This is a genomic window from Halorussus ruber, from assembly GCF_004765785.1.
Taxonomy (GTDB): Archaea; Halobacteriota; Halobacteria; order Halobacteriales; family Haladaptataceae; genus Halorussus; species Halorussus ruber.
Window position 1 is genome coordinate 1 of record NZ_ML219770.1, and the last position, 55261, is coordinate 55261.

Consider the following 55261-nt stretch of genomic DNA (forward strand, 5'->3'; position numbering starts at 1 on the left):
GGGGAATTCCCGATATTGTCCGATTAGGAGAGGCGGGCAGGCCGCCTCGGTTGAATAGTATTATGGTGACTGATTACTTAAAACATCCGTTCGGCACGTCGAGTGTGGTTTGTGGATGACTTGTCGGATTCATCCCCGTCCTGAACGACCGGGCTTTCTCCTTGCACTTCCGTAACCGAGGCCGTGAACGCTTCTTGAAGCCCCCGCCCGGTCGCGGTCGCTGAGCAGGATATTCGCCGCTCTCCGCGCCGGAAGACAAACCGCGTCTTCCGAGCCTCGCCTCACTTCGTTCGGCGAGACACCGCCCGCGCTCCGAATAGTAGCCTGCTCAGATGACTAAACTGCACGCCGGGAGACAAACCGCGTCTCCCGAGGTCACACTCACTTCGTTCGCGTGACCGCGACCGGGCGGCCCCTTCATCCCACCCACGGCAGTTGGTCGGCCGAGCGCGCCCCGGTGGAGTGTCCGACTCAGCGCGTCCCGGTGGATTAGTCGGCCGAGCGTTCGCTCCGTGGAAGGTTGCACCGAGCGTCCGCCGCGGCGAGCGCCCGCGCTCGCCGCGGCTCTCGGGTGGTTATGAATTTCCTAAGCAATTTCATTTATTTCTTAAGTAAATAGATGGGATTGTCTCCTCCAGTCATCGACTTTTGCCGTTCGCTCGGCAGATGCAGAAACCGGTTTGGGTCAGGAGGCCGACAGCGGAGGCATGGACGGACTGACAGCGGTCGTGACAGGCGCGAGTCGAGGCATCGGCGAGGCGGTCGCGCGGCGCTTCGCCGCCGAGGGAGCGCGGGTGGTCCTCTGCGCCCGCGAGAAGGACGAAATCGAGGCCGTCGCCGACGACATCGAGGACGCGGGCGGAACTGCCACCGCGATGCGGGCCGACGTGCGCGACGAGTTCGACGTCGAGCGACTCATGGAGACCGCGGCGCGCGAGAGCGACGGCGGCATCGACCTCGTGGTCCCCTGCGCTGGCGTCTTTCACGGCAGTCCCGGCGAGACGCCGCTGGCCAGCGACTCCTACTCGGCGTTCGACGACAGTTTCCGAATCAACGCCCGAGGAGTCTTCACCGCGGTCCGCGAGGCCCTGCCGCATCTGGCCGACGACGCGCGGGTGCTGGTCCCCTCCGGAAAGATTGCGCGGGACGCGAAACCGGGCTACGGCTCCTACGCCGTCTCGAAGGCCGCGGCGGAGGCCGTCGTCCGGCAGTTCGCCGCGGAACTCGACTTCCCCGTCGGCGTCGTGGAACCCGGCGCGGTCGCCACCGACCTGACCGGCGGGCAGGGCCGCGACCCCGAGGACGCCGCGGACCTGATTCAGTGGGCCGCCATCGAGGCGTCCGCCGAGGAGGTAGACGGCAACGTGCTGGGCCTCAAAGAGTTCCGTCAGGCGACGGCGTGAAACGACCTTCCTACCGACCCGCGCCGAATCGCCGAGCGAGGTACCCGACCGCGTAGGCCGGATAGAGGACCGAAATCGGAAACACGAGGACGCTGAGGTACGAAAGCAGGAACTGGACCGCGGGATTCGGACGCCATCCCGACGCCTCGCTATCCGCTTTCCCGCCGGACGACCGACTCCGGAGATACCGAGCGTCCATGTACGCCCCGACCGGGAACAGCGACGCGACCACCATCGCGCCCCCGGCGACGGTCGTCAGCGACCCCGGCGCGGCCAGTTCCGCGGCGAGATAGCCCGCGCCGACGGCGACCACCGCGGGCAGGAGCAACCACCAGTAGCGCGACGGCGTCTTCCCGTCGAGGTGCTGGTTCCGGCGCGCGAGGTAGTACAGCGTCCCGAGCGGCGCGCTAATCGTCAACAGCATCGACTGGACCCGCGGCGGCCCGGACGAAAGCGAGTAATACATCTCGTTCACGGGGTGCATCGCCGACAGCAGGGGCATCCGGACCAGTTCGAGCGCCACGCTCGCGGCGACGGTGAGGACGAACGCGCCCGCGGCGTGGACCACTGGCCGAGGAGACCAGTCGAGGTCGAGCGCCCGGACCCGCACCGCGTCGGCGTACACCAGCACGGGAGCGACGAACACGCTCGCCAGCAGGACGAGTCCGGCCGCGAACGACCCCAGAATCCGCGCGCCGAACCCGCCAGCGGTCGAGGTAGCACCCGCGAACCCGGCGACCGCCGTGCCGACGAACAGCAGGAGCGTCAGGAGTCGATAGGAGGCCGAAGGTGGGTCCGCGCCCGTGGCGTCCGCGGTCGAGGAGTCCGGCGTCTGTGAGGCTGTGCGCTCAGTCGTCGCGTTCGACATAGGCTCGCTACGACCGCCACGGTCATTGTTACCAGCCTGCTGAACGTCGGTAAGTGGGGCCTGCGCAGGGACAAACGCTCTCTGAGGACTCGCGTTGCGCCCGGCATCGAATCAGCAAATCGCGTAGACGATGCTGACCGACCCGTCCTCCTCGACTGTGACGTGAGCGTCGGCGTAGCACGCGCTGGTTCGGATGGTCGCACAGTCCCGCCGACGAGTGTCCTCGCCGGAGTCCGGTTCGGTCGCGTCGGATTCGGTCGCGGTACCTCCGGACCCGACGAGTTCGGCACAGATTCGGAAAGTCTCGATGCCCTCGGGGTCGGCCTCTCGGAGGTTGTAGAGGTCGCCCCCGACGGGAGTGGTCTCGGTCGTCTCGAAGACGACTTCGCCGGTCTCCTCGCGGACGACTCGGACCCGGACTCGGGTCTCGCCGACTTCGCTCCGGAGGGTGATGGCGTGGTCCGCGTCGGGGACCTTCGAGGCGTGGGCGGTCGCCTCGCGGTTTGCTGGCTCCTCGGTGACTGTAATCGGATTCTCGGGCGTCGAGGTCTCGGTCGTCTCCGTCCTGAGACTCACCTGCGTCGAGGTCCGCGTCGTCGCCTCGCCGGTCTCCTCCGCGTCGGAGAGACACCCCGCAGCCGCGAGCGAGATGCCGACCCCGGCGAGGAGCGAGCGTCGTGTCGTCCCTTGCACGCGTCAGGCTCCGAGGCAGTTCGTGATAAGTCTTCCAGAGGGTGAAAGACGCCCTTCAGTCTCGGTCGCTCAGTCGTCGGACTCGTCTCGCGCGGTGACGCTGTTGGGGCGAATCTTGACGACGACTCGCGCCCCGTCCTCGTCTCGGGAGTACTCTTCGACGCCCATGTAGCGCTGGGCGAGTTTGTCGACGTGTTCGACCGCGCCCTCCTCGGTGATTTCGACCACTTCGCCCCGGACCGCGAGGAACCGGTAGGGGTCGTCGGGGTCGGTCATCGAGATGGCGACGTGGCAGTTCTCCTCGAGGTTCTGCTCCTTGCGCGACCCCCTGACGGTGTTGAACACCACGAGGTTCTCCTCGGGGTCGTAATCTATCCAGACCGGGACCGAGTGGGGCGTCCCGTCCGGCAGGAGGGTGGCGACGTGCGCGAAGGTCTGCTTTTCGAACAGGTCGCGGAAGTCGTCGGGTACGGTCGTCACGACCCATCTCACGTCGCCGAAACGTAAACCGGTACCTGCCGTCGGTGCCGGTCGCGGCCGAGGAGTGGGCGATTGGCGCTGGTCAGGGTCGGAAGGGCGTCCGAATCCTGAACTCGGCCCGAGGAGCGTACTGGACCATCGGGTCCGTCGAGGGCGCGGGCAGGCCGACCGACTCCAGCAGGTCGTCGGCGTGGACCGTCGCCTCGGCCGGGGCGAGACGCCACGGGTCGTGTTCGACGCGCGAACACCAGACCGTCCCGTTTCGGACGAGGTAGAGCCGATAGCGCTCGGCGAGGAAGGCCGAGAGCGAGTCGCGGTCGGCGTGAGAGGGGCGACCGGTGGGTCGGTACTCGGCCGCGAACCGGGCGGGCGAGTCGTCGGTGTGGAGGCGGTTGCTCTCGAACCGCCGACGCTCACCGTCCGTCTCGAAGTCGATTTCGGCGTGGTGGTACGGCAGGCCCCACACCGCCCGAGCCACTTTGACGCCGAACGCGGTCGCGGCGTCGAGGCTCAGGAAGTAGACCCCCGGACGAGTCTCGTGGCGGACGTAGGTCCGGAGGTTGACCTGCGGGAAGTCGAGTCCGGCGGGTTCGGGCAGCAGCCACGGCCGACTCGCTCGCACCAGCGAGGGGAGCGCCGACACCCACGCAGAGTCCTCTCTGGTGTCGATTTCGAGTTCGTCGGGAACGAGCGATTGGAGCCGCGAGGCCTCGACCGGCCAGTGGGCGAACAGTCCGTCGCGCCACGTGAGCGACACTACAGGCACGTCTCGCATACCGGATAGACGCGCTCGAACGGCAAATACGCCGCGGCGGAATCGCTGGCGACGACGCCCGAACGACTCGTCACGACGGCACTCGACCGACTCGTCAATCTGATTCAGGGAACCCGACCGACGCGCTTATTAACTCGAGCGGTCTGGTTAACAACATGCGCGTCTCTCGACTCGGTCTCGTCGGTCCGGTCGTACTCCTCGCACTCACACCGCTGGCGCTCTCGGCGGGATTAGTCAAAGTCGTCGGTATCTCGTGGGTGGCGTTCGCCGCGATGGCGGGGTCGGCGCTCGCTGGCGGGCGAACCGGGGCCTCGACCGACGCCGGGCGACTGGTCTGGGGCTACGGCCTCGCCAGCGGCGCGATGATAACCAGCGCGGCGGTGTTCATCGTGCCCGGAGCCATCGGCCACCACCCGAAGTTCGGCGGGTTCGGCATCGCGTTCGGCGTCCTGCTGGGGTTCTCCTCGCACACGCTCGGCCACCGAGCGATGCACGCCGACCTCCCGTTCGACCACACCGCAATCGAACTCGTGGCCCACTCGCTGGCCGCGGGAGCAATCATCGGGTTGGTCTACGGTAACATGCCTGAGCTCGGACTCCTGCTCGGTCTGGCCATCGTCTCGCACAAGGGACCGGCGGGCTACGCCGCGGCGGACCGCCTCCGGCGGGCGGGCAAACCGGTCTCGATTCTCCTGCTCCCGGCCGCTGGCCTCGGAATCACGGCGATTCCGTCCGCGCTCCTCACGCTCCCGAGTAGCGGCCCGGTGAACGGCCTCGTCTTCGGCTTCGCCGCCGGGGTCTTCCTCCACGTCGCCATGGACTTCCTGCCGCGGTGCGAACTGGGCGGCGATATTTACGAGGTCGCCCAAGTCACCGACGACGCCCACGAACTGCTGGACCGCCTCCGGGCGCGGGCCGTGGCGAGTACCGGCCTCGGCGGTCTGGCGGTGTTCGTCGCTTGGTTGGTTCTCCAGAGCGGGGCTTGAGAGGGTGCGAGGAGTCTTGAGGACGTAATCGGTCCGAATACGGACAGCAGAACGGTATTTTTGTTGTCTTTCGAAGCCCCCGTCCGCGGTGGATTCTTCGGTCAGGCTTGTTCCACGGTGGACTGGCCAGTCGAGCGCATCCTCGGTGGTTCGGTCGGCCCAAACCGCTAACCCGGCGAGTCCGCTAGTTCGTCCGTGTTCAGCGTCGATATTCACACTCACACGCGATTCTTCCACGGCGTGCCCAGTCTGGGCCGGGCCTACGACCCCGTCGGCGTGCGCCTGCTGGCGAAGATGGCGGGGTATCGGGGCCTCGACGCCGTGGTCACGACCAACCACGACTACTACCGGGAGTTCGACCTCGGCGAGGAGTCGGTCGCGGTCCTGCCGGGCATCGAAGTGACCACGACGCGGGGTCACGCGCTCGTCGTCGGGCCGGACCCGCCCGAGGAGACTCCGGAAGGGAAACTCACGCCCGAGCAGACCGTCGAGATGGCGCACGCCCGGGGATGCGCGGCCGTCATCGCTCACCCCTTCCGCAACAGCACGGTGCGGGAGGCCGACGCCGACTTCGACGCCGTCGAGGTCAACGGCAAGGGGACCGACCCCGCGGCGTGGGTCGAGCAGTTGGCCGAGAACCGGGGCCTGCCGCTGGTCGGCGGGAGCGACGCCCACTACCCGGTCGAGGTCGGGCGAGCCTACACCGAAATCGACGCCGACGAACTCACGCCCGAGAGCGTCGCCGCGGCGATTCGGGACGGTCGGGTGTCGCCGAAGATGGACCGGAGTCCGTCCCAGCAGTTGCTCCGCCGGGCGTACAAGCTGATTCACGGCCAGAAGGGGTGGCTGGAGCATCCCGCGCCGGAACCGCCGGGGTTGGGGACGCCGCCGGGCGAAGAGGAGAACGCGCCGCCGCCGCGCGAGTCCTGACAAAAGTCGTCCGCCTGCCCGCGGCGACGGAACTATGGCGCGCGACGGCGTGATTAGTTCCATGCCCGACCGTCTCCTCGTCCCGTTCGACGGGTCGCCGCTCGCCGAGCGCGCGGTCGAATACGTCGCCGAGAAGCACCCCGACGCCGAGGTCACGATTCTCCACGTCGTGGACCCTATCAGCGTCGTCTACGAGGCCGAAGCCCACGGCCTGCCCGAGGCCGAGGAGTGGCCGCGCCGCGCCACCGAGGAGGCTGAGAGAGTCTGCGCCGACGCGGCGAAAATCGCGGCCGACGCGGGGTGTTCGGTGACGACCGCCGTCGAGACGGGACGCCCGGCGCGCGTGATTCTGGACTACGTCGAGGACCACGACATCGACCACGTGGTTCTGGGAAGCCACGGTCGCTCGGGGGTTTCGCGCCTGCTTCTGGGGAGTACCGCCGAGCGCGTGATGCGCCAGTCGCCAGTCCCCGTGACGGTCGTTCGGTGACTTCGGTCTCGAATCGGCGTCTCGCTCTCGTCCTGCTCTCATTCCGCCCCGTCCTGCTCCCGCCCCGTTTCCGTCCCGCTCCCGTCGGTCGAATTTCCGTCAACCCGGAACAACGTCGGCAGTACGAGGAAATCAAAACAATTTCTAAAGACACAGAAGCATTTCTAAAAGATAAATTTCTATTGTTTTAGAAACGAATTATAGTACTCTATTCGAACCCTTACCGGCACACCGAGTTTTATACCCCGCTCCGACAATCCACCAGACATGAGAGTCGCCGTACTCGCTCACGAGAAGTTCCCCGACCGCGCCAAGACCGCGGTCGGTCTGCTCCGCTACGCCGACTACGAGGTCGAAGCCGTCCTCGACCGCGACAACGCCGGTCAGCGCGTCTCGGACCACGTGCCGGACGTGCAGGACGCCCCCATCGTCGCCGAGATGGCCGACGCCCCCAAGGTGGACGCGCTCATCGTCGGCATCGCGCCCATCGGCGGCGGGTTCGACGAGTCGTGGCGCTCGGACGTGACCACCGCCTTAGAGCGGGGTTGCGACCTGATTTCCGGCCTCCACTACTTCCTCGAAGACGACGAGGAGTTCGCCGCGCTCGCCGAGGAGAACGACTGCGACATCTGGGACGTGCGCAAGCCCCCGGAGGACTTGACCGTCTCGCAGGGTATCGCCGACGAAGTGGACGCCGAGGTTATTCTGACCGTGGGCACCGACTGCTCGGTCGGGAAGATGACCGCCACGCTCGAACTGCTGGAGGCGGCCCGCGAGCGCGGCGCTGACGCCGGGTTCATCCCCACGGGACAGACCGGCATCATGATAGAGAACTGGGGCAACCCCATCGACCGCGTCGTGTCGGACTTCACCGCGGGCGCGGTCGAGGAGATGATTCTGGAACGCGGCGACGACTACGACTACCTCTTCGTGGAGGGGCAAGGGAGCATCGTCCACCCGGCCTACTCCGCGGTGACCTGCGGCATCCTCCACGGGTCGATGGCCGACAAGCTCGTCCTCTGTCACGAGGCGGGCCGGGAGGCCGTCCACGGCTACGAGGAGTTCGACCTGCCGCCGGTCGCCGACTACGTGGACCTCTACGAGGACCTCGCCCGGCCGGTCAACGAGACCGAAGTCGTCGCCGGGGCGCTCAACACCCGAGACGTCGAAGACGACGCCGCGGCCCGCGACGCGGTCGAGACCTTCGGCGACGAACTCGACGCGCCCGCAATCGACCCGGTTCGGTTCGGCGACGACGAGGAGATTGACGCCGTGCTGGAGGCGATTCTGTGAGCCTCGACACCGAGTTCGAGCGCGTCTCGCTTCCCCTCGAAAACGCCTTCACTATCTCGCGCGGCACCCAAGAGACCGCCGAGAACGTCGTGGTCAGAATCGCCGACGACGAGGGCACCGAGGGCGTCGGCGCGGCCGCGCCCTCCGAACACTACGGCGAGACCGCCGCCACGGTCGAGGCGGTCCTGCCGGACCTCCTCGAAGTCGTGGAGGAGGTCGGCGACCCCCACCAACTCGACCGCATCGAGCGCCGGATGCGCGAGACCGTCGAGCGCAACCCCGCGGCCAGATGCGCGGTCAGCATCGCGCTCCACGACTTGGTCGCCAAGCGCGCCGACCTGCCGCTGTACCGCTACTGGGGCCTCGACGCCGAGGAGACAGTCCCGACCTCCTACACCATCGGCATCGACTCGACGGAGAAGATGGCCGAGAAGACCGAGACCGCGGTCGAACGCGGCTACGAGGTCCTCAAAGTCAAGGTCGGCACCGACCGCGACGAGGAGATCATCTCGACGGTCCGCGAGGCGGCCCCCGACGCCACCATCCGGGTGGACGCCAACGAGGCGTGGTCGCCCCGCGAGGCCGTCCGGAAAATCGAGGGCTTGGCCGAGTACGACCTCGAATTCGTGGAGCAGCCCGTCTCGGCCGACAATCCCGAGGGACTGAAGTTCGTCCGGAATCGGTCGGCGCTCCCCATCGCGGCCGACGAGTCCTGCGTCACGCTCCCCGACATCCCGCGAATCGCCGACAAGGCCGACATCGCCAACCTGAAACTCATGAAGTGCGGCGGCCTGCGCGAGGCAAAGCGGATGATTCACACCGCCCGCGCTCACGGTCTGGAGGTCATGCTGGGGTGCATGATAGAGTCCAACGCCGCCATCTCCGGCGCGGCCCACCTCGCGCCCCTGCTGGACTACGCCGACTTGGACGGCGCGTTGCTCCTCGACGAGGACGAGTACGCCGGCGTCCCGATGCCCGAGGGCGACATCGACCTCGGGGGAATGAAGCGGGCCGGAACCGGCGCGCGCGAGAACTGAACGAAATCAGTCGTCGGCCGAGGCGGCGGTCGGCGAGTCAGCGGGTCCTTTTTTCGTCGTGGCGCGTCCGTTCAGCGCCATGGCGAACAGTACGAGCGGCGAGAGGAAGGCGAAGAAGTAGTAGGGGAAGTAGGCCCCGGTCGGCACGCCGAAAACGCCGGACATGTAGACCGCGCCAGCGTGCCACGGGATGAGCGCGCCGGTCGGGGTTCCGGCGGCCTCGACGGCGCGAGAGAGATTTTCGCTTTCGAGGTCGTACTCGTCGTAGAGGTTCCGGAGGGTCATCCCCGGCACGACGATGGCCATGTACTGCTGTGCCGAGAAGACGTTGACCAGAATCGCGGACACCCCCGAACTCACGACCAGTCCGGTCGCGCTCTGGACGCCCCGAGCGAGGTAGTGGGCCAGCACCGCGAGGACACCCATGCCCTCCAACAGGCCGCCGAGCGAGAGCGCGGCGACGACGACCGAGATAGTCCACGCAGAGCCAGAGACTCCTCCGGCGGCCAGCAGGTCGTTCACGAGCTTCGTGCCGGTCTCGGGGGCGGTCCCGTTCAGGAACACGTCCCACGCGGTAGTGAAGCCCGCACCCTGCACCGTGATGGTGGTGAACACGCCAGCGAAGACCCCGGCCACCAGCGAGGGGAGCGCCGGGTAGCCGTAGAGCGCGAGGCCGAAGGTCACGACCAGCGGGAGGAAGACCAGAAGCGAGAGGTCGTAGGTGCCTGCCAGCGCGCCCTGAATCTCGGCGACTTGCCCCTCGGGAATCGCCCCGCCAGCGCGCAGACCGAGCAGGGCGTAGCCGACCAGCGAGATGCCGAGCGCCAGCGCGGTGCCGTTCCGCATCGCCCGGATGTGGTCGTAGAGGTCGGTGTTGGTGACCGCGGCGGCGAGGTTGGTCGTGTCCGAGAGGGGCGACTGCTTGTCGCCCGCGTAGGCACCGCTCAGAATCGCCCCGGCGGTCATCGGTTCGGGAATGCCGAGACCAGACCCGATACCGATGAACGCGACGCCGAGGGTCCCCGCGGTGGTCCACGACGACCCGATGGAAAAGGCGACGACGGTCGCCAGAATCGCTGTCGCTGGCAGGAAGACCGCTGGCGTGAGAATCGACAGGCCGTAGTACATCAGGCCCGGAATCGTCCCGGCGCTGACCCACGTGGCGATGAGCGCGTAGATGGTAAACAGGATGAGGACGGCCTGTAGCCCCATCAGGAGGCTGTCTGCGATGCCGTCGTAGAGTTCGTCCCACGACAGGCCCATCCAGTAGTAGCCGACCAGCCCGGTCAGCACGACGCTCCAGAGGAGGGGTCCGTGGGGCGCGAGTTTGAGGTACCCCGACCCGATTCCGAGGAAGACGATTACGCCGAGGACGGGAACCAACGCCTGCGCCAGCGTGGGCCGTCGCTCCGGCGACAGTTCTCCGTAGGTGAGCGGTTCGAAGTCGAGCGAAGCCATTGGTGCCCGAGCGTATTACTTCGAGGTATTAAACAACCACGGATTTATTCCCATAAGGAATATTCAAATTGTGGCTCGATACCGAGAAACACGTCTGTGGTGTGAGTAGAGGTCCTGAAACCTAGAAATACGCAAGTCCTGCCGAGAACTAAGATTCGAACCACGACGCGGTAGAAATGGTTTCACTACTGACTTCTACCGCCCGGTGAAATGCGGGTGCTTGCTGACGTGCTGGGGGAGGTATCGCTTCTTTTTGGGCAGGTCACCTATCTCGTCGAGAATCGTCTCCCGCAACTCCTCGACGGTCATCTCGCGCTCGGCCTCCTCGCTCCGGACGTTGACGCCGAGGAGGCCCTCGTCGCTCTCGATTTCCCGGTCCCCGACCACCGCGTAGTAGGGCACCCAGTCGGTCTCGGCTCTGGCGATGCGCTTGCCGACCGACTCGCTCCGGTCGTCCACGTCGGCCCGGATGCCCGCGGATTCGAGGTCGTCGGCGAGGGCGTCGCAGTAGTCGGTATGCTCCTCGCCGACCGGGACGAACCGGACCTGCGTGGGCGAGAGCCACGTCGGGAGTCGCGGCGTCTCCTGCTTGGCGGCCGTTTCCAGCAGCGCGGCCAGCACGCGCTCGATGCCGCCCGACGGCGAGTAGTGGAGGAGGGGCGGATGGCGGGACTCCTGTCCGGTGCTGTACTCGATGTCGAACCGCTCGGCGCTCTCGACGTCGATTTGGACGGTCGGATTCTCGATGGGTCTGCCGAGTTGGTCGATGGCCGCGAAGTCGATCTTGGCCGACCAGTAGTGGTGGCGCTCGGGCAGGATTTCGACCAGGGCGGGCTTGCCGAGATCGTCCACGAGGTTTTCGACCCACTCCTCGTTGTCGTCGTAGAATTTTTGGGTCATCCGAATCGCTGGCTCGTAGTTCAGGCCGAGGTCCTCGCTGGTGCGCAGAGAGAGCTTGGCCTGCGCTTCGAGTTCGTCTTTGGCCTGTTCCATGTCCCGAGTCGCGGTGTGCATGTCGGGCATGGTGAACGCCCGCTGGCGCTTGAGGCCCACGACTTCGCCCCGCTGCTCGCGCCGGAAGGAGTAGGTGGACATCTCGTAGATTCGCAGAGGCAGGTCCGACTGGGAGATGTGCATGTCCCGCATGATGGAGAACTGGCCGAAGCAGGCCGCGAACCGGAGCATCATCTCGCGGTCGCCCGACTCGAAGCGGTACTGGCGCTCGCCGAACTTCTCGGAGTGTTCTCGAACCGCTCGCACGCCGAGGTCGTACATGATGGGCGTCTCGACCGGCATACCGCCGTACTCGACCACGAGGTCGTTGACGTACGCCATCAGCGAGTCCCGAATCAGTTTCCCGCGGGGGTACCACCGGAGGTTGCCCACGTCGCTCAGCTCGTCGTCGCCGACCAGTTCCTTCTCCCGCATGAGTTCGACGTGAGGCGGTTGCTCGCCCTTGCTGGCAGTTTTTCCTTCGACCTCGTCTTCGACGAAGGCCCGCATGTCGTCGCTTACCGGGTCTGCGTCTTTCGCGTCCAGCGCGTCCCTCGTCTCGCCGTCGGGGAAGGCGAGTTTCCACTCGCTGGGGGCGCGTTCGGCGTCCGCAGCCTCCTCGCCGCGCTCGGGGGTGACGTGCCGGGAGAGTTCCGAGAGCGGGTGGCCCTTGCACGCGACCTCGAAGGCCTTGTACCAGCCGAAGGGTGCCCGCAGGACCTCGTACTCGCCTTCGAGCGCGGCTTCGAGGTTGCGCATCACGGTCTTGGCGCTGTCGGGGTTGGCGAGACTCTCGCTGAGGTGCGCGTAGGGATAGAGGACGATTTTCCGAGTGTTTAGCTGGCCGGTCACGTCGCGCAGTTCGTCGGCGGCGTTCTCGACCACGGCGTCCAAGTCGGCCTCGTCCTCGCTCTCGACGCTGACGAACGCGGTCACGCAGTCGTCCATCCGACCCTCCATCGGGACCTCCTCGGTCTCGGCGAGGTCGTCTCCGGCCTCCGTGGTGGTCTCGAACTCGAGGTGGTCGGAGTGGATGAACAGCAGTCGCATAGCGGATAGACCGCTTCGGTCGGCAAAAACGTGCCGGGGATGTGGGACGAGTCGTATTCGTTCGTCGAGGTGGTTGCTGGCTCCGAGATTCCTCCCGCCGTTTGCCGGAGATTTCCTGCCCGTCTTTTATGGAGGATTGTCTATTAACGTAGAGACCACACCACCCAGCACCGACCGCGCCGCAACTACTGACCGAGAAGACGGGAAGCGAGCGACTGCTTGAGCAACGGCGTCCCGCACAGCAACCGCCCCGCGCCTCGTCCTCCCCAACCTCGTCGGCCGCCGGAGGCGGCCGACTCCCTCGCGCGCGGCGCGGCCCGCCGGGCCGCGCCCGCACGCGCCAATAAGCAAAGCAGAGAATTACTAAGTAATTGTAATTCTATCCTTGAAAGATATTTAGATTGCTTAAATCACGGAAGATTCACCTGCTGGCGCTCCAGCCCGTGGTTGCCTCCGCGGACGACTATTCGGGGCGAACCGAAAGTGAGCCGAGAATATCCCGCAGCGCGACCGCCAGCGACCGGGGGCTTCAAAAGACAACACCCACCGTGTGCTGCGGTTCGTGTCGCTATATCCTGTCGCGGCAAAACAGCCGACAGAGGCGGTCTCTTCAAATCACCCCGCCAGTACCCCACCTAAAGCGTTTTACGGCGCGAACGACTACCACCGACAAGAACCGATGCTAAAACGCGCACTAATCGGACTGCTCATCATCCCGCTCGTGGACGCGCTGTTTCTCGTCTACGTGGCGACGCAACTCGGTCCCGTCCTCACGGTCGCGCTCGTCGTGCTGACCGCGCTGGTCGGGACGCTGTTCGTCCGCGCCGAAGGCCGCCACACCGTCCGGCGGTTACAGAAGACCCTCGGCAAGGGCGAGGTCCCGGCCGACGAACTCACCGACGGCGCGCTCCTCATCGCGGCGGGCGCGTTCCTGCTGACGCCCGGCCTCGTCACCGACACCGTGGGCTTCCTGCTGGCCTTCCCGCCCTCGCGGATTCTCGTCCGCGAGGCGGTCCAGAAGTGGGTCGTCAAGCCCTACGTCGAGAAGAAGACCGGGGGGTTCGCCACCGGCAACGTCTACACCTTCGGCTTCCCGAACGCCGAGGACGTGAGCGGCGCGAGCGGCACCGGCGCTGGCGCGGGCGGTACAGGGAACGCTGGCGCAGGTGGCGCTAGCGGCTCGCGCAACCAGTCGAACTCCGAGGACACCTACCGCGTAGACGACGATTCCTACGATATCGAGTTCGAGGACGACGAGGAGAAGTAGCGCGGCGCGTTGCGCCGCGAATGGCCGAGCGGTGAAACCGCGAGGCCAAACGAACCAACCGGCTAATATCTCCGGGAAACCCCGTGAGGGCGTGTCGAAGCCGAATCGAAAGGAAACGCTTAAACATTCAAGGGCGCAACGATTGAATGCGTTCAGCGGGCCAATAGCTCAATCAGGTTGAGCGCTCGGCTGATAACCGGGAGGTTCGCGGTTCAAATCCGCGTTGGCCCACTGTCAGATTTCTTAAACTATTGGATGCGTGATTTTCTTCCAGACGCAGAATCTACTTCCTGATAACATCACCTGTAAGCGGACAGCAATGCTGTACAGCGTTGTCCGCCGACTAGATGACTGCGAATCTGGATAACCGCGTCGAGGCTGTTGCGCCCATCGAGGACTACCGGCTTCAAGAGCGCTTCAACTGGATTCTGTCGACCCTGCTGTCGGACAACTGCAAGCGATGGGTGATGCACTCGGAAGCTACGAGCAGATTCCCCCGCGGACGAAGAGGTCCGGAACGCACAAGAGGCGTTCATGGAAGAAGCCGAGGAGGCGGTGCGATAGCGGGATGGGCGTTCGCGGTAGCCCCCGATTCACTATCGGCTAAGATTTAGGGAAATCGCTCTTCTCCAGAAACTCAGAGAAGTCTTCCTCATTATTGCTTATCTCGTCAATTGCATGGTCTAATATTTGTACAGCTATTTCATCCATCTTGTTAGTCCATGGGCCGTTTTCGCCATCTCCATCGACAATTTTACCACCACGTTCTGCAGTAACATATCGGAAAACACGAGTGAAGGACAGTTTTTCCGCCGAAAAGTCGTCGTTTATTTCCTTATTTGGTTTCGGACCAAGAGGCCCCGAGACAACATGAGAGAGATTCACATCACAATTCAAAACCTCAAATTCGTGAACATTATTGTCAATGTCGAACACTTGAACACCCATTTCTAATTTTAGGGTCTCGACTCCCTGCTCATATAAATATTTTAACGCTTTGTGGAAGTGCATTGATTTTATTTTTTCTTGGCTACTTTTCCTAACGCCAATTTGTAAATTAGTCTCGTACAGTTTACCATTCGAATCTGCTGGAAGGGCCGTAGATAACTCACCATAACCAGCATCCTCACGCGATTTCCTGTCAGATTTACGGATTAATGGGAAGTGGACTTCTGGTGTCTCAATTGTCTCCTCGTCAAATTCTGTAAAAATGTAAACCTGTGGGTCAATTGCGACTCCATTTCCGACATTTAGCAATTCAACTACTAGAGAATTTTCTGAAACACCCGCCGAGCTGGCCGACTTTGGTAGCAAGTAGTCAATATCGATCAGGGGTGTATGTTCCCTTTCCATCAGGTCTTCCTGATTCTGCATAATCGTTTTCTGTTGCTCCTGTATTCTTGTCTGAAGAAAATATAAACCAACTAAAGCGAGAGTTAGAAGACTAGAAATTCCTGCGCTAATCATCTCGACACTAGCAGAATTCACAATATCGACGGACAGAACTAGACTTCTAATCACGAGATGATTTTATATTCATTCCAGCTTTTATTTTCTGGTTAACTCCCGAACGCTCCACGAAATCCCAATCCCCGAGACCAGCAACACGACCAGATTGAACGCCGCCCGGAACAGCGGCCGGTACTTGTGGGAGATGAAGGTGTTAATCGTCGCGTTCACGCTACTGTACAACTGAATCACCGCGACCAGCGCCAGCAGGGCGAACAGTCCCAGCGCGGCCCGGTAGAGGTTCGTCTGCACGTCGAAGTTGGCGGTCGATTCGTCGGGAATCTCGGTGTCGGTGTTGGCTTCGCTCATGGGTGGGTTCTCACGTTCGTCTCCGCGCCAGCAGGAGCGCGCCGACCAGCGCGACGGCGGCCACGCCCACGCCGAATCCGGGCACGCCGCCGCTACGGTCGCCGCTCTCGACGGTCGTCTCGTAGTTCGGTCCGCTCGCTCCTCCGGCTCCGCCTCGGTCCTCCTCGAAGTCGCCGACCTCGATACCGACTTCGCGGACCGTCTGGTTGGCCTCGACGGTCTCGGTCGGGTTCAGGTTCGCCACGCTCCGGGCGGTGCCGACGATGACGCCGTCCTTCCACAGCACCGCGTCGAGGTAGTAGTTGTAGCCGTCGGGGACCGCGAGTTCGACGCTCGGGGCGGCGGTCCGGCCCGGCGCGATCTGTCCGACGCCGACCGAGGAGCGGTCGGCGACGATGTTCGAGTCGGCCTGCCGGACGGTGAAGACCACGCGCAGTTGCTCAGACGGCGCGTCGCCCTCGTTGGTGAGGAAAGTCGAGACGTTCAGGGTCGTCCGGTTGTCCGCGGCGTCCTGAATCGCGTACTCGACCGGTGGGAGGCCGCTCTGGCCCTGCCAGTGGAACTTGACGCTGGTCCGGGCGTACTCCGGCGTCAGCGTGCCGACGCCGCGGACCTCCTTCGCCCCCTCGGCGATGCGCTCGTCGTCGCGGTAGACGACCGTCTCGATGCGGTAGCCTCCGGCGCGCTCGACCGAGAGGTTCTGGCGGACCGAAATCTCCCGGTCGCCCGAAATCGGTTCGACGGGCCGCTCGCTGGTCGTCTCGACCAGTCCGGAGTCGAGGTGGACCGCCCGGACGAGGAGGGTCACGTTCTCCGAGCGCCCTCTCGCGTGTCTGAGGCGGGTATCGACCTGTAGCGTCGCGGTGCCGCCCGACACCGGGCCGGGCGCGATAGCGACCTCCTGAATCGAGAGGTGGCCGGTCCGAACCGGGTCGGACTCGGTGTCGGCTATCGCGCCGGGGACCACGGCGACGGCGAGGACGGACACCGCGACGACGACGGCGATTGCACCCGCCAGCATCGTCTCGCGGTTCATGTACTGTGGCTCATAGGAGGGTATAAAGTGCTTTGTGGTGCGCTGGCGGTCGCTTGACATCCTCCCCGCCCTGAAGGGCGAGGATTCCCACGGCACCGCACCGCTGGATTGGGATGGTTACGGTTTGTAGCCGCCACGTTGGACAGCTACTGGCTGTGCCAATCAGCCGTTACTCCTATCCTGGCATGGGATTCAGAGATACTTTCGCTTACCACACCCTGATTCCTGAGACAGAAGAGGGTGTCTTCTGCGTGGAATCGGGGAATCCCGATATTGTCCGATTAGGAGAGGCGGGCAGGCCGCCTCGGTTGAATAGTATTATGGTGACTGATTACTTAAAACATCCGTTCGGCACGTCGAGTGTGGTTTGTGGATGACTTGTCGGATTCATCCCCGTCCTGAACGACCGGGCTTTCTCCTTGCACTTCCGTAAGAAATCCGGTCCGAACGCTCTCGGCCGCAAGCAGACCCAAGGTGGCCGAGTCCGAACTACGCCCCGATGACCATCAGAAGCGTCGTCCTCGACGTAGACGGCACCCTCGTCCGAGGAGACCGGCCCATCCCCGGAGCCATCGAGACGGTGGACAGACTCCGCGAGCGCGGCCTCGACCTGCTGATGCTGTCGAACAACCCGACCCGGACCCCGGCGGACTACGCCGACTGGCTGGCGGACCTCGGCTTCGCGGTGGGGCCCGACGACGTGGTGACCTCGGGGTCGCTGACCGCCGACTACGTGGCCGAGGAGTACCCCGGACGCGCGACCTACCTGCTCGGCGAGGAGGGCCTGCGCGAGATGCTGGCGGCACGCGAGGTCCCCCTCGTCTCGGACCCGGACAGCGCCGACGTGGTCGTCGCCTCCATCGACCGCGAGTTCACCTACGACAGACTCCGCGAGGCGCTCTGGGCGCTGGACGACGCCGCCTTCCTCGCTACCGACCCCGACCCGACGATTCCCGCCGCCGAGCGCCCGGTGCCGGGGTCGGGAGCCATCGTCGCCGCCGTCGCGGAGGCCGCCGGGCGCGAACCGGACGCGATGCTGGGCAAGCCCGCCGAAACCGCCGCGAAGGCGGTCGAGGCCAGAGTCGCGGGCCGGGGCGACGAGGTGCTGGTGGTCGGCGACAGGTTGGACACCGACGTGCTCCTCGGCGAGCGCGCGGGTCTGCGGACCGCGTTGGTCCTCTCGGGAGTGGCAACGCGCGCAGACGCAGAGAACTCCAATATAAGTCCAGACGTAGTCCTCGACGACGTGACCGACGTGGACGCGCTCCTATAGGTCTCCCTCGGCGGCGAGTTTCCGGACCTCGGCGGCGCGCTCGCGGATGGCGGCGAGTTCGTCCTCGGATTTCCGGTCGAGGTTGTGGTAGGTCAGGCCCATCCGGTGATTGCCTCTCAGAGGAGTCTCGTTCTCGGCGAGAAAGTCCCAGTAGAGAGCGTTGAACGGGCAGGCGTCCTCGCCCGTCGTCGCGTCGGGATTGTACCGGCAGGTCCCGCAGAAGTCGCTCATCTTGTCGATGTAGTTCGCGCTCGCGGCGTAGGGTTTGGTCGAGAGCGCGTCGGTGGCGAAGGTGCCCATGCCGACGACGTTCGGGGTCGTGACCCAGTGGTAGGCGTCCACGTAGCCGAAGTGGAACCAGCGGTTGAGTTCGCGGGGATTCGCGCCGTAGATGAGCGCGAAGTTCGAGAGGAGCATCAGGCGCTCGGTGTGGTGGCTGTAGCCGCGGTCCCAGACGCGCCCGACCGCGGTTTCGAGGCAGTTCGCGTCGGTCTCGCCGTCGTAGTACAGCGGCGGGAGGTCGCGGGTCGCGTCGAGGTGGTTGGCCTCGCCCATCGCGGGCATCCGGCGGCGGTAGGCGTGGCGGACGAACTCCCGCCAGCCGAGGACCTGCCTGACGAACCCCTCGACGCTCTCGATGGGTGGCGCACCCGATTCGTCTGCTTCGTAGGCCCGAATCGCTCGCTCGACGACCTCCTCGGGCCGGAGGAGGCCGAGGTTGAGCGCGGGCGACAGCAGGGCGTGATTGGCCGACCACGACCGTTCGAGCATGGCGTCCTGATACGGGCCGAACTCGGGCAGGCGCTCGGCGACGAACCGGTCGAGGGCGGTCAGGGCCTGCTCGCGGGTGACGGGCCAGCGAAAGCGGTCGCCGTCGCCGACGAAAACCTGCTCGTCGCCCCACGTCTCGAACTCCTCGCGCACCCAGTCGGCGACCTCGCGGGTCGTCTCTGTGACCTCGAACGCGGGCGGGTCGGGAAACTCGTACTCGTCGGGTGGAAACTGGCGGTTCGTCTCGTCGTAGTTCCACTCCCCGCCGATGGGTCGAGGGTCGGGTTCGCCCCCTCGCTCGTCGCTTTCGGCGGGGTCCTCCGTTTCGGGTGACTCCTCCATCAGGTACCCCGTCTCCCGGCGCATCCACCGATAGAAGGTCTCGTGACGAGGAACGGCGTCGGGGAATCGCGCGTCGAACTCGTCGGGCGAGCAGCAAAACAGGTCGTTCTCCGCGATTTCGAGGCGGTCCGCTGTGTCCTCGTCCTCACGCTCGCCTTCGTCCCCGCCCTCGCCAGCGGCGTCGGCGACGAGTTCGCGGAGGCGGTCGGCCGCGCCGTGGCTCGCGGGTTCCATCACCCGGAGTCGGTCGTCGGGGTGGGCCTCGAAGTGGTCCGCGAGGGCCGCGCCGAAGGTGTCGGCCCGCCGGTACTCGACTTCGTAGCCGTCCGCGCGCAACTCCTCGCGGAAGTGGCGCATGGCGGCGAAGACGAGGGTGAGTTTCTGGGGGTGGTAGGGCATCCGACGGGCGAACCGGCGGGCCTCCACGAGGAGGACGCGCTCCTCGCCGGGGTCGATTTCGCCGAGCGGTCCCGCGTCGGGGTGTAACTGGTCGCCCAGAACCCAGACGGTCATGCCCCGAGATTCGGGCGGAACCGGCATAAGTTCGGGCGTCGGCGGCGGGTGGAGGTGGCCGAGCAGGTAGAGCGGTGGTCGGGCCGCTCGGAGAGGGTGAGCGGTGGTCGGACCGCTCGGAGAGGGTGCGCTCGACTGGGCGAACCACCAGCAGACACTCGGTGTCCCTTCCGCCAGCAGACGCTCGGTGTTCCTTCCGCCAGCAGACGCTCGGTGTCCCTTCCGACAGGAGGAGACGAGAGATTTCGAGAGAAAGACAACTGTAGTGGTTCCTAAGGATTTTAAATAAATCTAAAAGACAATTATAGGATTCTTTCGGCGCTACTCGTCGGCTCCCGGCTCGACCGATTCCGACCGTCGGTCCCGCCCACCTGCCGTCTCGTCGCGCTGGATTTTCTGGCCCCAGAAGCCCGGGTGTTTGATTACCTCCACGTCGCCCTGCACGCGGGTCTGGCACGCCAGTCGGAGTCCCGAGTCCTCGTCGTGTGGCGGGAGTGAGAGTCGCCTGCGCTCGTCGTCGCGCATCTCGCTCACGTCGCCGCTGACCTCGACGGCGCAGGTCCCGCAGGTCGCGTGACCCCGGCAGTTGAGATACTCCGACGCGCCGTTGTGCGGCGACTCTCCCGCGTCGAGCAGGGCGTCTCTCAGCACGTCCCCCTGACTGCACTCGATTTCTTTCTCCTCGAACCGAATCGTCGGCATGGGAACGAACACGGCCGCACTCGTGTTAACTGTTAGCACTCTGGGGCCGGGGGTCGAAGAGTCAAAACTGCGAGCGGTCGAGAAGTCAGAGAGCGAACCGTCGAGGGGTCCGGAAAGCGAACCGTCGAACGGTCGGAACGGCGAGCGGTCGGGGTCCGAAAGGGTGGCTAGTATCCGCATATTCGAGGCGGGGTCCGATTCGGACGCGAGCCGAGCGACCGAGAAGCGCCGCTCGTGAGGTGCGCTTTCGCCGTCTCGCGGTTTAAATAACTCGTTAAATTCGGAATTTCGCGCGCCGACGTTCGTGGCCAAAAGCGAAGCACATACAAGCCCCCGTCCGATGTATTGCGATATATGAGTTGGAAAGAAGCGGCAGAACCAGTACTTACGCGGATGCCCTCCGTGCGACGGCCGGAGGGCCACGTCCCCTTCAAGCGAAAGCTTGGGTGGACTGCGGGCGTGTTGGTTCTGTATTTCTTCCTCACGAACGTCTACCTGTACGGCGTGAACATCGGAGGCGCGGACGCCTTCGGTCAGTTCCGCTCCATACTGGCGGGCGGTCAAGGTACAGTCCTCCAGCTGGGTATCGGTCCGATCGTCACCGCGAGCATCGTCCTCCAGTTGCTCGGCGGCGCGGACCTGCTCGGACTCGACACCGACGACCCCCGCGACCAAGTACTCTATCAGGGCCTCCAGAAGCTGCTGGTGGTCGTGATGATCTTCCTGACCGGCCTCCCGATGGTGTTCGCGGGCGGATTCCTGCAGGTCGACCAACAGGTCGCCGCGAGCCTCCCCGGCGGCGCGATGGGCGTCAAGTGGCTCATCTTCGCCCAGATTGCAGTCGGCGGCATCCTCGTCCTCTTCATGGACGAGATCATCAGCAAGTGGGGCGTCGGCTCCGGCATCGGCCTGTTCATTATCGCTGGCGTCAGCCAGAAGCTCCTGGGCGGGCTGTTCGCGTGGCCGGGACTGCCCGGCGAGACTGGCCTCATCCCAACGTGGATCGGCCTCGTCACGGGGACTGCTGAGAACACGCCTTCGTTGCTGACCGGAGAGGGTATTCAGTACCTCCTTCTCGGCGGCGGAGGAATTCTCGCGCTCGTCACGACGGTACTCATCTTCGCCATCGTCGTCTACGCCGAGAGCGTCCGGGTCGAGATTCCGCTGAGCCACGCCCGCGTGAAGGGCGCTCGGGGTCGCTTCCCCGTCAAGCTCATCTACGCGAGCGTCCTGCCGATGATTCTCGTCCGAGCGCTCCAGGCCAACCTCCAGTTCCTCGGGCGCATCCTCTACAGCCAACTGGGTAGCGGGATGCCCGGCTGGCTAGGGACCTACTCGCAGGGGACCCCCACCGGCGGGCTGTTCTACTACCTGGCTCCGATTCAGGCGCGTGAGCAGTGGATGTGGTGGCTCGCAGGAACTGCACAAGAGCCGTGGCAAATCATCCTCCGGGTCCTCATCGACCTCACGTTCATGGTCGTCGGCGGAGCCATCTTCGCCATCTTCTGGGTCGAGACGACCGACATGGGTCCGGAGGCCACCGCGAAGCAGATTCAGAACTCCGGCATGCAGATTCCGGGCTTCCGCCAGAACACGGGCGTCATCGAGAAGGTCATGGAACGCTACATCCCGCAGGTCACCGTCATCGGCGGCGCGCTGGTCGGCCTGCTGGCCGTGATGGCCAACATGCTCGGCACCATCGGCGGCGTCTCCGGCACGGGACTGCTGCTGACCGTCTCCATCACCTACAAGCTCTACGAGGAGATCGCCGAGGAGCAACTGATGGAGATGCACCCGATGATGCGGGACATGTTCGGATAACGCAGACGACGAATCCAACCCTTTTCGCTGTCGTTCGTACCCGACTCGAGACTTCTCTCTCGGCTCAGCAGCACGCGCCGAAAGGAGTCACGAAACCGCGTCCACTCAAATCCGGTACAGTAGCGTCGCCCAGAACTCTCGGAACGCGTCGTCCAAGGCCTCTTTCGGTTCCCCGGTCGCGTCCACCGCGCTGGTGACCTCGGCCCGCTCCTCGAACTCCCCGAGGAGCGTGCGCTGGCCGACGACGAACAGGCGATCCGGACCGTCCTCGCCGACCATCTCCTCGATAGTCTCCTCGCACTTCTCCAGATGCTCGTCGATTTGGGCGTCGCGTCGCCGCTCGAACCGGCCCTGCGAGAACCCGCCCTTCGAGTGGTCTGAGTTCACGTCGCTCTCGAATCCCTCGAAGGAGACGCGCTCGGTCTCGTCGTAGACGCCGAGCGCGAACACGTCCGACCGGACCAGCGCCAGCGCGAACTCGCCGGTCGGCAGGAACCACTCGCGGTCGAGGTCGAAGCCGTCGGCCCACCGAGCGAAGGGGTCGGGTTCGACCGGCGGCGCGAGCGCGGCGCTGACGAGGCCAGCGTCGTCGGTGACCGCCAGACAGGGCCGGGCGCGACTGACCAACGTAGCGTGGTCGCCGAACGCGGATTCGACTTCGGCAGGGAGCCCGGCGTCGTCGGGGACCATCGCGGTCAGCGCGCCCTCGGGGTCGGTCTCGACGGAGTCGAGGCGCGAGAGGAGTTCGGCGAGGCGGTCGCCCCGAACCGTCTCGACGCCCCGAAATTCGAGGTCGGCCTCGTCGGATTCGGTGCGCTCCACGCGGTCCTCCAACTCGGCGATGCGGTCTTCGAGTCGGTTGACGCGCTGTTCGGCCTCCTGTCGGGCGGTGGCGGCCTCGGCGCGGCGTTCCTCCTCGGCCTCCAACTGGCGTTCGAGGTGGCGCTTCTCCTCTTCGAGGTCGGCGATGCGGTCTTTCAACTCCGCGCGACCGAGCAACTCGTCGAGCATTCGGCGTGACAAGTGAGCGGAGGCGTCTTGTAGTTTCTGCTCTCCGACCCACCGCCCATTCTATATAGTTTAGGGTGCTAAATATATACTTTCTGCGCTACGTTTATGAGGTTCAGGGGGCTAGCTTCGACCAACCAATGACAGAGGGAAGTGGGGTCCAGAAGCGCCGACGCGACGCACCGGCACCCGCCGAGTTAGACCAGCAAGGCGGCGAAACCGCCGACCAGACCGACCGGACCGACCAGACCGATTTGACCGAACTGAGTTCCCGCGCCGACCCGACCACGCTGGCGCGGTTCGACCGCCCGCGGACCGACGACCGGACCGCGCTGGCGGTGTTCTCCGACCCGCACCTCTCGACCGACAAGGAGGGAACGTGGAAGGCTTACCACCGGACCGAGGAGCGCCTCCGGTCGGCGGTTGCCGACGCCAACGCGCGGAAGGTAGACGGCGTCATCGTGGCGGGCGACCTGACCGAGGACGGTCGCCCCGAGGACTTCGACGGCGTGGCCGACGTGCTGGCCGACCTGAACGCCCCGTTCGTCGCGGTGCCGGGCAACCACGACGTGCCCAAGGCCTTCGACGACCACGAGACGCCCCCGGTCGCCGAGTTCGCCGAGCGGTTCGCGCCCGAGGAGTTCCCCTTCCGCGAGGAGTTGGGCGGCGTAGACGTGCTGGGCCTGAACTCGGCCTCCTCGCCCGGCGGCGAACTCGACGCGACCCACGACGGCGCGATTTCCGACGACCAGCTCGCGTGGCTCGAATCCGCCCTGCCCGAGACCGACGCCGCGCTGGTCGTCTCGCACCACAATCCGCCGGGCCTCGAATCCCACCTCGCCGAGACTCACTACGCGCCCCACCCGCCGGTCGGGGACTCCTCGGCCTTCGTGGACGCGCTGGCGGGCCACGACGCCCTCCACCTCTCGGGGCACGTCCACCTGCCCGCGGCTATCTCGGGTGACATTCGAGGACTGGTCTGCCCGGCGCTCTCGTCGTTCCCGCAGGCCTACACCCTCGCCGAAATCGGTCCCGAGGGCACGACCCTCCGGATGGTCCCGGTCGCCGACCCCGAGGGCCTCGAGGAGGCCCACGACCTCGCGCGGACCCACTCCGACCGGAGCGCGGACATCGCCGAGATGGTCGAGAGCCAACTCGCGGACCTCCCGCTGGCCGCCGAGCGATAGGCGAGTTCGTTTTCTCGACTACTCGTCGCTTCGGTCGTCACTTCGTCCGCCACCGCCGTTCCCCGGCGGTCCACCGGACCCGATTTCGGAGGGTGGCCGATACCGCTCTCGACCGAAGAAGCCTCTGAGCGCCAGCGTCGTCCCGATGTAGGACGCCGTCACGAGGACCAAAAATCCGAGTACCAAGTCGAAGACCATCGTACCGACGACCCCCACCGCGAATGTAAAGTTGACGCATCGAGCGCCCGAGTAAATCGTCGGAGCGCCTTTGAGCGCGCGGCCCGTCGGTGTTCGCATGGGGGAGACTGACACAGCGCCCGCCGAGTCCATCGACCGCGTCCTCGTGGCGGGCGCGACCGGCCGCACCGGACGAGAGATTCTGCGGACGCTCGAATCGACCGAGTGCGAGGTCGTCGGCCTCGCGCGCTCGCTCGACGACAGAGGAGAACTGCTGGCCCGCGGGGCCGACGAGACGGTCGTGGGCGACCTGCTCGAACCGCGGGACGCGGCCCGCGCGGTCCGAAGCTGTGACGCCGTGCTGTGCGCGGTCGGGAGCGGGCCGACGCTCGCACCGCTTCTGGGCGACCCGCTGGTGGACGGCGAGGGCGTCCGAAACCTCGTCACCGCGGCGGTCGCGGCCGACTGCGAGGCGTTCGTCTTCGAGAGTTCCATCGGCGTCGGCGACTCGGCCGAGTCGATGCCCGCCGGGTTCCGGATGCTCCTCGGGCCGATTCTGCGCGCGAAGAACGACGCCGAGGCCGCGCTCCGGTCGTCGGGGCTTCGGTACACCATCTTGCGCCCCGGCGGTCTGACGGATGGACCGGCCACGGGCGACGTGCTGGTCGGCGAAGGCGGCGCGACAGTCTCGGGGTCGATTCCCCGCGCGGACGTGGCCCGGTTGATGGTCGCCGCGCTGTTCACGCCCGCGGCAGGGAACCGGACCTTCGAGGTGGTCTCGCGGTCGGGACTTCGCGGGACTCCTCGGGGACTGGTCGAAATCGACTGGCAGTACCCCGACGACCTCGAACCGGTGGAAATCGAAGTCGAGGACGGGACGGGAGAGTAATCGGGGAAAACAGCGCGGTCGCTCCTCGGGCGAAATCGTCCGAAAAACGATGGCCGCAGTAGAGGTGGCCGAGCGTCAGTCGGCCGCGACGGGGGTTCGACGCTCCGAACCGGCCAGTTCCAGCACGTCGTCGAAGAAGCCGAGGGTGTCGTGCGGGCCGGGGTTGGCCTCGGGGTGGTACTGGCGCGTGATGATGTCGAGGTCCTCGCTTTCGAGACCTTCCGGCGTGTCGTCGTTGACGTTGACCTGCGTGACGTCGAGTCGGCCGGGTTCGGCGACGGTGTAGCCGTGGTTCTGGGTCGTCATGACCACCTTGTCGGTCCGGAGGTCGCGGACCGGCTGGTTGACGCCGCGGTGGCCGAAGTCCATCTTCTCGGTGGTGCCGCCGAGCGCGCGGGCGATGATCTGCTGGCCGAGACAGATGCCCGCCAGCGGGACCTCGCCGACGAACTCGTCCACGAGCGACTGGGCGGCCTCGAAGTTCGCGGGGTCACCCGGGCCGTTCGAGACGAACAGCACGTCGGGGTCGAGGTCCGCGACCTCGCCGGGCGTCACGTCGTAGGGCAGGACGTGGACCGTCGCACCGCGTTCGAGCAGCGACTCGACGATGGACCCCTTCGCGCCGCAGTCCACGAGCGCCACGTCAGGGCCTTCGTCCGCGGCCGCCTCGTCGTCGGGATAGTGAGTCTCGCAGTGGGCGACGCTGACCTGCGCGCCGATGTCGGTGTGGTCGCTCATGCCCGGACAGTCCGCGAGGGCCTCCTTGGCCTTCTCGGGGGAGGCGTCGGGACCTGCCGAGATACCGCACTTCATCGCGCCGCCCTCTCGAATCTGGCCCACGAGGTCGCGGGTGTCGAGTTTGTCCACGGCGGGGACGCCCTCGGATTCGAGCCACTCGGCGACGTCGTCGGTCAGTTCTCGCGCGGCGACCGCGCTCGGGTGGACGTCCTCGTCCTCGAAACGCTCCTCTCGGACGCCGTAGTTCCCGATGAGCGGGTACGCGAAGGTCAGGACCTGCTCCTCGTAAGAGGGGTCGGTCAGGCTCTCTTCGTATCCCGTGTACGCGGTCGTGAATACCAGTTCCCCGTGTGACGTGCCCGGAGCGCGACAGCGCGCTTCCACGACGCTGCCACCCTCCAACGCTACGTATGCGGCCGTCATTACGAGATTCATACGTAATCCCGGTGTATAAACCTTGCTTTCGTAGCGAGATTACGAATTTCGTAATCATCAAGTGGTGCCCCCGTCTACTCACACATCTCAATGGACGAACTTGACCGAGAAATCCTGTCCATATTGCGTCGAGACGCCCGAAAGCCCTACACCGAAATCGCCGAGGAGGTCGGCACAAGCGAAGGCACCGTCCGCAACCGCGTCGAGCGCATGACCGACGACGGGGTCATCGAGCGCTTCACGGTCGCCACCCGGACCGGCAACGTGAAGGCGATGATAGAACTCGACGTGGCGGTGGACGTCAACACCTCGGACCTCGGCGAGCGAGTCGCCGACTGGGAGCAGGTGGACTTCGTCTGGCAGGTTTCCGGCGAGGAGGACATCGTGCTGGTCGTGGACGCCGCCGACACCCAGAGCGTGAACCAGTTGATTACGAAAGCCCGCGAACTGGAGGAGGTCGTGAACACGAAGACGCGCCTGATTCTGGACGAGAAACTGGGATAATTTGTTGTGACCGGGCGACAAGGTCGGTTCGAATCTCGAAAGTCGGGGGAGTTGGCGCTTAGAAGTGGTTTTTGGTCCCTTAGATAGGATTGTGTGATTGCTTAACGACTGTTTTCGTATGTCTCTCTGCGAAGGAGCCGCGACGGCGCGCGTGACGACGAACGGAGACGTTTCGGAACTCGAAAGCGGCGCAAGTGAGGATGAATCGGTGGACTGCTAGCGACCGCCTGAACTCCGGACTGTCCTGTCGGCGCGAGCAGGGTTTCAGGCAAAAGCAAGCTAGCTATCGCCGAAGCCGAGGCGTCACCGCAACCGCTCCGCGACCGCGGACCTCACACCTCCCCACCCTCCTCGTTCGCTCCTTTCAGTCGCTCACTCGTCCCTCGCGCGCGTTGCTCGCGCGCGCCGGTCGGAAAGAAAAGTCAGTCGTATGTTAGTCGTTCAGTCGCGCGCCGACCTAAAGCCGACTCAGTCTCCCATTCGGGCTACTCGTCGAGGCTCACCTCGGCGATGCGGGTATTGTAGGGGTCCCGTTCCTCGGCTTCCGGCGGAATCTCCACGTCCGGCGAGTACTGGCTGACGGTCCAGAACCGCCCCGAGGAGGGGTCCACCGAGACGCCGTTGTAGTCGCCCCACCGCAGGGGGTTGGCGGGCGTGCCGAAGCCCTCGCCGAAGTCGTAGTTCGACTCGCCGTCCTGCACGACCACGGCGTCCTCCAGTTGCCCCTCGGGGAAGTCCGCGGTCCGGCCCGCCACGACCGACTGGATGTAGGTGTCGGGTCCGCTGACGTTGTGGGCGATGACCGTCGTGCCGTCGTCGGCCCCGACCGTCGGGATGTAGTAGGAGGTCCCGGCCTCGCCGTAGACGCCGCTCTGGACGACCGACCGCGAGGCCACGTCGATTTCGTACCACCGGATGGCGGCCACCGCGCGCCCGTCGCCGTCCCAGTCGTACTGGATGGTGTGGGCGGTCCAGAGCGACCCGCCGTCCAAGTCGGCGTTCATCAGGCGCGTACCGAGGGTGTCCACGTAGTCGGTTTCGTCGCCGCCCTTCTGGCGGGCCGCTGGCGGATAGCTGTAGGGAGCCACGTCGAGCGTGTAGCAGGAAAGCGACGGGCTATCGAGGGGGTCGGTCAGCTCCCAGAGGGTCAGCGTCTCGGGACTCGGGTCCGGCGCGGGGAAGTCGGCGTTCACCAGATAGTAGGTCTCTGTCTCCCCGCCCGTGAACGGCTGGAGCGCGGGTTGGACCGTGAACGTCAGGCCGTCGGAGTCGGGGTCGTTCATCCCGGTGAAGTGGTAGCCCGTCACCGACTCTCCCGCGTACATCGCGGCCTTGTCGAGGGTCACCATCGTAATCTCGAACGCGTCGCCGAAGAAGTTCTGGGTCAGGTAGATGGCGTCCTCGCCGATACCGAGCGGCGGGTAGTCCACCAGCCCCTCGTTGTCCAGCGGCGGGATGCGGTAGACGTGCCACTCCCCGTTGGGGTTGCTGGTCGCCGAGACCGCGACCACCCACCAGCCCCGCGGCGGGCGACTGACCTGCTCGCCCTCGTACTCGCCTTCCTCCAGCTCCTCGCGGTCGATGATTTCGCCGTCGGTCGTGATGCCCGGTTCGTACTGGGTCGCCGAGACGACGAACCGGTCCGCCTCTCGGTCGTAGCGCGCCCTCGGGTCGAACACGAACGGTTCGCCGAACGCGAATCCGCCCTCCGGCTCCGGAATGACGGGCTTCCAGAGGCGTTCGAGCGGAACCTGATGCTCGCGCTGGCCCGACTGCTTGTTGAAGATGGCGACCTGCCGGTTGAGCGCGTGGACGATTTTCCCGTTCCCCGCCGCGACCTGCGAGTCCGAGGGGACGCCGCCCCGCGTCTCGTCGGCGTTCACGCCGTCGTACTCGGTCCGAACGTCGAGCGGGCCGGGGTCGTCGAGGTTAGTCTCGCGGGCGGCCTGCCGCGGTGGCTGTTCGCCCTCGGCGTCCAGCGCCGCCCGTCGCAGGTCCGCCGCCTCCTCGCTCCGCGGACTCGCCGCAGACACCGAACCAATCTCGCCGCGGGCCTGCTCGGCGCGAATCTGTCCGAAGTTGATGGTCGCGCCCGAGTGGGTTCGCTCGAACGGCCCGTCGGCGCAGTCGGACTGGGCGGTCGCTACCTCGCCGCCGAAGTTCAGCAACGAGAGACCGCCGATTCCCGCGCCGGTCGCCTGCAACAGCCGCCGCCGGTCCATCGAGAGGCGGTCGTCGGTTCCGGCCGCGTGGTCGTCGGTTCCGGTCGATTCTCCCTCGTTCGAGTCTCGCTCGTCTTGTCTCATCGCTGAATCCGACTTGATACTTGCCGCGATATATGTTAGTTAATTGTTCCCTACGCGACGCAGCCGACGACGAACGAACGCGAAATTTTAACACAGAGAACGTGTTACTCAACAATAATCTAACCAGAAGAAAACCGGGCGACTCACCCTGCCGACCGAAGCGCCCGGCTCCTCGCCGAACTGCCCGACTACCGACCGAAGCGCCCGGCTACTGGGGCGGTTTCCCGACGCCGGGCGTCTCGGACTCCACCTCGGCCTCCTCCGGGCGCTGAAGGTAATCCTTCTCCTCGTGGATTCGCTGGTAGAGCGTCCTGAGCGCCCGGTTGAACCGGCCGTAGTGGACCTCCGTCTCCACTCGACCGTCGCGGATGGCCGAGACGATTGCCTCGGGCGAGAACTCCTCGGCGTCGATTTCGGTGTAGGCCCGGCCGACCTCGAAGGGGTAGTGGGCGTCGCTCCCGCCGACCAGCGGCAGGTCGTGGGTGTCGGCGAGTTTCCGGACCCACTGCTCGGTCCGGGGGTGCTTGCCGTTGATTTCGATGGCGTCGAAGTCGGCGTCGACCTCCCGCACCGTGCTGTTGCGGTACGGGTGGGCGACGATGGCCGCACACCCCCTATCGTGGGCTATCTCGACTGCCTCCTCGGGCGAGAGGTCACCCGGCTCGGTCTGACTGGGCGGGTTCGGCCCGACCACGAGGACGTGGCCGTGGGTGGTCGTCACCTCGATGCCGGGAATCGTCCCCGCCACGTCGAACTCCCGGTAGTAGTCGTGGTTCGTCAGCGCCACCCCGTCCAGATTCCGCAGTCGCGCGGCCTCGGTCAGTAGTCGAACCCCTAGCGGGTCGTAGTACTCGGCGGCCCGCTCGTGCCCGTGAAAGAATCGCGTGTGAGAGTGCAGGTCGACGGCGTACACGCCGAGATGTAATAGCCGGTAGACCTTTGACTTTCTGCCCCCAAATCATTGGTCACATGCCCGAGATTTGGGGGACCCCCGCGGGCGACCCTGTCGCGGCCGACGGCGGCGTCTCGGACGACCGCATTCTGGTTTTGAACCCCGTCAGCGGGAACGGCGACCACCGCGAGCGCATTCGGAAGGTGGCCGCCGAGGCCGGGTTCACCGTGCTGGAGACCTGCGCGGCCGGTGAGGCCGTCACCTTCGCCCGACTCGCGGCCAAGGCCGGTGCCGACGTGGTGGCGGCCGCGGGCGGCGACGGCACTGTCAACGAGGTGGTCCGGGGTCTCGCCGGTGCCGACGCCTTCGAGGAGGTGACCTTCGGCGTCGTCCCGACCGGCACGGGCAACAACTTCGCCGGGAACGTGGGCGTCGAGAGCGTCGAACACGCCTTCGAGGTCCTGATGGGCGGCGAGCGCCGCCGCATCGACGTGGCGACCGCGGGCGACGACGAGTTGTTCGTCAACTCCTGCATCGCGGGGCTGACCGCCGAGGCCAGCGCCGCAACCTCGACGGAGATGAAGGACAGACTCGGCGTGCTGGCCTACGTCCTCACGGGTCTCCGGACGGTCCGGGAGTTCGACGCACTCCCCCTCGCGGTCGAGGCCGACTGCCCGACCGACGAGAAGACGTGGTCCGGCGAGGCGGTGATGGTGCTGGTCGGCAACGCCCGGCGGTTCCCCGCCGAGGGGCGCTCACAGGGCAACTGCGAGGACGGCCTGCTGGAGGCGACCATCATCGAGCGGATGCCCCCGACCAACCTGTTAGAGGAGGCCGCGCTCCACCGACTGTTCGGCGACGAGACCGAACACGTCACGCGACTGCTGGCGTCGGAGCTCAGTATCGACGTGCGCCGGGACGAATCGGTCGGGTTCAGTTTCGACGGCGAGACCGAGGAGTACGACGCGCTGACGATGCAGACCAACGAGCGCGTGCTGGAACTCGCCGTCGGCGAAAACTACGAACCGAACCCGGGGTAAAATCGGGCGGAATCAGGTTTCGAGTCGGTACCGGTAGGGTGAGGACTCGATGATTGTCACGTCGCCGTGGCGGGCGCGCCGCCCGAGGACGGTGGCGACGCGGTGGGCGCTCTCGATTCGCTCGCCGCGGGCTTCGAGCAACTGGAGGATTTCGCGCGCGGTCAACGCCTCGTCGGAGTCAGCCTCGGCGAGGACGGTCCGTATCTGCTCGTACTCCCTCGCGCGCTGGGCCATGTTTTCTCTTTCCGCAGTATCGTACTTAACCCTCAGTCAGACGGGCGTCTGACGCCCGGGAACTCGACGGACGGAAAATCTACACCGCGCGGTCGTGCGGCCCGGAGAAGTCCCGCTCGCGGCGGTACTGCTCGACGAACTCCTCGATGTCGAAGTTCAGCATCTCCTCTTCGAACTGGGTCATCGCGTCGTCGTTCTCGGCGTGGCTGACGGCGTGTTCCATCAGTTCCACGACGAGTTCGACCACGATTTCGTGGAGGCGACGCGAGTCGAAGTCGGTCAGCCACACCAGCGCGTAGCCCACGTCCTGGTCCTCCTCGACGTTCTCGCTGACGACCTCGCCGGGGAACTCCTCCAGCACGACGCCCATGATGTGGGCCGTGCCGAACTCGCCGAGGTCGTCGTCGGTCTCGACGGTCTCTCGGAGGACGTTCACGAGGAACTCGGGGACGAAGCGGGAGGGCGGGTGGACGTCGGTCACGACCGCGTGACTGTCGCCGCAGTCGCAGTCGTACTCGCGCATGCCCATGTCGAGGTCGTGGACGTGTACCGACTCGCCGCAGGGGAGTTCGAGTTTCGCCCCGCGACCGCCCGGAACGCGCGGTTCTGCCATGCGAGGTGGTTGGGTTTTCGAGCGTTTAAAGGCCGCGACTTGGGGGATGGTGGGTCGGTTTGGGTAGTTTGGGTCGAAGATAGCTCCGTTGAAGACATACTTAGTTGTCTCAAGGAATTGTATATTTATTCTTAGCTATTATTATTATTTGTTAGTGATGTCGATAGGGCTTCGCTTTCCGCTCCGGCGCGTGCGAGCGCGACGCCCGAAAGCGTCGCGCCGCGCGCGAGGGACGAGCAACGGAGCGGAGCGAGTAGCGCAGGAGGGTGGGGAGGACGAGGCGCGGTGCGGGGCGGTGCGGTAACTCCTGTGTTCAAGCCTGAAGCTAGCTCTCCGTCGCTGTCCGGTCTTCTCACTCCCGGCCTCGTTGAAACCACGAATCAAAGACACTTCTCGGCGATTCCGACGCCAAGGTTCAAATACCAGCGGGCGGCCAACCATCTCTACCGAAGATGGCGAAGCAAATCTGCATCTCCCGCGAGGCCCACGAGCGACTGAAAGACCTCCGGAGAGACGGCGAGACGTTCACCGAGGCTATCCTGCGCGTGACCGACGGGCGAAGAAGATAACGAGCGGAGAGGAGAGTTCAGGGCCAGTCGTCGCGCTGGTCTTCCTCGACTCCGTCCTCGCCGTCCTCGCCGTCTCCGGCCAGTTCCCACTCGGCGGCCTCGGCGGCCTCCTCGACGTCGAGGTACTCCCACTCCTGCTGTTCGGCGAGTTCGCGGTCCTCGTCGGTCGTGCCGACGAAGACGTGGCGGTCGGTGTCGAACTGCTCGCGGACGCTCTCCAAACTCTCGCCTTTCCCCTTCGGGCCGGAGAAGAAGTCCTGCCGGATGCGGTTCTTCCGGGTGAAGTTGGTCACGACGTAGGTGGGCTTGTCCGAGACGACGCCGACGTACTGGCTCCACCGGCGGGCGTCGTCGAACACCGCCTCGGACGTCTCCATCTCCTCCAGCGCAGAGAGTTCGAAGGCGAGGGTCATCTCGCCGCTTCCGTTCATATCTCCCTCTCGGCGCGTGGCGGCAAAAACGCCTTCGGTACGGACTCCGCCGTGAGTCCGCCGTCGAACCGTCCCGGACCTCAGACGAGTTCGACGCGGAGGTACTCCGAGAACACGACCACCGGTTCGTCGGCGAACACCGACGCGAGTTCGGGCGTGACTGCAATCGTCGCTCGCTCGTCGTACTCGACGAGCAGTTGCTGGGCGCGCTCGGGCAACTCGTCGAAGTGCCGGACCGCGGTTCCGGGCGGAACGGTCGTCGTCGGACGGACGCGAAGGGTTCGCCCGTCCCTCTCTGTTCGCGGGGTCGTGTTCGAGGACATTGTGCTACACGATACCAAATGTCGTGGAGTATCTTAAACCTTCTGCCGCCAGTAACCAACACGTCTCTCGCGTAGATATTCCGCTCGCGGGTGACTTCGAAAAGGCAATCGTCGCGTCGCACGTCGAACGCTGAACGTCGAACGCCAAACGCCGGATCGGAACCGGCGAGCCGCGGACCGGAGGGCCGCGATACCGGCGGGTCGAGCGGCGGAGCGGTTTAGAAGCGGTAGCCTTCGTCTTCGTCGCCCAGCGAGCGCTCGGTGGTCTCCATCATCTCGTCGGCGAACTCCATCTCGTCGCGGGTGTCGGTCTCCATCGTGGTCTGGTACTCCTTGATGCCGAGCGAGAGAATCTCCTCGAGGGCCTCCTGGCGGTCCACGAACTCGTCCTGCGTGACGAGCTGGTCGATCTGCATGTCCATGTCGTCGGACAGCGAGATTTCGAGTTGGGGCATAGGCTGGGCTAACGGTTCCAACTACAACAACGTTGGGTTGGCCCGCGATTTCGCTCCGAGTCGGGCGACTCGCCGCGGTCGAGACGCGACCGTCGCCTCGGCAAGCAGGATTTTGGGCGTTCGGGCCGTCGATTCGCGCATGGCAAGCGTCCGCCGCCACCTCGACGGAATCGCCGAGACCGCCGCCGAGACACTCGACGAGCGGTCGGGGTCCGCAGTCGAGGACCACGAGTACCGCGAGGCGCTCGAAGCGATGCGGGAAATCGGCGACGAGTCGGCAGTGGACCGACTCGCCGAGGACATCGAACGCTCGATACGGCAATCCGAGACGCTCCCGCAAGAACAGTCGGTGCGGTCGCTCGGTAGGGACATCTGCGACGAGAAGGGGTACGAGATTCCGGCCGACTCGTGGTTCGCGCGGTGAGGTCGGGCGAAGGGCGAATCGCGCGGCCTACTGTTCCTGGGGAATCGCCAGCTCTTCGGGGTCGAAGTCCTTCTCCAGGAGGGTCTCCTTCTGGTCGGCGACCTCGGCCTCTTGGCGGATGAGGTCCTTGTACTTGCCCTGCGGGGCGATGTCGCCGATGAGGACGCCGCCGATGAGTTTGCCGTCCTTGAACGTGAGGCGACGCCACTCGGTGTCGCTGTACTTGCGCTCGCACTCGTCGTCGCCCAGCGTCGGGAAGCCGAAGCTGAGGAAGGGGAAGTCGAAGTGCGTGATGGAGTACGACGAGACCCAGCGGAAGGCCGCCTCCTCGTCGTCGGCGACCATGTTCTTCGCGGCGATTTGGCCCTGCTCTTTCGCGCTACCCCACGAACCGTTCTGGGCGTACTCGTCGAGGATAGTGTCGTAGTACCGGGTGATGTCACCCGCCGCGTAGATGTCCTCGACGTTGGTCTGCATGTACTCGTCGACGACGATACCGCTGTCCTCCTCGATGCCGGTGCCCTGGAGGTACTCGGTGTTGAAGTTCAGGCCGATGGCGACGCCGACGAAGTCGCTGTCGTACTCGTTGCCGTTGGCGTCCACCGTCGAGACGACGCGCCCGTCGTCGTCCGTCTTGAAGCTCTCGACGCCGCTTTCGAGGACCGGCTCGACGCCCTTCTCTTCGAGGGCGTCGTGGATGATTTCCGCGCCGTCGAGGCTCAGGCCGTAGCGCCACCAGCGGTTGCCCCGCATGATGTACTTGGCGTCCACGTCCTGTGCGGCGCAGACCGCCGCGAGGTCGATGCCCAGCAGGCCCGCGCCGACGACGACGCCCTGGTCGGCTTGGTCGGCGTTCTCCTGAATCTTCCGGGCGTCTTGGAACGTCCAGAAGTGATGAATGCCCTCGGCGTCGCTGTTGTCCACCGGAAGCTGAGTAGGGGTGCCGCCCGTGGCCACGAGGAGCTTATCGTACTCGAAGGTTCCGCTGTCGTGGGTGTGGACCTCGTGGGCGTCGGGGTCGACCTCGGTGACGAACGTGTTGAGTTCGAGGTCGATGTCCCGCTCGTCGTACCACTCGGGTTCGTGGATGGAGATGGGCGCTTCGGGGAGCTTTCCTTTTGCGAATTCCTTGATGAGAATACGGTTGTACAGGGCCTCACCTTCGTCGGTGATGACCGATACGTCGGCGTCCGGGTCCTCCTCGCGGATGGTCTCCGCAGCGGAGCTTCCCGCAATCCCGTCACCGATAATCACGTACGACTCGCTCATAACCGAATCTTCATCTTCGGGGTTAAAGTCGGTTGCTATCTCAGTATCGTGCCAGATATTCACGAACGGACGAGCTTTTGGGCGTCGCGTCCTAAACACCGAACGATGAAGATAAACCAGAACGTCCGCCACTTCGCCTCGCGGAAGGCGCTGGAACTGCCGGTGGTCTCGGACATCGTGAGCGAGAAGCTCGTGGACCTGCACACCAGAATCTTCCTCGAAAAGGCCGACGAGGCTCACCGCGAAGAACGCCGCGAGCGCCTCGACGCCTTCTTCGACGCGACGATGGACACCTACCTCGCGGCGCTACAGGAGGGCGCGCCCGAGGCCGAGGCCCGCGAAATCACCCACATTCAGGCCAACTTCGACTTCTACAACCACGGCTGGACCGAGATGATGGAGTTCCCGAGCGACGAACTCGACGACCACTACGACCGCTACCGAGAGTTCTTCGAGCGCCACGGCATCGCCATCGAGGACCCGCTCGGCGAGTTCACCCCCGAGGGCGGGATTCCCGACGCGCCCTCGACGCCCGAGAAGTTGGAGGAACCCGAACACCCCTACGCGGAGGGCGGATTTGCGGACGACGTGTACGTCCAAGGCCCCGACGGCGAGATTCAGGTCGGCGGGCAGGACGAGCCCGACGAAGTAGACGTGAGCCAAGCGCCCGGCGTGAGCGACGAGGACGCCGAGGCATAATCAACAGAAGTTTAATTGAGGATTTATTCTTCTTTCCAATCAATATCTCGGGCGACTAGTTGTTCATGCACTTCACAATAAAGGACTCGGTGGCCATCTATTTCGTACCAAGAAATGGGATTTCCATCTTCGTCAGTATCCTTTCGGAGATATTTATTATCTGGATGGTGATACCTATTCAAACTTTTAAGAGCAAAAGGACTCCCGCAAATATCACAGGTAGTTTTCTTTTTTGTCCCAAAATACCACGATGTAATGAATATAATAACAATTGGAACAATCAACAATTCATATATATCACTGACAGTTACCGCAAGCGGAAATGCTTGAAGAAGAGGTTGGAACCACCACGGCGAAGAATAGCCAGCGGTGGAGATAAATTTCATCAAAACAAGAAATATCCAGATTGTGCTTGCGACACCACCCATAAACAGTAGAGCTTCTACCTTCATCCAATTAAAAGGTAATATTCCTTGAAGCCAATTGATAATCTTCCGTGTATTTTCCGGATATGATCCATTTCCTACTTCTCGAAGATCGTTATTTGACTGGATGTCTTTCGCACGTTGCGCAGATCGCCTTGCAGGTCGAGAAAGAGATAAGTCTTGAGGTTCGCCAGTAGAGGGACTTTCCTCGCCTTGTTCCTTCTTTTTCGTCGTTTCTTTAGTAGTTGTTTCCCCCTGAGGTTCTCCATCGCCAAGAATCGGTTTCAATAACTTTTCATAAATTGTGGTGGTAACAGTAAGAAAAGCTAGAACCGAACTAATCGTATTTACGTTAGTTCCAAATCCTAGACCAGATAGAAATAAAGTTAATGCAGAGGTTACAACTCCAGCCAAAATAACTGCGCCAATATAGGCACCTGCATTTCGTTTTAAGGCCATGTAATCTTGCCTTCATATTTCCTTCTATTTTAATGTTCTGTTTGACATACTGTAATAAATAATGTATTTTGGTAAGGGAATTACTAGAAGCTCTACTCCGGGCTGACGACCTGCTTTCGTCCTGCGATTCTATCTGCACACTCGTACCCTGCCACGATGCCGCCGTTCAGACTGCGCTCGGGATACTGCGCGCGACTCGCCATCCCGGCGTAGTAGAGGCCGTCCGCGACCTCCGCGCCGAGGTCGTAGGGAATCACCATGTCGAGATACCCGCGTTCGTAAATCGGCGCGGCGCGGGGGTTCTTGGCGAGGCGGAACTCCTCGACGTGCGAGCGGTCCCAGTCGGGGAACATCTCCTCGACGTGGCCCAACCAGAGGTCCTCGATTTCGTCCTCGTCCATCTGCCAGAGGTCCTCCTCGTAGTCCTGGATGTAGCTGGCGACGTACAGCAGGTGGTCGCCGCCGTAGTTCTCCGGCGGGATGTAGTTGGTGTGTTCGATGAGCGCGCCGAAGGGCGCGTCGTGGGCGACGTTGAGCCAGTAGGTGTCGGTCAGGGCCTCGTCCATCGTGACCAGCGCACAGACCGCGCCCTGGAAGTCGATGTCGCACTCGTAGCCACAGAGGTCTTCGAGGACGTTCGGCATCGCCGCGACCACCACGTCCTCGACCTCGTGGGTCTCGGTGGTCGTCTCGGGGTCGTCGGTCTCGACGCCGCCGTCCGCCTCGGCCTCGGCTTTCGGCTCCTCGCTGGCGGCGTCTGCGCCGTCCGCGACCTCCACGGTCATCTCGCTGACCGAGCCGTCTTCGAGGTCCAAATCGGTGACGCGGGCGTTCGTGGTGATGTTCTCGCGGCCGACCTCCTCCACGAGGGCGTCCAGTAGTTGGCCGAACCCGCCTTCGAGATAGCCGAGGGGTTCGCCCCGGAGGAGGTCGCGCTCGCCGCGGAACTTGATGCGCCCCAGCAACCACGCCGCGCTCACGTCGTCCTTCCGGTCGCCGAACTTGGCGTCGAGCAGTGGCTCGAAGAAGCCCTCGTAGACGCCGTTGGAGGTGTGTTCGCGCAGGAAGTCCTCGATGGGCACGTCCTCGAAGTCCTCCAGATTCTCGTAGGTGTCGAACTTCGGAATCCCGCCGCGCACGTCGATTTCCTGCGTGAGCATCGTGAGGCGGAACTTGTCGTAGACGCTCATGTGGGGGTAGGCCAGAATCTCCCACGGCTTGTCCATCGGGTAGACCGTCCCGTCCCAGTAGTAGGCGTTCTTGCCGATTGGCCACTCCAAGTTGTGGCCGAGTCCCAACTCCTCGACGAGGTCCACGATGGTCTCCTCGGAAGCCGAGAGGTGGTGATAGAACTTCTCGACGGGGTCGCCCGCGGTCTCGTAGACCGCCGCGAGACCGCCGACTTGGTCGCTGGCTTCGAATACCTGCACGTCGTGCCCGTGTTGCTGGAGGCGGTAGGCGGCCGCGAGACCCGCGATTCCCCCACCGACGACACCTTTCATATCACGTCATTCGCCGTGGCCGGGCAAAGGTCTTATTGAAGGCTGGCGGGTGTCAGTGGGTGGAGGTGTCAGATAACAGCCGAGACTCAGATTCGCCTCGATCCCCGACCATCTGTCGTTCGGCGCGCGCTGGCGAGAGTTCATCTCTCGCCATACCGCGCGAGGGCTGAGGACCGTAGGCCGAAGGCCGAGGACCGCAAGCGGTTGGGGAGGTTCGAGGCTGTTGCGGTGCGCGGCAGTTGCGGTGACTCCTGTGTTCACGCCTGAAACTAGCTTCCTCCTCCCTTCGACCCCACTTTCGTGCCCACTAATTCAGAGTGCGGGAATCAAAACTTCAGCCGCAGAAATCCTCCCGAACTCGTTCTGCTGGCCTTTTTCAGGACCGCCCGCGTAGCCCGGCGTATGACCCGATTCGACGCCGCAACCCCCGAGGAGCGCCAGAAACTGTTCGCCGAAGGCATCGCCGCCCACCGAGAGCGCGCGAGCGCCTTCGTCACCTTCGAGGCCGACGCGGACGCCTCCGCGCTCGACGGCGAGGACGCAAGCGAGGAGCGCGAAATCGAGAGCGAGGAGGGCGAAACAGCGGACGAGGAAGAGTCCGCCGACCCCCAGCAAGCCCCGCCGTGGGTCCAGTTCGGCGACGGGACGCTCAACCTCGACTGCACCGACGCCGAGTTGGACGACTTGAAGGCCCTCCTCGGGGATTTCCCGGCGTTCAAAATCGACGACATCATCCGGCCCGACGAGGCCGAGGGCATCAACGTCCGGGTGTCGGCGCTGGCCGACGCGAATCGAGTCTCCCAGTGCGTCGAGCGCGTCTTCCGCGAGGTCTACGACCAACCGGAGGGGTATCGAGTGTGGGTTACTGCGGTGTGAATTTGGTTTTGAGAGGTTCGAAGGTTTCGAGAGCGGTAGATACGTGAGTATGACTGTGATTCGTAGATTCGTCGTGGTGTTGTCCTCTTGAAGCCCCCGCCCGGTCGCGGTCGCTCTGTGAGATATTTCCGCGCTCTCTGCACAGCCCGCGCGGAAATAGTGGCTCACAGAGACGACCAAGCAAGCGCGACCGGGCGGCCCCTTCATCCCACCCGTGGTGGTTTGGTCCACCGAGCGCGCCCCGGTGTCGCCAGCCGATTTTCGCAGTCGGGAGTGAGCGCGGCGCTCCGGAATCGACCGCCCGGAGGAATATTCTATTTTCTTAAAGCAACCTATACCATGCTTAAAGATTGTAAAAATTACCTATTCCCTAGTCCCGAACGTCAGTCCATCTGGATGTACGTCCGAGTCGTCCCGACGCCCTCGACGGTGTGAATCCCGTCGGTGACTACCTTCTGGAGGTCTCGAATCGTCTCGCCTTCGATTTCGGCCACGATGTCGAAGTCCCCCGCGACGACGTGGGCCTCCGTGACTCCCGAGAGGTCGCGGATGGTGGCCGCCGCGTCCTCGGTCGCTCCCGTCCCCGTGATTACCGTCGTGTACGCACGGACCATATCACGGAATACGACGAGCGGGACCAAAGCGTTAGTGCCGCGGGCAGACCACCGGTCTCGTTCTACCTGCCAAACGGTTCGGTGTCCAAAGTCCAATCTTCCAACTAGTCTGGCCTGCCAAACACGGTTTCCGTGCGGAGGTGCAATTCGTGTCTCTATGAGCCTCGTCGCGGAGTTCGAAGTCCCGACCGACGAATTCGCGTTACAGAGTGCGCTCGACGCGGTTCCCGACATGCGAATCGAGATGGAGCGCCTCGCAACCCACAGCAGAGAGTGGGTGATGCCCTTCCTCTGGGCCTCGGGCGGCGACATCGACGACTTCGCGTCGGCGATGGAGGACGACGGGACGGTCACCGACGTGACGACGCTCGACCGACTCGACGGGACGGCGCTGTACAAAGTCGAGTGGCACGAGTCGGTCGAGCGCCGCGTGGACGCGATGATTGACCAACACGCCATCATCCAGGAGGCGGTCGCCGACCGCGAGTGGTTCCTCAAGTTGCGGTTCGCCGACGAGGACGAACTCTCGGAGTTCCGTACTCACTTCGGGCCGAACTTCCAACTCCGGCGCAAGTACCGGACCACCGAACCCCGGCACGGCGAGTTCGGCCTGACGCCCGAACAGCGCGAGACCCTCGTTCTGGCCTCCGAGCTGGGGTATTTCTCGGTGCCGCGCGAGGCGACCGTCGAGGACATCGCCGACCACCTCGACATCTCGGCCAACTCGGTGTCCCAGCGACTGCGGCGCGCTCACGACGCACTCGTGCAAAACACCCTGCTGGTGAACGGGCAACAGCGTACCGACCGAGACGAGCATTAATATTGAGGCCGTGTCCTTATGCCGACCTTTTATTAAGTAGAGATAGGATGGCAATCGAGAGACGAGACGCGCGTTCGGTACCGACGAGTCGTCGCGCAACGGTTTTCGAGCAAGTATGGGCGTAGCCACAACCTTCGAAGTCGAGGTTCCGGCCTCGACCCTCGCGCTGGCGGAGACCTTCGAGCGCGCGCCGGAGGCGACGGTCCGCATCGAGCGCACCGTCGGCGGCGGGAACGACCAGATGATGCCCCACGCGTGGGTTTCCGACGTCGAGACGGGTCGCGCCGCGGACCTGCTCGCGGCCGACCCGTCAGTAACCGAGGTCCGGAAACTCGGCGAGGACAGCGACGGCGAACTCCTCGAAATCGAGTTCGAGGGCGACATCTGCGAGTTCACCGACGCCATCGCCGAGCGCGGCGGGGTGATTCTGCGCGCGACTGCCACCGACGGCGTCTGGACCTTCCAGCTGCGGTTCGCCGACCGAGGAGACATCGGCGAGGTGTTCGACGACGAATTCAACCAGCGCTACGAGGCGACGGTCACCCGACTGTACGGTTCGAACGACGCGCCCTCTGCACGGACTGGCGTGACCGACAAGCAACGACGGGCGCTCTCGACCGCCTTCGAGTTGGGCTACTACAGCGTCCCGCGGGACGTGGACCTCCGGACGGTCGGCGAGCGCCTCGACATCTCCCGGCAGGCCGTCTCCGAGCGCCTGCGCCGGGGCCACGAGTTGCTGGTCAGCGACTACCTCGGGAAGACCGACGAGAATTGACATCCTCCCCGCCCTGAAGGGCGAGGATTCCCACGGTACTGTACCGCTGAGGTGGGATGGTTACGGTTTGTAGTCGTCTCGAAAGACAACTACTGGCTGTGCCAACCAGCCGTTACTCCTATCCCGGCATGGGATTCGGAGGTACTTTTGTTGCCTGCGCCCCGAAGTCCCAGCACAGAAAGGGTGCTGTGTGGAATCCGGGGAATCCCGATATTGTCCGATTAGGGTGCGGGCAGGCCGCCTCGGTTGACTATTAGTACGGTATCGAATTAGTTAAACCATCCGTTCATAACGTCGAACGTGGCTAATGGAGGGATTGTCGGATTCATCCCCGCCGTGAACGACGAGGCTTTCTCCTTGCTCATCCGTAATTTCGCGCTGAATTTTTCTCGGCTACGACTGCCAGTAGGCCGGAGTCAGCAGTACCAGCACCGGCAGAATCTCCAGTCTGCCGATCCACATCAGGAACACCATGAACAACTTCGAGGAGGCCGGGAACGGGAGGTAGTTGTTCATCGGGCCGATCATGCCGAAGCCCGGACCGACGTTGCCCAGCGTCGCGGCCACCGCGCTCATCGCGTCGAGCGCGACCAAATCCATCCCCGTGCGGGCCGCGTCGAGGTAGACCAACAGCGCCGCGACGAAGAAGATGACCAGATACAGCAGGGTGAAGGCGTAGATTCCCCGGACCGCGCGCTCGTCGAGCGACCGGCCGCCGAGTCGGACCGGTCGGACCGCCTCGGGGTGGACCGTGGTGAACAGCTCGCGCTTGAGCGACTTGAGGATGACTAGCCAGCGCACGATTTTGATGGCACCGCCGGTCGAGCCAGCAGAGCCGCCGATGAACAGCGTCACGAACAGCACGTACTGGGCCGGGGCCCCCCACGTGTTGAAGTCCATGCTCGCGTACCCCGTGGTCGTCACCAGCGAGACCACCTGAAAGACCGCGTGGCGCGCCGCCTTCTCCAGATTCCCGGCGATGGGACCGACGACCGCGGACTCGGCCGTCCCGCCGAGGAACAGCAGGAGCGCGACCAGCCCGGAGAACACGCCCAGCACGCCGACGTAGAACCGGAACTCGTTGTCCTCGCCGAAGACCTCGGGTTCGCCGTTCAGCGCGTGCCAGAACAGCGCGAAGTTGGTCCCCGCCGCCACCATGAACGGGACGATGAGCCACTGGACCGCCGCGGAGAACGCCTCGATGCTCCTCGCGGCGGGGGAGAACCCGCCGGTCGCCATCGTGGTGAACCCGTGAGCGACCGCCTGATAGAGGGTCATGTTCGGCGCGAGGCCGACGAGGTGGAGGCCGAACAGCAGGGTCATCTCGAGCGCGGTGATGCCCAGATACGCCTTCCAGAGCGCGCGGGCCGTCTCGGCGATGCGGGGCGTGAGCTTCTGGATGCCCGGACCGGGGGCCTCGGCGTCCATCAGTTGCGCGCCGCCGACCGAGAGTTCCGGCAGGATGGCGACCGCCAGCACGACGATTCCCATGCCGCCGAGCCACTGAGTCTGCTGTCGCCACATCATCAGCGCCCGCGAGTGGTCCTCGAAGCCGATGTTCTTCATCACGGTCGCTCCGGTGGTCGTGAACCCGCTCATGGTCTCGAACAGCGCGTTGACCGGGTGGGCGACCGTCCCCTCGCCGGCGATGACGTAGGGCGCGGCCCCGACGATGGAGACCGCCAGCCACGTCAGCGCGACCATCAGGAACCCCTCGCGCGCCCCGAGGTCCGGGTCGTCGTCCAACTGTTCGAGACTCCACCCGACAGCGACCGCCAGCGCCATCGACGCGACGAAGGTAGTCACGCCCTCGCCGTAGAAGACGGCGAGCGCGAGCGGGAACACCATCGCCACGGCCAGCCACTTGACGACCGTGCCGACCAGACTGCAACTCGCTCGCCAGTCTACTCGCAGACTCAACATCGACCGAGACATGGCGGTTAGACTCCCGTCATAACTCGGCTGTCACTTCTTCGAGTACGTCTCTGTCCACGAACACGACCACGTGGTCGCCCGCTTCGATTACCGTGTCACCCCGCGGGACGACGAACTCCTCGTCGCGGGTGATGGCACCGACGACGAACCCTTCCGGCAGGTCGGCGACCGCCTCTCGGATGGGTCGGCCCACGAGCGCGGAGTCGCCGTCCACCTCGACTTCGAGGACTTCGGCCTTGTCGTTCTCGATGAGCGCGACGTTCTCGGTGTGGAGTTCGCGGGTGAACCGCGTAATCTCCTCGGCGGTGACCTCGCGGGGGTTGACGCCCACGTCCACGCCGACCGTCTCGAAGAGGCTGACGTACTCGCTGGTCTCGACCACCGCGACGGTCCGGCGCGCGCCGAGTTGCTTGGCCAGCACCGACACCAGCAGGTTCTTCTCGTCGCTTTCGAGCGCGGCGACCACGGCGTCGGCCTCGTCGACGTGTTCTCTGGCGAGGAACTCGGCGTCTGTCGCGTCGCTCTCCATGACGACCGTGTTGGGCAACTCCTCGGCCAACTCCCGAGCGCGGTCGTGGTCCCGCTCGATGAGGCGCGGGTGGAGACCGCGCTCCTCCAGCAGGCGAGCGGTGTGGTAGCCGATTTCGCTCCCGCCGATGATGACCAAGTCCTCGTTGCTGGAGGGCGTCTTCCGCGGAGCCAACTCGCTGGCGAACTCCTGGACGCTCTCGGGGCTTCCGATGACGACCACCTTGTCGCCGGACCGGATGCGGGTGTTACCGCGGGGAATCTCGACGTCGCCGTTCCGGAGCAAGGCCGCGAACGTCAGCGAGTCGAAGCGGTCGGCCTCGCTGACGGTCTGGTCGGCGACCGGACTCTCCTCGCGCACCTCGAACTCGGCCATCTGGACCGCGCCGCCCGCGAAGGGGTCGACGTCGCGCGCGGCGGGCAGCCCGATGACCCGCACGATGTCTTGGGCCGTGAGCAGATTCGAGCAGACCATGAAGTCCACGCCGAAGGCCCGCTGGTCCTCGGCGTGCTGCCACGTTTCGAGGTAATCGACGTTCTTGACCCGCGCGATGGTGAACGGGTCGTCCACGGTCTTGGCGGTGCCGCAGGCGACCAGATTCGTCTCGTCCTCGTCGGTGCTAGCGATAATCATGTCGGCGTCGTCGATTCCGGCCTCTCGGAGCGTCGCAATCGAGGTCCCGTCGCCTTCGATGGCCAGCACGTCCTCGGAGTAGGTCAGGGCGTCCACTCGCTCGCCGTCCACGTCCACGACGACGACCTCGTGGCTGTCCGCGAGGCTGGAGGCGATGGAGGAGCCGACCTCACCTGCGCCGATGATGATGACACGCATCAGTATCCTCCCTCATTCTTGGCGGCTTTTGCGAGCCACACCGTATGACTATTTCCTTTCGTGCCCGAGTTCGAGAGACCGCATGCTCGCTCCACGCCCCCGAGGAGGACACGGAACGCCGCGACTCGGTGGAGACCGTCATCGGGGTCGGTCGCGGCGACTGCTCGCCGACCGTAATCGCGGCCGGGTCGCCTCGGTTGCCGGGGTGAAGAAATAGGCATTTAGGAAATAATATCCTATATTAAAGCAATATATGTATTTCTTTTCGTGATCCTCGACCCGCGGTCGGCAATCGGCGCTTCGGCGGACGAGATAATCGGCGCTTCGCAGCGCCGAGGCGGCTATCGGCCGCCTCGGCCCGTCCGCTCGGCCAGAACAGGGGCGCGTTCGGATTTCGGTTGCGACCGGCACGTCCCGCGCTTACTCGGTCCTCACCGCGTTCGACACTCGCTTGGCGACCGAAGTCGGGAACCTGCTCGTACTCCCGTTCACGACCAGATTGTCGTAGAACACGTCGAGGACGGCCGGATTGACGGCGTCGCCGTGGCCGACGCCGACCCGGACGAGGCGGGCCTCGCCGCCGAAGCGCTCGACGACGCTGTCGAAGGTCTGGCCGTCGTAGCCCTCCTCGACGGCGGTGTACTCGAACCACCCGCTCGTGTCCTCGGTGTCGCCGCGCATCCGAGCCAGCACGTCGAACGTCGCCCACTGGCCGCTCGGACCGCCCGCGTCGGAGGTCAGGTACATTCCGTGTCGGCCGTCGTCGTTCTCGACCACGACGAACGTCTGGTCGGGCGCGATGGCCGTGTCGTCCGGCCCCGCGTAGTAGTCGTAGGTCAGTTCGGTGAGTCCGCCCAGCGTCGTCTCGGTCTCCGGCGCGGCGATTGCGGCCGCGTAATCGACCGTCGAATTCCCGTTCGAGGTGACGTGAATCGGGCCGGGATGGCCCTCGTCGCGCATCTCCTCGGGCGCGGCCGCGACCGTCGCGGTGTACGCGCCGTCGTCGTTGAGGTCGAACAGGGTGACGCCCGGCGGAAGCGACGTGTCCACTTGCTGGGCCGCCGCCCCGCGCGTCCCGTCTGCTTGGCTCTCGTCCGCGCCGCGATTCCAAGGTGTCGCGCCGCTTTCGGTCGCCGCGCCGCCTCCAGTTGCCGCGCCACTCCCCGCCGCCGCGGTGGTTCCGACCGCTCCCGCGACCAGCGCGCCGACCCCTTTCAAGACCGCCCGTCGCTCCCGGTTCATAGCTTCTGACACGACTTCCGCGCGTTTATGCTTACGGCCCGATTCCGCCTCGATTCACTCGTCACGGAATCAGTCGTCGTCGATGTGAAGCGTCACTTTCAGCGGGCCGTCGGTGCTGTCGAACGCGATCGCTCCCGAGTACCGGTAGTCGTCCACCGGGTCCTCGTTACCCTCGATAGTGCCGCCGACTTTCCCGCGGACGACGTTGTCCTCGATGGTGTCCACGCCGAGCGTCCCGGCCTCCGGACCCTTCTCGACGCGCCCGGAGACTCGGAACTTGTAGGCGACTCGCTCGCCCTTGGCCTCGATGCGGATGCGGTTCGGGAGGTCCTCGTCTTTCTCGTCGTCGTCGCTCGTCGTGTCTCGGACGAGGTCGCCGTTGACGAACACCTTGCCCTTCCCGTCGAGTTTCAGCTCGTCTACCTCGCCGGAGTACAGGAAGCTGTCACACCGCTCTTCGGAGACAGCGCCCTCCGCGAAGTCGTCGCCGACCGCGTCGTACTCGTCGCTCTCGTAGGTCCCGCCGCGCCACAGCGAGTCGGAGACGCGAACGAAGTAGCTGAACGTCTCGTCTCCGGCGGCGCAGAACGTGATTTCGTTTCCGGATTCGGCGCTCGCGGCCCCGCTGAGTCCTGCTCCGGCGAGTCCGGCGGCCGCGGTCCCCTTCAGCACCGAGCGTCGGTCGAGTCGCCCGTCGGTCGATTCTGCTCCGTCGCCCGAGTTCGTCTCCTCGGGCGATTCTCCGTCTCTGCGTGAGTCAGTCATTTTCCCACCCCGACTCCGGCTAACGCTCGCAGACGCTTTCAACCCGGTCGCTCCTCAAGCCAGATTTGGTCGCGTTGGGTCGGATTAACCCAGATTCAATCGAGAAACGGCGCGTTTCCCGAATCAACGCCGGATGGAATCGTCCCACCGGAGAAAGCGGTAAGGCTCATACGGCTCTCGCTCGTCTGTGGACAGACGGGAGGAACATCGGACATGCGGATTCTCATCGTCGGCGCTGGCGAAGTGGGTTCGAACATCGCGTCTAACCTCGCGGGAACTCACGAAGTGACAATGATCGACCGCGACCCCGAGCGCATCGAGGAGCTAACCTACTCGTTAGACGTGCTGGCGAAGGAGGGGGACGGGACCTCGCTCCGGACGCTGGAGGAGGCCGGGCTCGAACAGACGGACCTGCTCATCGCCAGCACGGACGTAGACGAGAGCAACCTCGCAATCTGCGGGACGGCCAAGACCGTCTCGGACCCGTTTACCATCGCCCGGGTGAAGAACGCCGACCTCCTCCGGACGTGGGAGCGGTCGCGGAGAGCGTTCAGCGTCGATTTCATGGTCTGCTCGACGCTGCTCACGGCGAACGAGGCGGTTCAAGTCGTCGGCCTCCCGCTCTCGACCGACGTCGACCGGTTCGCAAACGGACTCGTCCAGATGGCCGAGTTCGAACTCGTCGAGGACAGCCCGCTCGTCGGACAGACGGTCGGCGAGGCCGACCGCGTCGAATCGCTCACGTTCGCGTCGATTCTCCGGGACGGGGAGGTCCTCATTCCGCGCGGCGAGACGACGTTCACTTCCGACGACAAGGTCGTCGTCATCGGCAGTCCGGAGGGCGTCCGACAGTTCTCGCTACGGGTGATTCCGGACGAGACGCCGAGCGAGACCGAAAACGTGTTCGTCGTCGGGGCGAGCGAAATCGGGGTCCACGTGGCCCGTCAGCTACAGGACCGGGGCGTCGACGTCCGTCTCATCGAACAGGACAGCGAGCGAGCGGACGAAGTGGCGGAAATGCTGTCCGAGACCATCGTGCTGAACAACGACGCGACAGACACCGAGTTCCTCGAACAGGAGAACTTCGGGAAGGCCGACGCGGTAATCACGACGCTCGACAACGACCAGAAGAACCTGCTCGTCGCGCTCCTCGCCAAGCGGTTGGGCGTGAAGCGGGCGATTTCGGTGATGGAGTCCGAGGAGTACCGGGACCTGTTCAACGAGGTGGGCGTCGACGTCACAATCAACCCCCAAATCGTGACCGGGGAGGAAATCGCCCGGTTCACCCGCGAGCAGATAGCCGAGAAGCTCTCGTTCATCGAGGACTCCCGGGCGGAGGTCTTCGAAATCGAAATCGACCCCGAGAGCGTGTTGGCGGGGCGACCGGTCGAGGAGTCGATTGCGGACCTCCCGGCCAGCGTCGTCATCGGTGCAATCGCCCGCGACGACCGGATGATAACGCCGCGCGGCGACACGGTCATCGAGGCTGGCGACCACGTCATCCTGTTCACCGACGACGAGGTCTCGGAGGAAGTCCTCTCGAAGGTGTAGGGTTTCAGCGCCGCCAGTAGGACGGCGAGAGGACTACGAGTACCGAGAGAATCTCCAATCGGCCGATCCACATCAGGAACACCATGTAGAGCTTCGTGGCCGACGAGAATCGCTCGAAGTTGTTCATCGGGCCGACGATGCCGACTCCCGGCCCGACGTTCCCGAGGGTCGCAATAGACGCGCTCACGGCTTCGATGGCCGAGAGTTCCAGACCCACTCGGAGGCCGTCGAGGTAGATGAGTACCGACGAGACGGCGAAGATGCAGATGAATATCATCACGAACACGAAGACGCTACTGACCGCGTCGTCGTCGGCCACGTCGTCGGACACCCGGATGGGCCGAACTGCCTCGGGATGGACCGACTTGAACACTTCCCGCGACATCGCCTTCCTGATGAGATACCAGCGAATTATCTTGACCGACCCGGCCGCCGAGCCAGCGGACCCGCCGAAGAACATCGCAAAGAGGAGCGCGAGTTGCGCCGATTGGTCCCACGTGTTGAAGTCCATGCTCGCGTACCCGGTGGTCGTGACGATGGCGACGGTCTGGAACACCGCCTGTCGGAGCGCGTTTTCGATGTCGCCCGAGAGCGGAGCGATGTTCGTCGGCACTTCCGCGAGGCCGACGCCGTAGAACAGCAGGAGCGTGAAGAGGCCGCTGACCGCGCCCATCACGAGGAGGTACGACCGGAACTCCGCGTTCCGCGTCAGGCGGCGCGGTTCGCCCTTCGAGACGTACCAGAAGAGCGCGAAGTTCGTCCCGGCGACGACCATGAAGAGGATGACCGCCCACTGGATAATCGGCGAGAACGCCTCGACGCTTCGGGCCTCTGGCGAGAATCCGCCGGTCGGGAGGGTGGTCAGCGCGTGAGCGACCGCGTTGTAGAAGTCCATGTTCGGCGCGACGCCCGCCAGATGAAGCCCGTAGTACACCACCACCGCGCCGAGCGTGAACGCGGCGTAAATTCCCCACAGCGCGCGGGCCGTGTCCTGAATGCGGGGCGTGAGCTTGTCGATGGAGAGGCCGGGGGACTCCTCTCGGATGACCTGCGCGCCGCCGACCGAAAGCTCCGGCAGGATGGCGACCATCAGGACCAGTATCCCCATGCCGCCGAGCCACTGGGTCAACTGCCGCCACATGAGTATCGACCGCGAGTGGCGAGCGAACGAGATTTCCCCGAGGACGGTCGACCCCGTGGTCGTGAACCCGCTCATGCTCTCGAACAGCGCGTTGACCGGGTGGGCGACCGTCCCTTGGCCCGCAATCAGGTACGGAATCATCCCGACGAGCGGGACGACGAACCACGTCATGCTCACGAAGAGAAACGCCTCACGATGGCCCAAGTCCGGGTCGGACTGGAGTCGTTCGAGTGTCACTCCCAGCCCTATCATCACGCCGGACGTTATCAGAAAGGGGAGGGTGCTTTCGCCGTAGTAGAGCGCGACGAAGATGGGCAGCAGCGGCGTCACTGCCAAGTATTTCAGGGTCCGCCCGAGGAGCGCCAGACTTGCCGTATATCCGATAATATCGTTGAGAGTTGATTCGTGGCCTCCTCGCAATGTCTCTAGAAGATCGAAACTCATCGAAGTTATACCTCTATTGGCTCGCTAATAAGGAGTGTGGCTCTCGGACGCGGCAGGCGTCTGCAACGTCGGTACGGTCGCTAATTTGGGGCAACGTATCTAAAGTCGAGTAGGCTCGAAGCCCTCTAAAAACCCCACCATCGTCGTCGGCGTGCATCGGGTCTCGGGACCGAGGTCCCTACCCGCCGAACGAGAGCGGCTCGGCGGCCTCCCACCGCGGCGCGAACGTCTCGCGGACGCCCGCCGCGAACTCGGGGTCTTTCATGTCTATCATGGCGAACGCCTCGTCGGGGTTCAGCGGGTTCGCCACCTCGATGCAGACCTCCACGTCGTCGATGAGGTTGAACGTCCCGCGCAGACCCTCGGCGGTCCGGACCGCGAACTCGGGGTGGTCGGCGAACGTCTCGGCGTAGCGCTCGCCCACGCTCGGCGGGAGGGTGTCCACGACCTCCGGCGACAGCAACAGCGAGACCTCGACGCCGCGGTCCAAGGCGGCTTCGAGGTGTTCGGCCACCAAATCGCCCACGTCGCCGATGTCGAACTGGGCGGTCGAACCGCCAGCGACCATCACGATTTGGTCGTCGGCCGCGTCGAGGCGCTCGACCAGCAGGTCCGTCGAGTCCTCGGGACCCACCGCGGCGGTCCAGAAGCCCTCCTCGACGGGGTCGCCCGCGTCGAGTTCGTCGGTGAGGTCCTCCACGATGGCCTCGTACTGGTCGGCCTGCTCCTCTAACTCCTCGAGTTTGTCGTCGAGCAGGCGATTCAGCGCCGTCTCGGGTTCGACCGCGACGTACTTCTTGGGGCGACTCGCGCTCTGGGAGCGCGCGAGGTTGTGGGTCTCCAGACTGCTCAGCACGTCGTAGATGCGACCCATCGGCACGTCGCTCGCGCGCGACAACTCCTTGGCCGTTGTCGGCCCGGCGTCCAACAGCGACCGGTAGGCTCGCGCCTCGTACTCGGAGAGGCCGAGGTCTCGTAAACTCGCCATATTGGAGCCAGACGCTCCCTCCTCATAAACTCTCTCCTCGTTTGTTGTTGAAACTGTAGTAGTTCGGTGAGGGCGGGTAGTCGAGCGGACAGAGTTTGAAAAGAGAGAAATAAATATATTCATCAAAGAAACAAATATAAATATTAGAGAATTGTAAGGCGAATCCTACTCCGAGACCAAATCGCTTGGGCTACTCCGTCAACTCGGCGACGCGCTCGCTCAACTCCTCGGGCGTGGTCACGGCCTCGCTTCGCTCGCCCTCGACAACGACGGAGGCCGACCCCTGCTCGTACTCGTCGCCCGCGACGCCCGGCACCACGACCTTCTCGTGGTCGGCGACTCGCATCGCGGCGCGGTGGAGGTCCGACCCGGCGTCGTCGGCGACTTCGATGACGAGCGGGTCCCGGCAGAGGCGCGCCGCGGCGGTGGCGTAGACCGCGACCTGCACGCCGAGGCGGTCCGCGGCGTCGGCGAACGCCGCGATGGCACCCTCGGCGGCCTCGCGGTACGCCTCCTCGCCGGTCAGGACGGCGAGGTCAACGAGCGCGTCCGCAATCTCGGCGTTGTGGTCCAGCGGGCGGAGCGGTCGGTCGAGGAGGCCCGGACCCTCTCGGGGGCCGTCCACGAAGGCTCCTTCATCCTTCTCGCGCAGGTTCTCCAGCGCGTAGTCGGCGACCTCGCGGGCGGCGTCGAGGTACTGCTCGTCGCCCGTGACCTGCCGGGCGGTCGTGAGCGCGCCGAGCAGGTGGGCGTGGTCGGCCAGCAGGCCGGACTCGCTGGTCTCGCCCTCGTCGCCGAACTCCTCGGCGTCGAAGTGCGTAATCTCGCCGTCCGCGACCAGCTCGGAAAGCACGTAGTCGAGCGCACGCTCGGCGTACTGGCGGGCGCGCTCGTCGTCGGTGTAGGCCGAGAACGTCAGCAGGGCGTCGGCGGCCATCGCGTTCCAGTCGGCGAACGCGGTCGGGTCCACCGCGGGCGCGTCGGCGGCCTCGCGGTCGGTGGGTTCGAGCGCGTAGTAGTCGGGGTCGTCCTCGGCGTCGGTCTGGTCGGATTCGGACTGCTCGCCGGTCGCCTCCTCGCCGTCCGCATCGCCACTCTCGGGCAGTTCCGGCGAGTCGCCCGGTGCCTGACTCCCGGCGAAGGCCTCGCCGTTCCAGAGGGTCGTGGTCAGGTACTCGATGGTGCGCTCGGCCGGGTCTCGGTAGGTCTCGTCGCCGGTGTAGAGGTAGGCGTTGGCGTATGCCCGGACCAGCGCGGCGTTGGTCGAGAGCAACTTCTCGTGGTGGGCGTCGCTCCAGTCGCGGCCCTCGGCGAACCGGAAGAACCCGCCGTCGTAGTCGTAGAGGTGCTGGCTCACCGCCGAGAGGGTGGCCAGTCCCTGCTCGCGCTCGCGCTTGAGGGCGAACTCCACGGTCCGGGGCAGGGGGAACTTCTCGCTGTCGCCCCACCCGCCGTAACTCTCGTCGAACTTGTCGCCCAACTGCCCCGCGACGAGGCGCTCGATGTCGGGCGAGAGGTCTCCGGCGGGCGGGTCCTCGCGCAGGCTCCGGGGGATTCTGGCGGCCTCCTCGCCCTTGTGGGTCCAGAGGTCCCGGACGCGCTGGACGACTTGGCGCATCCCGTCGATGCCGAGGTATGTCGCGCCCGTCAGCAGGTCTCCCCCGGGCGTGCAGAAGACGTTCGAGGGGAACCCGCCCACGTTGTACCGCTCGCGGACCCGCGGCTGGCGGTCGATGTCCACCCGGACGGGAACGAACGAGTCGTTGACGTTCGCGGCCACCATCGGGTTGCTGTACGCCTCGCGGTCCATCTCGTGACACCACGAACACCACGTCGCGGAGAGCGAGAGGAGAACCGGCTTGTCGGCCTCGCGGGCCTCGGCGAAGGCCTCGTCGCCCCATTCGCGCCACTCGACTTTGGTCTCCTCGGCGCTGTCGTTCATGGCCGAGGGTTGGCGGTGGGTCGGGATGGGTCTTGCTATGTCGGAACTGTGTGGGGGAGAAGCGAGTCCTGTTTGTCAAATTGCATCGGCATTTGTATTTTTCTGAATCTGCAACCACATTCGTGGTTTTTGGAGACGAAGCTAGCTATTCCCGAAGCCGAGGAGTCACCGCACAGCACCGCACCGCGCCACGTCCTCCCCAACCGACTGCGCTACTCGCTTCGCTGCGTTGCTCGTCCCTCGCACGCCGGTGGCGCGGCATGAAGCCGCGCCAGCGCGCGCCGACCGCATTCGAGAAGAACCGCCAACCACCCATGTCACTCGGTGAATCAGCCGCTCTCCTTGGGGGAATGAAAGGGCGACCGCGAACCGCGCGAGGGCTTTCGAGGACATTGCGGTCTTATCTACTCCTGCAGATTCGAGAGCGAGGGCTTTCGGAACCACCGTTCCTAATCCCTCGTTCATTGTCTGTCTCCTTCTCGCACACGCCGTACATCAAATTATAGCCTTGAACTCACAAATTCACACAATCACCCCCGTCAGCGGGACGCTTACAATCACGCGCGCCTAAGACCCGAGCGTGCAGCAAGACCGGCTCCTGTTCGGACTCGCCGCGGTCCTCGCGGGCATCGCCACCCTCGAATTCGTGCTGGCGTTCGTCTACAGTCCCGCGTTGCTGGCGATTGCGATTCCGTTCGGCGCGGCCGCCTATCTCGTCTGGTATCAGGCCAGCGGGCGACTCCGCGAGCGCGTCGAATCCGGTCGCGCCGGGAGCTATCGCCGCGCGGACGCCGAGACCGGCGGATTCGGAGCCGGAGCGCGTGAGTCCTTCTCCCAGAGCAGATTCGGGCGGCAGGCCGAACAGCGCCGCGCGCGAGCAGGAGGAGCGCAGGCCGGTCGGGGGCAAGCGGGACGAGGACAGGCGGGCGGTGCGCGAGCCGGGTCGCGGGGCAGGGCCCGCACCGTCGGCAACTCCGGGCCGACTCCGGCGGAGGCCTATCGCGTCCTCGGTCTCGACGCCGACGCCGACCCCGAGGAGGTCCGACAGGCCTACCGCCAGAAGGTCAAGTCGGTCCACCCGGACCGCGAGTCCGGCGACGAAGAGCAGTTCAAGCGCGTGAAGGAAGCCTACGAAGTGCTGGACGAGCGCAACTGAGTTATTTCCGCGCTCCTCGCCCTCCCTGCCTTCTCCCCGCGCCGGGTCGGATTATCACCAATCGGATTTATTATGGAGGGGTCATAACACCTCGCTAACTTTCACCCCGCCATGTCAGCGAGACCTCCGCAGTGCGCCGTCGCCGCGGTCGCGGTCGCCCTCCTCGCGGCGACAGTCGTCCCGTGGGTCGGTGCCGGAACAGCGACCGCCGCCGGAAGCGCCTCCTTCGCCGAGACCGCCGTCTACGAGCAGAGCGGCGACGTGGCGAACATCACCGTCACCACCTCGAAGGCCGCGACGGTGAACCTCGGGTCGCCCGAGACCAACTTCTGGCTACAGGTGCGGGTCAGTTCGGGGACGACGACGCTCCGGCTCAACACCTACAAGGCCGGGGAGTCGAACCGCTACGAGCTATCGGAGATGGTCTGGGCCGCCGAAGGCTCCATCTCGAGTCGGCGGCTCCGGACCCCCGCAATCGACGCGCCGCTGGAGCCAGCGCGCTACCAGATGAACGTCACGACGAACGGACAGGAGCAGGCGCTCGCCGCGTTAGTCGTCGAGGAGCGCGCGACCAACGACGTGACCGCCCGCATCGCGCCCGAGCGAACCGACACGTCGAAACTCGAGACCGCCGCAGACGTGAAGGGGGCATCTGTCGCGCCGTGGGGAAACGGGTCGGTCGCCCGCGGTGACTGGTTGTTCCTCCGCGTCGACGCCTCCGGCGTCCGGGGGCCGCTGGTCGAGTCTGGCGGAGGGCTCGACACGTCCCAACTCGACGGCGAGGAGATACGCGTCGCTTTCGAGCAGACGAACGCGATGAACGAGCAGAGCCATACATTCACAGGCGCAGAAGCCGAGCGCGTCATCACCGGCGGGGACTTCGAAGGGTTCTACCTCGCGGTCGATACCGGGAACCACAGTATCGAAGCGGGCGACCGGTACGAGGTCCGGTTCACGATTCCCGAGCGGAGCGAACTCGCCGACTCGAAGCAGACCGTCTCGACCGACGTCCGCGTCGCCGAGCGCCGGGTGAACATCGAGGAGTACCACGGCGAGACCTTGACCGTCGAGGAC

The 55261-nt window shown here is 64.8% G+C and carries 56 protein-coding genes and 1 tRNA gene (1 of these 57 cut by a window edge); 25 read left to right on the plus strand and 32 right to left on the minus strand.

The window, feature by feature from the left end; all coding sequences use genetic code 11:
• The first annotated feature begins 707 nt into the window (after window positions 1-707).
• A complete protein-coding gene (locus EPL01_RS03340; RefSeq protein WP_135823850.1) occupies window positions 708-1403 on the plus strand; it encodes an SDR family NAD(P)-dependent oxidoreductase in 696 nt (231 codons plus the stop codon).
• A gap of 10 nt (window positions 1404-1413) precedes the next feature.
• Here the strand turns inward: EPL01_RS03340 and EPL01_RS03345 are convergent, their stop codons facing one another.
• From EPL01_RS03345 to EPL01_RS03360, 4 genes are all read right to left on the minus strand, one after another.
• Window positions 1414-2271: a hypothetical protein gene (locus EPL01_RS03345; protein WP_135823851.1), complete on the minus strand. Its 858-nt coding sequence runs from the start codon at window positions 2269-2271 to the stop codon at window positions 1414-1416.
• Window positions 2272-2382: 111 nt separating this feature from the next.
• Window positions 2383-2964, minus strand: a complete 582-nt coding sequence (locus EPL01_RS03350) for a hypothetical protein (protein ID WP_135823852.1) — start codon at window positions 2962-2964, stop codon at window positions 2383-2385.
• 69 nt (window positions 2965-3033) lie between these two features.
• Window positions 3034-3444 (minus strand): pyridoxamine 5'-phosphate oxidase family protein, encoded by a 411-nt coding sequence (locus tag EPL01_RS03355; protein ID WP_135823853.1) that lies wholly within the window; start codon window positions 3442-3444, stop codon window positions 3034-3036.
• An 82-nt stretch (window positions 3445-3526) separates the two neighbouring features.
• A complete protein-coding gene (locus tag EPL01_RS03360; protein WP_135823854.1) occupies window positions 3527-4219 on the minus strand; it encodes a YqjF family protein in 693 nt (230 codons plus the stop codon).
• A 155-nt stretch (window positions 4220-4374) separates the two neighbouring features.
• Between EPL01_RS03360 and EPL01_RS03365 the strand changes: the two genes are divergently transcribed.
• The 5 genes from EPL01_RS03365 (at window position 4375) to EPL01_RS03385 (ending at window position 8955) form a co-directional block, all read left to right on the plus strand.
• Window positions 4375-5205 (plus strand): ZIP family metal transporter, encoded by an 831-nt coding sequence (locus tag EPL01_RS03365; RefSeq protein WP_135823855.1) that lies wholly within the window; start codon window positions 4375-4377, stop codon window positions 5203-5205.
• Window positions 5206-5400: 195 nt separating this feature from the next.
• Complete coding sequence (locus EPL01_RS03370) at window positions 5401-6135, plus strand: CehA/McbA family metallohydrolase (RefSeq protein WP_135823856.1); 735 nt, start codon at window positions 5401-5403, stop codon at window positions 6133-6135.
• Between the two features lie 61 nt (window positions 6136-6196).
• Window positions 6197-6625: a universal stress protein gene (locus EPL01_RS03375; RefSeq protein WP_135823857.1), complete on the plus strand. Its 429-nt coding sequence runs from the start codon at window positions 6197-6199 to the stop codon at window positions 6623-6625.
• Window positions 6626-6892: 267 nt separating this feature from the next.
• Entirely contained in the window at window positions 6893-7918 is a 1026-nt protein-coding gene (locus tag EPL01_RS03380; protein WP_135823858.1) for an N-acetyltransferase DgcN family protein, read from the plus strand.
• Window positions 7915-8955 (plus strand): dipeptide epimerase, encoded by a 1041-nt coding sequence (locus EPL01_RS03385; RefSeq protein ID WP_135823859.1) that lies wholly within the window; start codon window positions 7915-7917, stop codon window positions 8953-8955. Before EPL01_RS03380 ends, EPL01_RS03385 begins: the two co-directional genes overlap by 4 nt.
• A gap of 6 nt (window positions 8956-8961) precedes the next feature.
• On the opposite strand, the gene arcD is transcribed toward EPL01_RS03385, so the two are convergent.
• On the minus strand, window positions 8962-10413 hold the full coding sequence (gene arcD, locus EPL01_RS03390) for an arginine/ornithine antiporter ArcD (protein WP_135823860.1): 1452 nt from the start codon (window positions 10411-10413) through the stop codon (window positions 8962-8964).
• A gap of 195 nt (window positions 10414-10608) precedes the next feature.
• Window positions 10609-12456: a threonine--tRNA ligase gene (locus EPL01_RS03395; RefSeq protein WP_135823861.1), complete on the minus strand. Its 1848-nt coding sequence runs from the start codon at window positions 12454-12456 to the stop codon at window positions 10609-10611.
• Window positions 12457-13135: 679 nt separating this feature from the next.
• Between EPL01_RS03395 and EPL01_RS03400 the strand changes: the two genes are divergently transcribed.
• The 3 genes from EPL01_RS03400 to EPL01_RS22570 all read left to right on the plus strand — a co-directional run bounded on the left by EPL01_RS03400 (window position 13136) and on the right by EPL01_RS22570 (window position 14337).
• Entirely contained in the window at window positions 13136-13723 is a 588-nt protein-coding gene (locus EPL01_RS03400; protein ID WP_135823862.1) for an FxsA family protein, read from the plus strand.
• Between the two features lie 157 nt (window positions 13724-13880).
• A tRNA-Ile gene (locus tag EPL01_RS03405) sits at window positions 13881-13954 on the plus strand.
• Window positions 13955-14070: 116 nt separating this feature from the next.
• On the plus strand, window positions 14071-14337 hold the full coding sequence (locus EPL01_RS22570) for a hypothetical protein (RefSeq protein WP_135823863.1): 267 nt from the start codon (window positions 14071-14073) through the stop codon (window positions 14335-14337).
• Here the strand turns inward: EPL01_RS22570 and EPL01_RS03415 are convergent.
• The 3 genes from EPL01_RS03415 to EPL01_RS03425 form a co-directional block, all read right to left on the minus strand.
• Window positions 14327-15190, minus strand: coding sequence for a hypothetical protein (locus EPL01_RS03415; protein WP_135823864.1), 864 nt, complete (start codon window positions 15188-15190; stop codon window positions 14327-14329). The two genes, EPL01_RS22570 and EPL01_RS03415, sit on opposite strands and share 11 nt — an antisense overlap.
• 81 nt (window positions 15191-15271) lie before the next feature.
• Window positions 15272-15541, minus strand: coding sequence for a DUF8060 family membrane protein (locus tag EPL01_RS03420; protein WP_135823865.1), 270 nt, complete (start codon window positions 15539-15541; stop codon window positions 15272-15274).
• A gap of 10 nt (window positions 15542-15551) precedes the next feature.
• Complete coding sequence (locus EPL01_RS03425; protein ID WP_135823866.1) at window positions 15552-16577, minus strand: DUF7490 domain-containing protein; 1026 nt, start codon at window positions 16575-16577, stop codon at window positions 15552-15554.
• Window positions 16578-17076: 499 nt separating this feature from the next.
• Between EPL01_RS03425 and EPL01_RS03435 the strand changes: the two genes are divergently transcribed.
• Window positions 17077-17850, plus strand: coding sequence for an HAD-IIA family hydrolase (locus EPL01_RS03435; protein WP_135823867.1), 774 nt, complete (start codon window positions 17077-17079; stop codon window positions 17848-17850).
• On the opposite strand, the gene EPL01_RS03440 is transcribed toward EPL01_RS03435, so the two are convergent.
• Together EPL01_RS03440 and EPL01_RS03445 are read right to left on the minus strand one after the other, a co-directional pair.
• Window positions 17845-19476 (minus strand): cryptochrome/photolyase family protein, encoded by a 1632-nt coding sequence (locus EPL01_RS03440; RefSeq protein WP_135823868.1) that lies wholly within the window; start codon window positions 19474-19476, stop codon window positions 17845-17847. The genes EPL01_RS03435 and EPL01_RS03440 overlap by 6 nt on opposite strands.
• Before the next feature lie 321 nt (window positions 19477-19797).
• On the minus strand, window positions 19798-20178 hold the full coding sequence (locus EPL01_RS03445) for a 2Fe-2S iron-sulfur cluster-binding protein (protein ID WP_135823869.1): 381 nt from the start codon (window positions 20176-20178) through the stop codon (window positions 19798-19800).
• Window positions 20179-20532: 354 nt separating this feature from the next.
• On the opposite strand from EPL01_RS03445, the gene secY reads away from it, so the two are divergent.
• A complete protein-coding gene (gene secY, locus EPL01_RS03450; protein WP_135823870.1) occupies window positions 20533-21999 on the plus strand; it encodes a preprotein translocase subunit SecY in 1467 nt (488 codons plus the stop codon).
• A gap of 105 nt (window positions 22000-22104) precedes the next feature.
• On the opposite strand, the gene EPL01_RS03455 is transcribed toward secY, so the two are convergent.
• Entirely contained in the window at window positions 22105-23010 is a 906-nt protein-coding gene (locus EPL01_RS03455) for a Vms1/Ankzf1 family peptidyl-tRNA hydrolase (protein WP_135823871.1), read from the minus strand.
• Window positions 23011-23147: 137 nt separating this feature from the next.
• Between EPL01_RS03455 and EPL01_RS03460 the strand changes: the two genes are divergently transcribed.
• Complete coding sequence (locus EPL01_RS03460; RefSeq protein ID WP_135823872.1) at window positions 23148-24194, plus strand: metallophosphoesterase family protein; 1047 nt, start codon at window positions 23148-23150, stop codon at window positions 24192-24194.
• A gap of 18 nt (window positions 24195-24212) precedes the next feature.
• Here EPL01_RS03460 and EPL01_RS03465 read toward each other — a convergent pair whose 3' ends face one another.
• Window positions 24213-24392 carry a hypothetical protein gene (locus tag EPL01_RS03465; protein ID WP_135823873.1) on the minus strand — a complete coding sequence of 60 codons (180 nt, stop codon included), beginning with the start codon at window positions 24390-24392 and terminating at the stop codon, window positions 24213-24215.
• A gap of 97 nt (window positions 24393-24489) precedes the next feature.
• Here EPL01_RS03465 and EPL01_RS03470 point away from each other — a divergent pair, with 97 nt between their 5' ends.
• The gene (locus tag EPL01_RS03470) at window positions 24490-25260 is read left to right on the plus strand and encodes an SDR family oxidoreductase (protein WP_135823874.1); all 771 of its coding nucleotides are present in this window, start codon (window positions 24490-24492) and stop codon (window positions 25258-25260) included.
• Between the two features lie 75 nt (window positions 25261-25335).
• Here the strand turns inward: EPL01_RS03470 and carA are convergent, their stop codons facing one another.
• On the minus strand, window positions 25336-26421 hold the full coding sequence (gene carA, locus EPL01_RS03475; RefSeq protein ID WP_135823875.1) for a glutamine-hydrolyzing carbamoyl-phosphate synthase small subunit: 1086 nt from the start codon (window positions 26419-26421) through the stop codon (window positions 25336-25338).
• Between the two features lie 102 nt (window positions 26422-26523).
• On the opposite strand from carA, the gene EPL01_RS03480 reads away from it, so the two are divergent.
• Window positions 26524-26937: an Lrp/AsnC family transcriptional regulator gene (locus EPL01_RS03480; protein WP_135823876.1), complete on the plus strand. Its 414-nt coding sequence runs from the start codon at window positions 26524-26526 to the stop codon at window positions 26935-26937.
• Between the two features lie 485 nt (window positions 26938-27422).
• Here EPL01_RS03480 and EPL01_RS03485 read toward each other — a convergent pair whose 3' ends face one another.
• Together EPL01_RS03485 and EPL01_RS03490 are read right to left on the minus strand one after the other, a co-directional pair.
• Window positions 27423-29243: a hypothetical protein gene (locus tag EPL01_RS03485; RefSeq protein WP_135823877.1), complete on the minus strand. Its 1821-nt coding sequence runs from the start codon at window positions 29241-29243 to the stop codon at window positions 27423-27425.
• Between the two features lie 208 nt (window positions 29244-29451).
• Window positions 29452-30156, minus strand: coding sequence for a CehA/McbA family metallohydrolase (locus tag EPL01_RS03490; RefSeq protein ID WP_135823878.1), 705 nt, complete (start codon window positions 30154-30156; stop codon window positions 29452-29454).
• 56 nt (window positions 30157-30212) lie between these two features.
• On the opposite strand from EPL01_RS03490, the gene EPL01_RS03495 reads away from it, so the two are divergent.
• On the plus strand, window positions 30213-31175 hold the full coding sequence (locus EPL01_RS03495; RefSeq protein WP_135823879.1) for a diacylglycerol/lipid kinase family protein: 963 nt from the start codon (window positions 30213-30215) through the stop codon (window positions 31173-31175).
• A gap of 12 nt (window positions 31176-31187) precedes the next feature.
• On the opposite strand, the gene EPL01_RS03500 is transcribed toward EPL01_RS03495, so the two are convergent.
• Both EPL01_RS03500 and EPL01_RS03505 read right to left on the minus strand, forming a co-directional pair.
• Entirely contained in the window at window positions 31188-31409 is a 222-nt protein-coding gene (locus EPL01_RS03500) for a hypothetical protein (protein WP_135823880.1), read from the minus strand.
• Window positions 31410-31488: 79 nt separating this feature from the next.
• A complete protein-coding gene (locus EPL01_RS03505; protein ID WP_135823881.1) occupies window positions 31489-32022 on the minus strand; it encodes a DUF5815 family protein in 534 nt (177 codons plus the stop codon).
• Window positions 32023-32474: 452 nt separating this feature from the next.
• Here EPL01_RS03505 and EPL01_RS22170 point away from each other — a divergent pair, with 452 nt between their 5' ends.
• Complete coding sequence (locus EPL01_RS22170; protein WP_246045623.1) at window positions 32475-32591, plus strand: antitoxin VapB family protein; 117 nt, start codon at window positions 32475-32477, stop codon at window positions 32589-32591.
• Window positions 32592-32608: 17 nt separating this feature from the next.
• Here EPL01_RS22170 and EPL01_RS03510 read toward each other — a convergent pair whose 3' ends face one another.
• The 3 genes from EPL01_RS03510 to EPL01_RS03520 form a co-directional block, all read right to left on the minus strand.
• On the minus strand, window positions 32609-33022 hold the full coding sequence (locus tag EPL01_RS03510; RefSeq protein WP_135823882.1) for a DUF7124 domain-containing protein: 414 nt from the start codon (window positions 33020-33022) through the stop codon (window positions 32609-32611).
• Between the two features lie 80 nt (window positions 33023-33102).
• Window positions 33103-33345 (minus strand): DUF7979 domain-containing protein, encoded by a 243-nt coding sequence (locus tag EPL01_RS03515; RefSeq protein WP_135823883.1) that lies wholly within the window; start codon window positions 33343-33345, stop codon window positions 33103-33105.
• Window positions 33346-33563: 218 nt separating this feature from the next.
• Window positions 33564-33800, minus strand: coding sequence for a DUF7120 family protein (locus EPL01_RS03520; RefSeq protein ID WP_135823884.1), 237 nt, complete (start codon window positions 33798-33800; stop codon window positions 33564-33566).
• 139 nt (window positions 33801-33939) lie between these two features.
• Between EPL01_RS03520 and EPL01_RS03525 the strand changes: the two genes are divergently transcribed.
• The gene (locus tag EPL01_RS03525) at window positions 33940-34224 is read left to right on the plus strand and encodes a hypothetical protein (RefSeq protein WP_135823885.1); all 285 of its coding nucleotides are present in this window, start codon (window positions 33940-33942) and stop codon (window positions 34222-34224) included.
• 27 nt (window positions 34225-34251) lie between these two features.
• Here EPL01_RS03525 and EPL01_RS03530 read toward each other — a convergent pair whose 3' ends face one another.
• The gene (locus EPL01_RS03530) at window positions 34252-35493 is read right to left on the minus strand and encodes an NAD(P)/FAD-dependent oxidoreductase (protein WP_135823886.1); all 1242 of its coding nucleotides are present in this window, start codon (window positions 35491-35493) and stop codon (window positions 34252-34254) included.
• Between the two features lie 105 nt (window positions 35494-35598).
• Here EPL01_RS03530 and EPL01_RS03535 point away from each other — a divergent pair, with 105 nt between their 5' ends.
• On the plus strand, window positions 35599-36192 hold the full coding sequence (locus EPL01_RS03535; RefSeq protein ID WP_135823887.1) for a DUF6149 family protein: 594 nt from the start codon (window positions 35599-35601) through the stop codon (window positions 36190-36192).
• A gap of 23 nt (window positions 36193-36215) precedes the next feature.
• Here the strand turns inward: EPL01_RS03535 and EPL01_RS03540 are convergent, their stop codons facing one another.
• Both EPL01_RS03540 and EPL01_RS03545 read right to left on the minus strand, forming a co-directional pair.
• On the minus strand, window positions 36216-37076 hold the full coding sequence (locus EPL01_RS03540) for a hypothetical protein (protein WP_135823888.1): 861 nt from the start codon (window positions 37074-37076) through the stop codon (window positions 36216-36218).
• A gap of 92 nt (window positions 37077-37168) precedes the next feature.
• On the minus strand, window positions 37169-38578 hold the full coding sequence (locus EPL01_RS03545; protein WP_135823889.1) for an NAD(P)/FAD-dependent oxidoreductase: 1410 nt from the start codon (window positions 38576-38578) through the stop codon (window positions 37169-37171).
• 402 nt (window positions 38579-38980) lie between these two features.
• Between EPL01_RS03545 and EPL01_RS03550 the strand changes: the two genes are divergently transcribed.
• Window positions 38981-39454: a DUF7975 family protein gene (locus tag EPL01_RS03550; RefSeq protein WP_135823890.1), complete on the plus strand. Its 474-nt coding sequence runs from the start codon at window positions 38981-38983 to the stop codon at window positions 39452-39454.
• 383 nt (window positions 39455-39837) lie between these two features.
• Here EPL01_RS03550 and EPL01_RS03555 read toward each other — a convergent pair whose 3' ends face one another.
• On the minus strand, window positions 39838-40068 hold the full coding sequence (locus EPL01_RS03555) for an Lrp/AsnC family transcriptional regulator (RefSeq protein WP_135823891.1): 231 nt from the start codon (window positions 40066-40068) through the stop codon (window positions 39838-39840).
• A gap of 157 nt (window positions 40069-40225) precedes the next feature.
• Between EPL01_RS03555 and EPL01_RS03560 the strand changes: the two genes are divergently transcribed.
• Both EPL01_RS03560 and EPL01_RS03565 read left to right on the plus strand, forming a co-directional pair.
• Window positions 40226-40888, plus strand: a complete 663-nt coding sequence (locus EPL01_RS03560) for a helix-turn-helix domain-containing protein (RefSeq protein WP_135823892.1) — start codon at window positions 40226-40228, stop codon at window positions 40886-40888.
• Between the two features lie 115 nt (window positions 40889-41003).
• Window positions 41004-41663 (plus strand): helix-turn-helix domain-containing protein, encoded by a 660-nt coding sequence (locus EPL01_RS03565; protein ID WP_135823893.1) that lies wholly within the window; start codon window positions 41004-41006, stop codon window positions 41661-41663.
• A gap of 393 nt (window positions 41664-42056) precedes the next feature.
• On the opposite strand, the gene EPL01_RS03575 is transcribed toward EPL01_RS03565, so the two are convergent.
• Together EPL01_RS03575 and trkA (EPL01_RS03580) are read right to left on the minus strand one after the other, a co-directional pair.
• A complete protein-coding gene (locus EPL01_RS03575; protein WP_246045624.1) occupies window positions 42057-43598 on the minus strand; it encodes a TrkH family potassium uptake protein in 1542 nt (513 codons plus the stop codon).
• A gap of 16 nt (window positions 43599-43614) precedes the next feature.
• Window positions 43615-44958: a Trk system potassium transporter TrkA gene (trkA, locus tag EPL01_RS03580; protein ID WP_135823895.1), complete on the minus strand. Its 1344-nt coding sequence runs from the start codon at window positions 44956-44958 to the stop codon at window positions 43615-43617.
• 44 nt (window positions 44959-45002) lie between these two features.
• On the opposite strand from trkA (EPL01_RS03580), the gene EPL01_RS21415 reads away from it, so the two are divergent.
• Window positions 45003-45167 carry a hypothetical protein gene (locus EPL01_RS21415; RefSeq protein WP_168215791.1) on the plus strand — a complete coding sequence of 55 codons (165 nt, stop codon included), beginning with the start codon at window positions 45003-45005 and terminating at the stop codon, window positions 45165-45167.
• A 211-nt stretch (window positions 45168-45378) separates the two neighbouring features.
• Here the strand turns inward: EPL01_RS21415 and EPL01_RS03585 are convergent, their stop codons facing one another.
• Both EPL01_RS03585 and EPL01_RS03590 read right to left on the minus strand, forming a co-directional pair.
• The gene (locus EPL01_RS03585) at window positions 45379-46200 is read right to left on the minus strand and encodes a hypothetical protein (protein WP_135823896.1); all 822 of its coding nucleotides are present in this window, start codon (window positions 46198-46200) and stop codon (window positions 45379-45381) included.
• Between the two features lie 69 nt (window positions 46201-46269).
• Window positions 46270-46965 carry a hypothetical protein gene (locus EPL01_RS03590; RefSeq protein ID WP_135823897.1) on the minus strand — a complete coding sequence of 232 codons (696 nt, stop codon included), beginning with the start codon at window positions 46963-46965 and terminating at the stop codon, window positions 46270-46272.
• A 168-nt stretch (window positions 46966-47133) separates the two neighbouring features.
• Between EPL01_RS03590 and trkA (EPL01_RS03595) the strand changes: the two genes are divergently transcribed.
• Window positions 47134-48516, plus strand: a complete 1383-nt coding sequence (gene trkA, locus EPL01_RS03595; RefSeq protein ID WP_281275328.1) for a Trk system potassium transporter TrkA — start codon at window positions 47134-47136, stop codon at window positions 48514-48516.
• 4 nt (window positions 48517-48520) lie between these two features.
• Here the strand turns inward: trkA (EPL01_RS03595) and EPL01_RS03600 are convergent, their stop codons facing one another.
• From EPL01_RS03600 to EPL01_RS03610, 3 genes are all read right to left on the minus strand, one after another.
• Window positions 48521-50101 carry a TrkH family potassium uptake protein gene (locus tag EPL01_RS03600; RefSeq protein ID WP_135823899.1) on the minus strand — a complete coding sequence of 527 codons (1581 nt, stop codon included), beginning with the start codon at window positions 50099-50101 and terminating at the stop codon, window positions 48521-48523.
• A gap of 178 nt (window positions 50102-50279) precedes the next feature.
• Window positions 50280-51089: a TrmB family transcriptional regulator gene (locus EPL01_RS03605; RefSeq protein ID WP_135823900.1), complete on the minus strand. Its 810-nt coding sequence runs from the start codon at window positions 51087-51089 to the stop codon at window positions 50280-50282.
• A 190-nt stretch (window positions 51090-51279) separates the two neighbouring features.
• The gene (locus tag EPL01_RS03610) at window positions 51280-53031 is read right to left on the minus strand and encodes a thioredoxin domain-containing protein (protein WP_135823901.1); all 1752 of its coding nucleotides are present in this window, start codon (window positions 53029-53031) and stop codon (window positions 51280-51282) included.
• 580 nt (window positions 53032-53611) lie between these two features.
• Here EPL01_RS03610 and EPL01_RS03615 point away from each other — a divergent pair.
• Complete coding sequence (locus EPL01_RS03615; protein ID WP_246045625.1) at window positions 53612-54187, plus strand: J domain-containing protein; 576 nt, start codon at window positions 53612-53614, stop codon at window positions 54185-54187.
• Window positions 54188-54298: 111 nt separating this feature from the next.
• Window positions 54299-55261, plus strand: partial view of a BGTF surface domain-containing protein gene (locus EPL01_RS21420; protein WP_168215792.1) — the 5' portion only. 546 nt of this gene lie beyond the right edge of the window; 963 of the gene's 1509 nt are visible here — the first part of the coding sequence; it begins with the start codon at window positions 54299-54301; the stop codon falls past the right edge of the window.

Bases quoted from the DNA above. Each gene is read 5' to 3' on its own strand.
- EPL01_RS22570 (WP_135823863.1), top strand. From the start codon at position 14,071: ATGACTGCGAATCTGGATAACCGCGTCGAGGCTGTTGCGCCCATCGAG.
- EPL01_RS03545 (WP_135823889.1), bottom strand. From the start codon at position 38,578: ATGAAAGGTGTCGTCGGTGGGGGAATCGCGGGTCTCGCGGCCGCCTAC.
- EPL01_RS03340 (WP_135823850.1), top strand. From the start codon at position 708: ATGGACGGACTGACAGCGGTCGTGACAGGCGCGAGTCGAGGCATCGGC.
- EPL01_RS03365 (WP_135823855.1), top strand. From the start codon at position 4,375: ATGCGCGTCTCTCGACTCGGTCTCGTCGGTCCGGTCGTACTCCTCGCA.
- EPL01_RS03575 (WP_246045624.1), bottom strand. From the start codon at position 43,598: ATGTCTCGGTCGATGTTGAGTCTGCGAGTAGACTGGCGAGCGAGTTGC.
- EPL01_RS03495 (WP_135823879.1), top strand. From the start codon at position 30,213: ATGCCCGAGATTTGGGGGACCCCCGCGGGCGACCCTGTCGCGGCCGAC.
- EPL01_RS03455 (WP_135823871.1), bottom strand. From the start codon at position 23,010: ATGCTCGACGAGTTGCTCGGTCGCGCGGAGTTGAAAGACCGCATCGCC.
- secY (WP_135823870.1), top strand. From the start codon at position 20,533: ATGAGTTGGAAAGAAGCGGCAGAACCAGTACTTACGCGGATGCCCTCC.
- carA (WP_135823875.1), bottom strand. From the start codon at position 26,421: ATGACGGCCGCATACGTAGCGTTGGAGGGTGGCAGCGTCGTGGAAGCG.
- EPL01_RS03610 (WP_135823901.1), bottom strand. From the start codon at position 53,031: ATGAACGACAGCGCCGAGGAGACCAAAGTCGAGTGGCGCGAATGGGGC.
- EPL01_RS03515 (WP_135823883.1), bottom strand. From the start codon at position 33,345: ATGTCCTCGAACACGACCCCGCGAACAGAGAGGGACGGGCGAACCCTT.
- EPL01_RS03415 (WP_135823864.1), bottom strand. From the start codon at position 15,190: ATGATTAGCGCAGGAATTTCTAGTCTTCTAACTCTCGCTTTAGTTGGT.
- EPL01_RS03560 (WP_135823892.1), top strand. From the start codon at position 40,226: ATGAGCCTCGTCGCGGAGTTCGAAGTCCCGACCGACGAATTCGCGTTA.
- EPL01_RS03465 (WP_135823873.1), bottom strand. From the start codon at position 24,392: ATGGTCTTCGACTTGGTACTCGGATTTTTGGTCCTCGTGACGGCGTCC.
- arcD (WP_135823860.1), bottom strand. From the start codon at position 10,413: ATGGCTTCGCTCGACTTCGAACCGCTCACCTACGGAGAACTGTCGCCG.
- EPL01_RS21415 (WP_168215791.1), top strand. From the start codon at position 45,003: ATGACTATTTCCTTTCGTGCCCGAGTTCGAGAGACCGCATGCTCGCTC.
- EPL01_RS03500 (WP_135823880.1), bottom strand. From the start codon at position 31,409: ATGGCCCAGCGCGCGAGGGAGTACGAGCAGATACGGACCGTCCTCGCC.
- EPL01_RS03530 (WP_135823886.1), bottom strand. From the start codon at position 35,493: ATGAGCGAGTCGTACGTGATTATCGGTGACGGGATTGCGGGAAGCTCC.
- EPL01_RS03400 (WP_135823862.1), top strand. From the start codon at position 13,136: ATGCTAAAACGCGCACTAATCGGACTGCTCATCATCCCGCTCGTGGAC.
- EPL01_RS03540 (WP_135823888.1), bottom strand. From the start codon at position 37,076: ATGGCCTTAAAACGAAATGCAGGTGCCTATATTGGCGCAGTTATTTTG.
- EPL01_RS03440 (WP_135823868.1), bottom strand. From the start codon at position 19,476: ATGACCGTCTGGGTTCTGGGCGACCAGTTACACCCCGACGCGGGACCG.
- EPL01_RS03425 (WP_135823866.1), bottom strand. From the start codon at position 16,577: ATGAACCGCGAGACGATGCTGGCGGGTGCAATCGCCGTCGTCGTCGCG.
- trkA (WP_135823895.1), bottom strand. From the start codon at position 44,958: ATGCGTGTCATCATCATCGGCGCAGGTGAGGTCGGCTCCTCCATCGCC.
- EPL01_RS03605 (WP_135823900.1), bottom strand. From the start codon at position 51,089: ATGGCGAGTTTACGAGACCTCGGCCTCTCCGAGTACGAGGCGCGAGCC.
- EPL01_RS03550 (WP_135823890.1), top strand. From the start codon at position 38,981: ATGACCCGATTCGACGCCGCAACCCCCGAGGAGCGCCAGAAACTGTTC.
- EPL01_RS03375 (WP_135823857.1), top strand. From the start codon at position 6,197: ATGCCCGACCGTCTCCTCGTCCCGTTCGACGGGTCGCCGCTCGCCGAG.
- EPL01_RS03395 (WP_135823861.1), bottom strand. From the start codon at position 12,456: ATGCGACTGCTGTTCATCCACTCCGACCACCTCGAGTTCGAGACCACC.
- EPL01_RS03505 (WP_135823881.1), bottom strand. From the start codon at position 32,022: ATGGCAGAACCGCGCGTTCCGGGCGGTCGCGGGGCGAAACTCGAACTC.
- EPL01_RS03590 (WP_135823897.1), bottom strand. From the start codon at position 46,965: ATGACTGACTCACGCAGAGACGGAGAATCGCCCGAGGAGACGAACTCG.
- EPL01_RS03555 (WP_135823891.1), bottom strand. From the start codon at position 40,068: ATGGTCCGTGCGTACACGACGGTAATCACGGGGACGGGAGCGACCGAG.
- EPL01_RS03480 (WP_135823876.1), top strand. From the start codon at position 26,524: ATGGACGAACTTGACCGAGAAATCCTGTCCATATTGCGTCGAGACGCC.
- EPL01_RS22170 (WP_246045623.1), top strand. From the start codon at position 32,475: ATGGCGAAGCAAATCTGCATCTCCCGCGAGGCCCACGAGCGACTGAAA.
- EPL01_RS03420 (WP_135823865.1), bottom strand. From the start codon at position 15,541: ATGAGCGAAGCCAACACCGACACCGAGATTCCCGACGAATCGACCGCC.
- EPL01_RS03360 (WP_135823854.1), bottom strand. From the start codon at position 4,219: ATGCGAGACGTGCCTGTAGTGTCGCTCACGTGGCGCGACGGACTGTTC.
- EPL01_RS03445 (WP_135823869.1), bottom strand. From the start codon at position 20,178: ATGCCGACGATTCGGTTCGAGGAGAAAGAAATCGAGTGCAGTCAGGGG.
- EPL01_RS03470 (WP_135823874.1), top strand. From the start codon at position 24,490: ATGGGGGAGACTGACACAGCGCCCGCCGAGTCCATCGACCGCGTCCTC.
- EPL01_RS03585 (WP_135823896.1), bottom strand. From the start codon at position 46,200: ATGAACCGGGAGCGACGGGCGGTCTTGAAAGGGGTCGGCGCGCTGGTC.
- EPL01_RS03600 (WP_135823899.1), bottom strand. From the start codon at position 50,101: ATGAGTTTCGATCTTCTAGAGACATTGCGAGGAGGCCACGAATCAACT.
- EPL01_RS03520 (WP_135823884.1), bottom strand. From the start codon at position 33,800: ATGCCCCAACTCGAAATCTCGCTGTCCGACGACATGGACATGCAGATC.
- EPL01_RS03380 (WP_135823858.1), top strand. From the start codon at position 6,893: ATGAGAGTCGCCGTACTCGCTCACGAGAAGTTCCCCGACCGCGCCAAG.
- EPL01_RS03535 (WP_135823887.1), top strand. From the start codon at position 35,599: ATGAAGATAAACCAGAACGTCCGCCACTTCGCCTCGCGGAAGGCGCTG.
- EPL01_RS03525 (WP_135823885.1), top strand. From the start codon at position 33,940: ATGGCAAGCGTCCGCCGCCACCTCGACGGAATCGCCGAGACCGCCGCC.
- EPL01_RS03460 (WP_135823872.1), top strand. From the start codon at position 23,148: ATGACAGAGGGAAGTGGGGTCCAGAAGCGCCGACGCGACGCACCGGCA.
- EPL01_RS03435 (WP_135823867.1), top strand. From the start codon at position 17,077: ATGACCATCAGAAGCGTCGTCCTCGACGTAGACGGCACCCTCGTCCGA.
- EPL01_RS03565 (WP_135823893.1), top strand. From the start codon at position 41,004: ATGGGCGTAGCCACAACCTTCGAAGTCGAGGTTCCGGCCTCGACCCTC.
- EPL01_RS03345 (WP_135823851.1), bottom strand. From the start codon at position 2,271: ATGTCGAACGCGACGACTGAGCGCACAGCCTCACAGACGCCGGACTCC.
- EPL01_RS03485 (WP_135823877.1), bottom strand. From the start codon at position 29,243: ATGAGACAAGACGAGCGAGACTCGAACGAGGGAGAATCGACCGGAACC.
- EPL01_RS03510 (WP_135823882.1), bottom strand. From the start codon at position 33,022: ATGAACGGAAGCGGCGAGATGACCCTCGCCTTCGAACTCTCTGCGCTG.